At 70.7% G+C, this 57,671-nt stretch carries 46 protein-coding genes, 1 tRNA gene and 1 pseudogene (1 of these 48 running past the window's edge); 11 read left to right on the top strand and 37 right to left on the bottom strand.

Going from position 1 to position 57,671, the window contains the following annotated elements; translation table 11 throughout:
* The 3 genes from FHR78_RS06765 to FHR78_RS06755 all read right to left on the bottom strand — a co-directional run.
* Nucleotides 1-698: the 5' portion of a carbohydrate ABC transporter permease gene (locus FHR78_RS06765; RefSeq protein WP_166759796.1), read on the bottom strand. It extends 292 nt beyond the left edge of the window; only the first 698 of its 990 coding nucleotides appear in the window; its start codon is at nt 696-698; the stop codon falls past the left edge of the window.
* Between the two features lie 7 nt (nt 699-705).
* Nucleotides 706-1,575: a carbohydrate ABC transporter permease gene (locus FHR78_RS06760; RefSeq protein ID WP_166760700.1), complete on the bottom strand. Its 870-nt coding sequence runs from the start codon at nt 1,573-1,575 to the stop codon at nt 706-708.
* A 137-nt stretch (nt 1,576-1,712) separates the two neighbouring features.
* Nucleotides 1,713-3,890 (bottom strand): alpha-galactosidase, encoded by a 2,178-nt coding sequence (locus tag FHR78_RS06755; RefSeq protein ID WP_347878098.1) that lies wholly within the window; start codon nt 3,888-3,890, stop codon nt 1,713-1,715.
* Nucleotides 3,891-4,092: 202 nt separating this feature from the next.
* On the opposite strand from FHR78_RS06755, the gene FHR78_RS06750 reads away from it, so the two are divergent.
* Nucleotides 4,093-5,322 (top strand): ROK family transcriptional regulator, encoded by a 1,230-nt coding sequence (locus FHR78_RS06750; RefSeq protein ID WP_166759794.1) that lies wholly within the window; start codon nt 4,093-4,095, stop codon nt 5,320-5,322.
* Here the strand turns inward: FHR78_RS06750 and FHR78_RS15605 are convergent.
* Together FHR78_RS15605 and FHR78_RS06740 are read right to left on the bottom strand one after the other, a co-directional pair.
* Nucleotides 5,229-6,725 (bottom strand): four-carbon acid sugar kinase family protein, encoded by a 1,497-nt coding sequence (locus tag FHR78_RS15605; RefSeq protein ID WP_166759793.1) that lies wholly within the window; start codon nt 6,723-6,725, stop codon nt 5,229-5,231. The two genes, FHR78_RS06750 and FHR78_RS15605, sit on opposite strands and share 94 nt — an antisense overlap.
* The gene (locus FHR78_RS06740) at nt 6,718-7,752 is read right to left on the bottom strand and encodes a 4-hydroxythreonine-4-phosphate dehydrogenase PdxA (RefSeq protein ID WP_166759792.1); all 1,035 of its coding nucleotides are present in this window, start codon (nt 7,750-7,752) and stop codon (nt 6,718-6,720) included. The genes FHR78_RS15605 and FHR78_RS06740 overlap by 8 nt, the downstream gene beginning before the upstream one ends.
* Before the next feature lie 337 nt (nt 7,753-8,089).
* Here FHR78_RS06740 and FHR78_RS15390 point away from each other — a divergent pair, with 337 nt between their 5' ends.
* Nucleotides 8,090-10,600, top strand: a complete 2,511-nt coding sequence (locus FHR78_RS15390; protein ID WP_166759791.1) for a fibronectin type III domain-containing protein — start codon at nt 8,090-8,092, stop codon at nt 10,598-10,600.
* Nucleotides 10,601-10,844: 244 nt separating this feature from the next.
* Nucleotides 10,845-11,321: a hypothetical protein gene (locus FHR78_RS06730; protein ID WP_166759790.1), complete on the top strand. Its 477-nt coding sequence runs from the start codon at nt 10,845-10,847 to the stop codon at nt 11,319-11,321.
* Nucleotides 11,322-11,478: 157 nt separating this feature from the next.
* Here FHR78_RS06730 and FHR78_RS06725 read toward each other — a convergent pair whose 3' ends face one another.
* Both FHR78_RS06725 and FHR78_RS06720 read right to left on the bottom strand, forming a co-directional pair.
* Nucleotides 11,479-12,195 (bottom strand): response regulator, encoded by a 717-nt coding sequence (locus FHR78_RS06725; RefSeq protein ID WP_166759789.1) that lies wholly within the window; start codon nt 12,193-12,195, stop codon nt 11,479-11,481.
* Nucleotides 12,192-13,475, bottom strand: a complete 1,284-nt coding sequence (locus FHR78_RS06720; RefSeq protein ID WP_166759788.1) for a sensor histidine kinase — start codon at nt 13,473-13,475, stop codon at nt 12,192-12,194. Before FHR78_RS06720 ends, FHR78_RS06725 begins: the two co-directional genes overlap by 4 nt.
* A gap of 182 nt (nt 13,476-13,657) precedes the next feature.
* Here FHR78_RS06720 and FHR78_RS06715 point away from each other — a divergent pair, with 182 nt between their 5' ends.
* Together FHR78_RS06715 and FHR78_RS06710 are read left to right on the top strand one after the other, a co-directional pair.
* Nucleotides 13,658-14,353, top strand: coding sequence for an ABC transporter ATP-binding protein (locus FHR78_RS06715; protein ID WP_166759787.1), 696 nt, complete (start codon nt 13,658-13,660; stop codon nt 14,351-14,353).
* Entirely contained in the window at nt 14,350-15,660 is a 1,311-nt protein-coding gene (locus FHR78_RS06710; RefSeq protein ID WP_166759786.1) for an ABC transporter permease, read from the top strand. Before FHR78_RS06715 ends, FHR78_RS06710 begins: the two co-directional genes overlap by 4 nt.
* A gap of 12 nt (nt 15,661-15,672) precedes the next feature.
* On the opposite strand, the gene FHR78_RS06705 is transcribed toward FHR78_RS06710, so the two are convergent.
* From FHR78_RS06705 to FHR78_RS06685, 5 genes are all read right to left on the bottom strand, one after another.
* Nucleotides 15,673-16,515 (bottom strand): nuclease-related domain-containing protein, encoded by an 843-nt coding sequence (locus tag FHR78_RS06705; protein ID WP_166759785.1) that lies wholly within the window; start codon nt 16,513-16,515, stop codon nt 15,673-15,675.
* A 190-nt stretch (nt 16,516-16,705) separates the two neighbouring features.
* Nucleotides 16,706-17,323, bottom strand: a complete 618-nt coding sequence (locus FHR78_RS06700) for a G5 domain-containing protein (RefSeq protein ID WP_208393022.1) — start codon at nt 17,321-17,323, stop codon at nt 16,706-16,708.
* A 109-nt stretch (nt 17,324-17,432) separates the two neighbouring features.
* On the bottom strand, nt 17,433-17,879 hold the full coding sequence (locus FHR78_RS06695; RefSeq protein WP_166759784.1) for a hypothetical protein: 447 nt from the start codon (nt 17,877-17,879) through the stop codon (nt 17,433-17,435).
* 897 nt (nt 17,880-18,776) lie between these two features.
* Entirely contained in the window at nt 18,777-20,552 is a 1,776-nt protein-coding gene (locus FHR78_RS06690; protein ID WP_166759783.1) for a DUF2075 domain-containing protein, read from the bottom strand.
* Nucleotides 20,542-20,862 carry a nucleotide pyrophosphohydrolase gene (locus tag FHR78_RS06685; RefSeq protein WP_166759782.1) on the bottom strand — a complete coding sequence of 107 codons (321 nt, stop codon included), beginning with the start codon at nt 20,860-20,862 and terminating at the stop codon, nt 20,542-20,544. Before FHR78_RS06685 ends, FHR78_RS06690 begins: the two co-directional genes overlap by 11 nt.
* A 185-nt stretch (nt 20,863-21,047) precedes the next feature.
* Between FHR78_RS06685 and FHR78_RS06680 the strand changes: the two genes are divergently transcribed.
* Both FHR78_RS06680 and FHR78_RS06675 read left to right on the top strand, forming a co-directional pair.
* Nucleotides 21,048-21,962, top strand: a complete 915-nt coding sequence (locus tag FHR78_RS06680; protein WP_166759781.1) for a hypothetical protein — start codon at nt 21,048-21,050, stop codon at nt 21,960-21,962.
* 544 nt (nt 21,963-22,506) lie between these two features.
* On the top strand, nt 22,507-26,493 hold the full coding sequence (locus tag FHR78_RS06675) for a helix-turn-helix domain-containing protein (protein WP_166759780.1): 3,987 nt from the start codon (nt 22,507-22,509) through the stop codon (nt 26,491-26,493).
* A 38-nt stretch (nt 26,494-26,531) separates the two neighbouring features.
* Here FHR78_RS06675 and FHR78_RS06670 read toward each other — a convergent pair whose 3' ends face one another.
* A complete protein-coding gene (locus FHR78_RS06670) occupies nt 26,532-29,279 on the bottom strand; it encodes an ATP-dependent DNA helicase (protein ID WP_166759779.1) in 2,748 nt (915 codons plus the stop codon).
* Nucleotides 29,280-29,643: 364 nt separating this feature from the next.
* Here FHR78_RS06670 and FHR78_RS06665 point away from each other — a divergent pair, with 364 nt between their 5' ends.
* Nucleotides 29,644-30,030 carry a hypothetical protein gene (locus FHR78_RS06665; protein ID WP_166759778.1) on the top strand — a complete coding sequence of 129 codons (387 nt, stop codon included), beginning with the start codon at nt 29,644-29,646 and terminating at the stop codon, nt 30,028-30,030.
* A 98-nt stretch (nt 30,031-30,128) separates the two neighbouring features.
* On the opposite strand, the gene FHR78_RS06660 is transcribed toward FHR78_RS06665, so the two are convergent.
* Nucleotides 30,129-30,205 (bottom strand) — tRNA-Pro (locus FHR78_RS06660).
* A gap of 189 nt (nt 30,206-30,394) precedes the next feature.
* Between FHR78_RS06660 and FHR78_RS06655 the strand changes: the two genes are divergently transcribed.
* The 3 genes from FHR78_RS06655 (at nt 30,395) to FHR78_RS06645 (ending at nt 33,430) form a co-directional block, all read left to right on the top strand.
* Nucleotides 30,395-31,285, top strand: coding sequence for an ABC transporter ATP-binding protein (locus FHR78_RS06655; protein ID WP_166759777.1), 891 nt, complete (start codon nt 30,395-30,397; stop codon nt 31,283-31,285).
* 151 nt (nt 31,286-31,436) lie between these two features.
* Nucleotides 31,437-32,564 carry an aliphatic sulfonate ABC transporter substrate-binding protein gene (locus FHR78_RS06650; protein WP_166759776.1) on the top strand — a complete coding sequence of 376 codons (1,128 nt, stop codon included), beginning with the start codon at nt 31,437-31,439 and terminating at the stop codon, nt 32,562-32,564.
* Nucleotides 32,561-33,430, top strand: a complete 870-nt coding sequence (locus FHR78_RS06645) for an ABC transporter permease (RefSeq protein ID WP_347878097.1) — start codon at nt 32,561-32,563, stop codon at nt 33,428-33,430. Before FHR78_RS06650 ends, FHR78_RS06645 begins: the two co-directional genes overlap by 4 nt.
* Nucleotides 33,431-33,612: 182 nt before the next feature.
* Here the strand turns inward: FHR78_RS06645 and FHR78_RS06640 are convergent, their stop codons facing one another.
* From FHR78_RS06640 to FHR78_RS15115, 23 genes and pseudogenes are all read right to left on the bottom strand, one after another.
* The gene (locus tag FHR78_RS06640; protein ID WP_166759775.1) at nt 33,613-35,070 is read right to left on the bottom strand and encodes an MATE family efflux transporter; all 1,458 of its coding nucleotides are present in this window, start codon (nt 35,068-35,070) and stop codon (nt 33,613-33,615) included.
* Between the two features lie 192 nt (nt 35,071-35,262).
* Nucleotides 35,263-35,706 carry a MarR family winged helix-turn-helix transcriptional regulator gene (locus tag FHR78_RS06635; RefSeq protein ID WP_166759774.1) on the bottom strand — a complete coding sequence of 148 codons (444 nt, stop codon included), beginning with the start codon at nt 35,704-35,706 and terminating at the stop codon, nt 35,263-35,265.
* Nucleotides 35,707-35,731: 25 nt separating this feature from the next.
* Entirely contained in the window at nt 35,732-36,337 is a 606-nt protein-coding gene (locus FHR78_RS06630) for a hypothetical protein (protein ID WP_432207143.1), read from the bottom strand.
* Between the two features lie 41 nt (nt 36,338-36,378).
* Nucleotides 36,379-36,789 carry a hypothetical protein gene (locus FHR78_RS06625; protein ID WP_166759773.1) on the bottom strand — a complete coding sequence of 137 codons (411 nt, stop codon included), beginning with the start codon at nt 36,787-36,789 and terminating at the stop codon, nt 36,379-36,381.
* Between the two features lie 127 nt (nt 36,790-36,916).
* The gene (locus tag FHR78_RS06620) at nt 36,917-37,390 is read right to left on the bottom strand and encodes a hypothetical protein (RefSeq protein ID WP_166759772.1); all 474 of its coding nucleotides are present in this window, start codon (nt 37,388-37,390) and stop codon (nt 36,917-36,919) included.
* 68 nt (nt 37,391-37,458) lie between these two features.
* Nucleotides 37,459-39,261 carry a hypothetical protein gene (locus FHR78_RS06615; RefSeq protein WP_166759771.1) on the bottom strand — a complete coding sequence of 601 codons (1,803 nt, stop codon included), beginning with the start codon at nt 39,259-39,261 and terminating at the stop codon, nt 37,459-37,461.
* Nucleotides 39,258-39,569: a hypothetical protein gene (locus FHR78_RS06610; protein ID WP_166759770.1), complete on the bottom strand. Its 312-nt coding sequence runs from the start codon at nt 39,567-39,569 to the stop codon at nt 39,258-39,260. The genes FHR78_RS06615 and FHR78_RS06610 overlap by 4 nt, the downstream gene beginning before the upstream one ends.
* Before the next feature lie 143 nt (nt 39,570-39,712).
* Nucleotides 39,713-41,221: a ribosome biogenesis GTPase Der gene (gene der / locus FHR78_RS06605; RefSeq protein ID WP_166759769.1), complete on the bottom strand. Its 1,509-nt coding sequence runs from the start codon at nt 41,219-41,221 to the stop codon at nt 39,713-39,715.
* Nucleotides 41,222-41,229: 8 nt separating this feature from the next.
* The gene (gene cmk, locus FHR78_RS06600; protein ID WP_166760696.1) at nt 41,230-41,907 is read right to left on the bottom strand and encodes a (d)CMP kinase; all 678 of its coding nucleotides are present in this window, start codon (nt 41,905-41,907) and stop codon (nt 41,230-41,232) included.
* Between the two features lie 137 nt (nt 41,908-42,044).
* Complete coding sequence (locus tag FHR78_RS06595) at nt 42,045-43,142, bottom strand: prephenate dehydrogenase (protein ID WP_208393070.1); 1,098 nt, start codon at nt 43,140-43,142, stop codon at nt 42,045-42,047.
* Between the two features lie 1,451 nt (nt 43,143-44,593).
* Nucleotides 44,594-45,385, bottom strand: a pseudogene (locus FHR78_RS06590) (pseudouridine synthase); the annotation flags it as partial.
* Entirely contained in the window at nt 45,375-45,989 is a 615-nt protein-coding gene (gene scpB, locus FHR78_RS06585; protein WP_166759768.1) for an SMC-Scp complex subunit ScpB, read from the bottom strand. The pseudogene FHR78_RS06590 and the gene scpB, both read right to left, overlap by 11 nt.
* Complete coding sequence (locus FHR78_RS06580) at nt 45,979-46,875, bottom strand: segregation and condensation protein A (RefSeq protein ID WP_432207142.1); 897 nt, start codon at nt 46,873-46,875, stop codon at nt 45,979-45,981. The genes scpB and FHR78_RS06580 overlap by 11 nt, the downstream gene beginning before the upstream one ends.
* Nucleotides 46,859-47,758 carry an AAA family ATPase gene (locus tag FHR78_RS06575; RefSeq protein ID WP_166759767.1) on the bottom strand — a complete coding sequence of 300 codons (900 nt, stop codon included), beginning with the start codon at nt 47,756-47,758 and terminating at the stop codon, nt 46,859-46,861. The genes FHR78_RS06580 and FHR78_RS06575 overlap by 17 nt, the downstream gene beginning before the upstream one ends.
* Nucleotides 47,759-47,852: 94 nt before the next feature.
* On the bottom strand, nt 47,853-48,776 hold the full coding sequence (gene xerD / locus FHR78_RS06570; protein WP_166759766.1) for a site-specific tyrosine recombinase XerD: 924 nt from the start codon (nt 48,774-48,776) through the stop codon (nt 47,853-47,855).
* Nucleotides 48,777-48,810: 34 nt separating this feature from the next.
* Entirely contained in the window at nt 48,811-49,383 is a 573-nt protein-coding gene (locus tag FHR78_RS06565; protein WP_347878096.1) for an NUDIX hydrolase, read from the bottom strand.
* A 2-nt stretch (nt 49,384-49,385) separates the two neighbouring features.
* Entirely contained in the window at nt 49,386-51,137 is a 1,752-nt protein-coding gene (locus tag FHR78_RS06560; RefSeq protein ID WP_166759765.1) for a CTP synthase, read from the bottom strand.
* Nucleotides 51,138-51,330: 193 nt separating this feature from the next.
* Nucleotides 51,331-53,040 carry a DNA repair protein RecN gene (gene recN / locus FHR78_RS06555; RefSeq protein WP_166759764.1) on the bottom strand — a complete coding sequence of 570 codons (1,710 nt, stop codon included), beginning with the start codon at nt 53,038-53,040 and terminating at the stop codon, nt 51,331-51,333.
* A complete protein-coding gene (locus FHR78_RS06550; RefSeq protein WP_166760692.1) occupies nt 53,037-53,960 on the bottom strand; it encodes an NAD kinase in 924 nt (307 codons plus the stop codon). Before FHR78_RS06550 ends, recN begins: the two co-directional genes overlap by 4 nt.
* Nucleotides 53,961-53,965: 5 nt before the next feature.
* Nucleotides 53,966-54,820: a TlyA family RNA methyltransferase gene (locus FHR78_RS06545; RefSeq protein WP_166759763.1), complete on the bottom strand. Its 855-nt coding sequence runs from the start codon at nt 54,818-54,820 to the stop codon at nt 53,966-53,968.
* Entirely contained in the window at nt 54,817-55,008 is a 192-nt protein-coding gene (locus FHR78_RS06540; protein WP_166759762.1) for a hypothetical protein, read from the bottom strand. The genes FHR78_RS06545 and FHR78_RS06540 overlap by 4 nt, the downstream gene beginning before the upstream one ends.
* Before the next feature lie 13 nt (nt 55,009-55,021).
* The gene (locus FHR78_RS06535) at nt 55,022-56,026 is read right to left on the bottom strand and encodes an HAD-IIA family hydrolase (protein WP_347878095.1); all 1,005 of its coding nucleotides are present in this window, start codon (nt 56,024-56,026) and stop codon (nt 55,022-55,024) included.
* Nucleotides 56,019-56,951, bottom strand: a complete 933-nt coding sequence (locus FHR78_RS15115) for a hypothetical protein (RefSeq protein ID WP_347878094.1) — start codon at nt 56,949-56,951, stop codon at nt 56,019-56,021. The genes FHR78_RS06535 and FHR78_RS15115 overlap by 8 nt, the downstream gene beginning before the upstream one ends.
* Between the last annotated feature and the right edge of the window lie 720 nt (nt 56,952-57,671).

The raw sequence follows: 57,671 nt of genomic DNA, 5'->3' as shown, positions 1-57,671 counted from the left end.
CGCCGGAACGGCCCGGCGCCGTCGATGACGGCCGCCTCCTCCACCTCCCTGCTGATGCCGAGGAAGAACTGCCGCAGGAAGAACACGGCGAACGGCGTCATGAGCAGCGTCGGCAGGATGATGCCGGCGTAGGTGTTGAGCAGGCCCAGCTCGCGGATGGTGACGAAGTTGGGGATGGTCGTGAATATCGGCGGCACCATCAGCGCGCTGATGAAGGCCGAGAACACGAGGTTCCGGCCGCGCCAGCGCAGGCGGGCGAAGGCGTAGGCCGCCATGGCGCAGAACAGCACCTGACCGACGGTGGTGACCGTGGCGACGATCAGCGAGTTGCGCAGGTACGACCAGAAGTTGATCGAGGCCCCCGAGCCGCCCTCGGCGAGCGCCTCCTGCGTCGTCGCCAGGCCGAGCACTCGCTGGTAGGCGCCGAGGGTGAAGTCGACGGGCAGAAGCGAGCCGGGGTCGCTGCCGAGCGAGACGGTGGTCGAGAAGGAGGTGCGCAGCATCCAGTAGAAGGGGAACAGCGTCACCAGCATGACCAGGCCGAGCACGGCCCAGCCGAGGGCCTTGCGGGCCCGTCCGCCGCGGTGGCCGCGGCCGGGGCGGCGGTCGCGGGGCGGCCGGGGCGTGCGTCCGGCGCGGGTGCTGGTGGCGGGCTCGACCGCGGCGAGCTGTCCGGGGGGCGGTGTCATGGTCGTCATGGTCGGGTCATCCCAGGTCGGACTTGTCGGCGCGGGTCAGGCGCAGCTGGACGAAGGTGAACACGGCGAGCAGCAGGAACAACGCGAGCGCCATGGCCGAGCCGTAGCCGAAGTCGAAGCGGTTGAAGGCGATGTCGAAGATGTAGTAGTTGATGACGCGGGTGGAGTTGACCGGCCCGCCCTGCGTGGTCACCGCGATGGTGTCGAAGATCTGGAACGACCCGGTGACGGTGACGACGAGCACCATGGCGAGCACGGGCCGCAGCAGCGGCAGCGTGATGCTGCGGAACATCCGCGCCTCCGAGCCGCCGTCGATGACGCCGGCCTCGTACACCTCCTTCGGGATGGTCTGCAGCCCGGCGAAGATGAGCAGGGCCGTGTAGCCCATGTGGCGCCACACGTTGATGAGCGCGACGGTGGGGATCGCCCAGGCGCTCTCGCCGAAGAAGGCGACGCGGTCGAGGCCGGTCCAGTCGATGATCTCGTTCACGATGCCGAGCTGGAAGTCGAACATGTAGAACCAGACGAGCGCGGCGACGACGTTGGCGATGAGGTACGGCAAGATCACGATGCCGCGCACGACCATCGACTGCGTCAGCCGGTGCATCAGCACGGCGATGCCGAGGGCGAGCACGGTCTGCAGCCCGATGTTGATGGCCACGTACCAGGTCGTCGTGCCCAGGGCGTTCCAAAACAACGGGTCCTGCACCAGGCGCACGTAGTTGTCGAGGCCGATGAACTCGGGCGGCGTGAGCAGGTCGAAGTCGGTGAAGCTGTAGGCGAGGCCGCTGACGGCGGGCCAGACGAAGAACGCCAGGAACCCGATCAGCGCCGGTGCGACGAAGACCCAGCCGGCGATCGCCTCCTGTTTCTTCATGCCGAAGCGGCCCGGTCCGAACCGGCCCGGCCCGGGGGCGGCGGGTCGACGCCGAGGAGGCGCGGGTCGCGTGCCGCGTCCGGCGCCCGTCCCCGGTCCCCCGGCTCCCGAGGCCCCGCGCGTGGTGGTCGGTGCGGTCATCGTGCCGTTCCTTCCGTGTCGATCGCCGTGGCGCGCACGACGACGAGGTGCTCGGGGGCGAGGCCGGGCGCCTGCAGCCCGACGGTGCCGAGCGTGCGGCCGCCGAGCTCGGCGCCGGTGGTCCACCAGGCGGGGCCCGCGTGGTGGTTGTAGGCCTTGATGCGGTGGCCGGGCTCGACGACCTCGACCCGGTAGCGCCGGTCGGGGTCGAGGCCGGGCAGCCGCACGGCGCCGGGCGGGTTCTGGACGGTGGTCGCGACGGCGACGAACGAGAACAGGGCGGTCGCGGCGTCGGCCGACACGACGCCGCGCACCCAGTAGGCCGGGTCGGGGTGGTCGCCGCGCACGACGGTGCCGCGGTGCATCCAGGCGCGCTCGGCCTTGTAGAGCTCGATCCAGCGGGTGAGCTCGGCGAGCTCGTCGGGGTCGACGGCGGTGAGGTCGAGCTCGAGCCCGAAGTGGCCGAAGAGCGCGGTGCCGGCCCGGAACGCCATCTCGTGGCGTCGGTCGGTCGAGTGCGCGGGCGACGAGCCGACGTGCGAGCCGATCATCTCGGGCGGCACGACGACGCCGGTCCAGCGCTCGATGCGCTGACGCTCGAGGGCGTCGATGCAGTCGCTGGCCCAGATGCGGTCGCTGCGGCCGAGCACCTCGAGGTCGGCGCGGGCGCCGCCCGACGAGCAGGCCTCGATCTCGAGCGCGGGGAACCGGCGGCGCAGCTCGTCGACCAGCCGGTAGAAGGCGAGGGTCTGGTCGTGCACGCCGGCCCGGCCGGAGGCGGAGTGGCCGGCGTCGACGAGGTCGCGGTTGTGGTCCCATTTGACGAAGTCCACGGCGTGGCGGCCGATCAGCTCGCTCATGCTCTCGAGCACGTGCTCGTAGGCGCCGGGCGCGGTCAGGTCGAGCACCTGCTGGAACCGCTGGGTCGGCGGCTGGCGGTGGCCGGGCGACATGACCCAGTCGGGGTGGGCGCGGGCGGCGTCCGAGTCGGGGTTGATCATCTCGGGCTCGAACCAGAGACCGAACTGCATGCCGTGGCCGCGGACGCGCTCGACGAGCGGGTCGAGGCCGTCGGGCCAGACCGACTCGTCGACGGTCCAGTCGCCGAGCCCGGCCGACTTGTCGCGGCGGCCCTTGAACCAGCCGTCGTCGAGCACGAAGCGCTCGACGCCGACCTCCGCCGCGCGGTCGGCGAGGGCCAGCAGCGTGTCGACGCGCTGGTCGAAGTACACCGCCTCCCAGGTGTTGAGCACGACGGGCCGGGGAGCGGTCGGGTACCCCTCCCGGCCGCGGACGAACCCGTGCAGGCGGGCGCCGAGGTCGTCGAGGCCGTCGCCCCACGAGGCGTAGAGCCAGGGCGTCGTGTACGACTCGTCGCGGGCGAGGCGCACCTCGCCGGGCAGCAGCAGCTCGCCGCCGCCGACGACGGCGCGGCCGGTCGGCAGGCGCTCGGCGTAGCTGCGGTGGTTGCCGCTCCACGCGACCTGCACGCCCCAGACCTCCCCCGAGCGGAACCCGAACCCGGCGCGGCCGACGGCGTAGAGCAGCGACGCGTCGTGGCCGGTGCGGCCGTGGCGGCCCTCCGAGGCGTGGGTGCCGACGGTGAAGTCGTGTCGCTGCGGGCTCATCTCGCGCATGTGGCGCCCGGTGAAGTCGAGCACCTCCTGCGCCTCGGCCGGCACCGGCAGCGCGAGCACGAGGCCGTCGAGCGTGTAGACGTCGTCACCCGTGCTGGTGAGCGTCGCCCGGGTGCGCAGCACGCCGCCCTCGGCGAGCTCGACCTCGATCGCGAGCCGCAGCTCCACGGCCTCGTCGGCGAGTTCGACGACGACGCGGCGGTCGCCGACGCGCGGGTCAGGGGAGGCGGGGGTCGAGACCCGCGCACCGGCGAAGGCGGCCGAGAAGTGGCGTCCGTCGCGGTGCCCGCTGAGGCCGGGCGTGCCGTTCCAGCCCGTCGTCTGGTCGGGCAGCAGCCCGAGCGGCACGGGCACGTCGATGCTGTTCGAGACGATCTGCGGCACCGAGGTGCGGACGAGCTCGGCGAGCTCGGCGTCGCTCAGGGCGCCGAGGTCGCGGCCCCAGTGCACGATGCGGGGCACGGTGTCGCCGGCGGCGTCGAGGACGACGCTGACACCTCCCGATCGGAGGTGGAACAGACGGCTGGTGTGTGTCACGGTGGCTTCCTTGCCTCGGACCCGAGCGGGTGATCGACGATGATCGGCGTTGGTCATTATTGCTACGGAAAACACTCGGCGTCAACCCGCCGTGTCGACCGGTCCGGATCACTGCAGTCTCGGCACCTCCGGGCCGCTATGGTTACCGGCAGGGAAACGACATCCGTCCCAGCGTGACGGGTCTGCACAGAGGAGCACCACCATGGGGACACGCGAGACGACGCCGTCCACGATCGCCGTCGAGTCGGCCCGCAGCGTGGCCCGCGAGGTCGTCAAGAACGGCCCGCTGTCGCGCAGCGAGACGGCCCGGCGACTCGACCTCTCCCCCGCCAGCCTGACCCGCCTGACCAAGCCGCTCGTCGAGACCGGCCTCCTCATCGAGGGCGAGGACCGCGCCGACCCCCAGCACGGCCGCATCACCCGGCCGATCGACGTCTCGGCCGACCTCCGGTTCATCGGCGTCAAGGTCACCCTCGACGCGGTCCACGGCGTCGTCACGACCGCCCGCGCCGTGGTGACCGAGCGCCTGGAGGCGCCCCTCGACGCGACCGACCCGGCGACGGTCACCGAGGCGGTCGCCGACGTCGTCCGCCTCCTGCTGGCCCGCGAGCCCCGGGTCGTCGCGGTCGGCGTGGCCCTCGGCGGCCACTCGAGCGACGGCCGCGTCGTCGACGTCTCGCGCTCCCTCGACTGGCACGGCGTCCCGCTCGGCGACGACCTCGAGCGGGCGACCGGGCTGCCGACCGTGGTCGAGAACGACGTGCTCGCCCTGACGCAGGCGCAGCACTGGTTCGGCACGGCGCGGGGCCTGCGCGACTTCGCGCTCGTCACGGTGGGCGTGGGCGTCGGCTGTTCGCTCGTCATCGCCGACCAGGTCGTGCGCCGTGAGGACCCGGACACCCCCACCGTCGGCCACTACGTCATCGACCGCAGCGGCCCGGTCTGCCCCGACGGGCACCGCGGCTGCGCGATCGCCTACCTCTCGTCGCCGACGATGTGCTCCGCCGTCTCGCTCGGCCTCGGCCGCCCGGTCGGCTACGACGAGGTGCTGCAGCTCGCCGCGGACGGCGACGTCGTGGCGAGCCGCGTCGTCCGCGAGTCGGCCGAGGCCCTCGGCCGCCTCATCTCGGCCGTGTCGACGCTGACCGGCATCCAGAACGTGCAGCTGTCGGGCGAGGGCATCGGGCTGGCCTCCGTCGCCCCCGACGCCGTCGAGGCCGGCATCGCCGTCGACCGCCCGGCGTGGGCCCGCCCGCTGACGACGACCATCCAGCCGATGAGCTTCGACGAGTGGGCCCGAGGAGGCGCGGTGGTCGCCCTGCAGTCCTGGCTCGACCGCTACCCGGTCGCCTTCACGGCGGCCGCGCGGAACGCCGAGAGCGCCGCGCCGAGCGAGTCGTCCGTGCCGACGTTGCCCGGGAACACCGCGTAGGGCGTCGCCGACGCAGGCTGCCCGCCGGGCGCGACCCGCGCCTCCTCGTCGGCCGACCGCCAGACGGAGACGGCGCCGGGCAGCAGCGTGCCGAGCACGACCGCGCGGCGCAGCCCCAGGGCCTCGGTCGCGAGGTCGCTCGACGTGATGCCGCCCTTGCCGACGACGAACGACGGCCGGGCACGGGCCACGACGTCGCGGGTGAGGTCGACGAGGGCGCGCGAGACCTCGCGGGCGATGCGGAGGCTGTCGTCGCCGTCGTGCCCGTCGACGCGCACCCGCGACGTCGTCACGAGCACGTCGCGGTCGGCCAGGGCGGCGACCGCCTCCGCCGCCACGCGGTCGACCTCGGCGTCGCGGCGGTCGGCCTGCAGCAGCGTCGGCACGTCGACGACGATCGTGGCGAGCGACGGCCCGGCCTGCCCGCGCAGGTGCTCGACCTGCCGGGTCGTCAGCGGCACGTGCGAGCCGACGACGACGAGGCCGTGCCGCGTCGCGGGGTCGGCGGCGGCGACGTGGCCAGCGAGCTCGTCGGCGGTCAGCGCGGGCCGTGCCCCCTGGCCCACGAGCGGGCGCACGAGGCCGGGGCCGATGCGCCAGAGCAGGTGCCGACCGGTCTGCTCGGCGAGCGTCGCGGCGTCGACGATCCGGGCGAGGTCGTCGTCGGTCTCGGCGTCGACGACAACGTGGCGCCCGCCGCGCACGGCGCCGAGGGCTGCCGCGAGGGCGGCGGCGGGTCCGCGGACGAGCCCGAGGTCGAGCAGGACGACGTCGGCCGCGGCGACGCGTCCGTCAGAGCGCTCCTCGAGCCAGTCGGCGAGGTGCGACGACGAGTAGCCGAAGGTGGGGTCGTCGGCGAAGCTCGACCGCCCTGCGGGCACGACCTCGCCGCCCTCGCGGACGAGGTGCACGCCGTCGACGGTCGTCCGGCCGGCCGACGGGAACGCGGGCACCATGACCACGGCGTCGACGGGCGCGACGTCGGCCAGCTCGGCGACGATCACCTCGACCTCGTCGACGTGGTGGCCGCGCAGGGTCGAGTCGCCCCGGCTGACGAAGCGCAGGCCTGCGGCCTCGTCGCCCGCCGCGGCCAGCACCGCACGGACGACCTCGGCCGTCCGCGCCCGGGCCTCGGCACGGTCGAGGCTGCGGGTGTTCGTGAGCACCGCGAAGCCCGGCCCGGGCCGGTCGAGCGCCCAGCGCACGTCGCCGGGCTCCCACCGCGTGATGATCGGCAGGTCGGCGACGGTCTGCGTGCCGGTGGGGTCGTCGTCGAGGACGACGACCCGGCCGGGCCGACGAGTCGCCGTCGGGGCGGCGGCCGGGTCGTCAGCCGGGTCGGCCGACGCTCCGCCGCCTCGGCCGTCAGCCGACCCGCGCGCGGCCGCGACCTGCTCAGCCACGCGACCGGGCGTGGGCCGCGACGGCCAGGCTGCGTGCGAGGTCGTACGCGTTGCGCGTCGAGGCGAGGGCCGCCGTACCGGTGCCGACGCGGTCGAACGCGGTGCCGTGGGCGGGGGTGCAGACGGGCAGCGGCAGGCCGCCCTCGATGGTGACGCCGCCCTCGAAGCCGATCATCTTCATGGCGATCTGGCCCTGGTCGTGGTACATCGTCACCACGCCGTCGAACTGGCCGTCGCGGGCGCGGAGGAACAGGGTGTCGGCCGGGAACGGCCCCGTCGCGTCGATCCCCGCCTCGCGGGCGAGCGCGACGCCGGGGGCGATCTCGTCGATCTCCTCCCGGCCGAACGACCCGTTCTCGCCGGCGTGAGGGTTGAGGGCGCACACCGCGAGGCGCGGAGCGGCGACCCCGGTGCCCACGAGGGCGTCGTGCAGGAGGCGCGTGGCCGCGAGCACGGAGGTCGCGGTGACGAGGTCGGGCGCGTCCCGGTGCGCCACGTGCGACGTGACGCGCGAGGTCCACAGCCCGGCCATCGCGTTGAGCTCGGTCACGGTGCCGGCGACGTCGAGCCGGTTCTCGAACCAGCGCATCTCGTCCTGCTCGGTCATGCCCGCGAGGTGCAGCGACGACTTGTTGAGCGGCGCGAACACGAGCGCGTCGACCTCGCCCCGGTCGTGGGCGGCGAGCGCCCGCTCGAGGTGGGCGAGCGCCCAGCGGCCGCCGGCCTCGGAGGCGGCGGCGACCGGCACCTCCGTCAGGTCGAGCCCGGTGTCGACGACGGCGATGTGGCCGGCCTGCTCGACGGCCGCGCGGTCGGCGCCGTCGCCGGCGTGCGCGAACCCGCGGTCGAGCTCGGCGGCGGTCGTGAAGACGACCACGTCGTGCGCGTCGTCGGCGGCGAGCTCGGTGAGCAGGCGGGCGACGAGCTCGGGGCCGATGCCGGCCGGGTCGCCCGCCGTGAGGGCGATGCGCGGGCGGTCAGCGCGGGCGGCGAGGGTGTCGAGCTGGTCGAGTGAGGTGGACGTCATCGTCGGTTCTTCCGTTCGGGAGCAGCAGTCGCCGCCAGCCTATGCTTTCCACGCCGGAAAACACAGCCCGGCCTCGCCGCCCCTCTCGCCGCGCCCCTCGAGAGTCCCCAGATCGACCTCCCACCGCCTCCTGGGGTCGGATCCAGGCCCCTCACCTCCGGTGAACCGACGCGAACGGCTGTCGGGACGCCCAGGAAGAGCCATTCCTGACGGTTTACCCCCGCCGGTGAACCGAGCCGTCACCCCCGCTACACCTGTCGTCCACATCTCCCTGGTCTGATCGCCGAGGCCCACCCCCGAACGCGGGGAGGTGCCTCCACGATCACGAAGGACAGGCATGACCACCACCCCCACGGCCCCCCGACGCTCGGGCCACCGCGCCCGCGTCGCCGCCGCGCTCCTGCTCGTGACGGCCACCGCCGTCGGAGCCACGAGCACCGTCACCTCGGCCTCCGCCGACGACGCCGTCCCGCTGCTGACCACCGAGTCGACGGCGTGGAGCTACCTCGAGACCGGAGCCGACCCGGCTGCCGGCAGCACCGACCCGCTCAGCTGGACCGACGCCTCCTACGACGACTCGTCGTGGCGGACGGCCGAGGGCAGCTTCGGCGCCAAGGGCGGCAAGGCCACAGGCATGGGCGGCGGCTACGCCGTCGACACGCTGCTGCAGCAGTACCTGCCCGACGGCACCGACGTGCCGACCTACTTCTTCCGCACCTCGGTCGACCTCACCGCCGACCAGATCGCGGGCTGGAAGTCGCTCACCGCCGACGTCGTCCACGACGACGCGCTCGTCGTCTACGTGAACGGCGAGAAGGTCGTCGGCTACGAGGATGCGCGCGTCGCCGAGCACACCGGCAACGTCGGCTACGCGGGCGACGGCGGCGGCGACCCCGACCGCTCGACGTTCTCGGTCGACAGCTCACTGCTGCGCGCCGGCGAGAACACCGTCTCGGTGGCGCTCTACCAGGACCGCTCGACCAGCTCTGACATCTACTTCGACTTCCTCTCGCTCACGCCCGTCTCGGCGAGCGCCGAGGCCACGATCAGCGACGTGTTCCTGAACGTCGGGGCCGACGAGTCGCAGCGTGCGGTGTCGTGGTACTCCGACTCGACCAGCCCCGAGGAGGCGCAGCTCGCGCCCGCGGAGGACGTGACGGACGGCGCCTTCCCGGCCGCCGCCTCCTCGTTCCCCTCCACCACGGGCGTCGCCACCGACGGCCAGAACTGGCACCACGCGACGGTGACGGGCCTCGTGCCCGGAACGTCGTACAGCTACCGTGTGGGCAGCGAGACCGACGGCTGGTCGGAGACGTGGACCTTCGAGACGCAGGCCGAGGGCGACTACGGGTTCCTGTTCATCGGCGACGCGCAGATCGGCGCCGGCGAGACCGCGCGCGACACCGCGGGCTGGGTCGAGACCATGGACACGGCCGCGACCGCGTTCCCCGACACGAGCTTCGTGCTGAGCGCGGGCGACCAGGTCAACACGGCGTCGAACGAGCTGCAGTACGACGGGTTCCTCGCGCCGCCGCAGACGAAGTCGCTGCCGTTCGCGACGAACATCGGCAACCACGACGTGGCGAGCCTCGCCTACGAGCAGCACTTCGCCATGCCGAACGTCAGCGCGACGGCGGGCAAGCCCGACGCCGCCCGGGCCGGCGGCGACTACTGGTTCATCTACCAGGACACCCTCTACATCTCGTTCAACTCGAACGACCGCGACGACGCCGGCCACGCGGCCTTCGCGCGCGAGGTCATCGCCGAGCACGGCGACGAGGCGCGCTGGCGCATCGTGACGTTCCACCACTCGGTCTACAGCGTCGCGTCGCACGCGACCGACGGCGACATCGTCACCCGTCGTGCCGAGCTGCCGCCCGTGATGAGCGAGCTCGACGTCGACCTGGTGCTGATGGGCCACGACCACGTGTACGTGCGCAGCTACCTGATGAGCGGCACGACTCCCGTGCACGCCGACGAGCCGGTCGACGGCACCGTGTCGCCCGAGGGCGACGAGGTGCTCTACGTGACGGCGAACTCGTCGAGCGGCAGCAAGTACTACGACATCCAGTCGCAGGACTTCGACTTCAGCGCCGTGCAGAACCAGGAGTACACGCCGAACTTCACGAACGTCGAGGTGTCCGACGACGCCATCGCGATGACGACGTACCGCACCGCGGACATGACGGTCGTCGACCAGGTCACCCTGTCGCGGCCGGCCGACCCGACCGAGCCCCCGGTCGACCCGACCGAGCCCGGCACGCCGCCGACGGACCCGACCGACCCCGGCACCACGCCGACCGACCCGGGCGACGGCGGCGAGCAGCCCGGCACCGGCGACGACGAGCCCACGGCCGTGCCGCTGTCGGAGCTGACGGAGGCGACCCACACGCTGGTCGTGACCGCGGTCGACGAGGCCGAGGGCACCCTCACCGCGACCGTGCCGCGCCGTCTCGCGGGCGCCGCGCTCGACTGGTTCGTGCACTCGGAGCCCGTCTACCTCGGCGACGACCCCAGTGACGACGACGGCGTGGTCACGCTGCGCCTGCCCGAGGGCCTCGGCGCCGGCACCCACACGCTCGTCGGCCAGACCGACGCCACGGGCGCCGAGACGTGGGGCACCTTCGAGCTGACGGCGATCTCCGACCCGGTCGTGGTCGACCCGGGCGCGACCGGCCCCGGCGCGACCGGCCCGGCTGCGACCGGCCCCGGCGCGGGTGACGGCGTCCGCCCGGGCGGAGCGCTGGCCTTCACGGGCGCGGAGGCGCTCCCGCTCGCCGCGGGCGCCCTGCTGGTGCTGCTCGCCGGGCTCGCGCTCGTCGTGCGGGCCCGCCGCCGCCGCGCCTAGCCCGCGCCGCCCGAGGGGCGCCGGAGCACCGCACCCCAGCGGAGCCCCGGCGCCCTTCCCCGTCGAGAGGCCCCGAACCGTCCTTCCCTCCCCTAGGGAGAACGGTTCGGGGCCTTTCCCCGTGCCGGTGAAGGGCATCCCTGCCACTGGCGGATCTCTCATAGGGTGGCGGCATGTCAATTCCTCATTCCGGCCGCGCCGACGGTCGAGTCGCTGGGCGCCCTGACGACGGGCTCGTCGGCGCGTGACGACCTCCCCGCTCGCCGCGAGGCCCCGGTCCCTGCTGTCCGTGCTGCCCTGGACGAGCGCGGCCGGGGCTGCCGCACTCGTCCTCCTCGCCTCCTTCGTCTTCGCGATCGGCCTCGTCGCCACCTCGCCCTCCCCGGGGTGGCGGCGCCCCCTCGACCTGCTCGAGGCGATGTCGCCCGCGGTCGCGGTCGCCCTCGCGCTGGCCGTCGTCGGCTTCGTGCTGGGCGCCCTGGCGGCCCTCCCGGACCACCTCATCCGCGGCCGCCTCCCGCCGCTGGTCGGCGAGCTGCTCGCGGTCGCCCTCCTGACCACGCTGGTGACGGGCCCCTACTCCGCCCTGACGAGCCCCTTCGACGGCGTCACTCCCCTGCCACACGCGGTCGAGGTCGCCGTCGTCGGCATCGTGACCGCCCTCGCGACCGCACTCGTCGCGTCGTGGCACACCCGGCGTGAGCACAGGAGGCGCCCCTGACGACCCCGCACCGGTCGCCGTCGGCCTCCCCCGGTCAGCACGCACACCCGAGGAGGCGTCGTCGAGTGGTCAGAATCGGTCCCTCGAAGGCCCCCGAGGCACCGGAACCGACCGATCGACAGACCCGAGGAGGCGGGGGCCGGCTCGACCGGCACGCTCACTCCGCCGAGGGCGCCACCAGCCCCGTCTCGTACGCCACGATGACGAGCTGGGCCCGGTCGTGGGCGTCGAGCTTGGTCATGACGCGGTTGACGTGGGTCTTCGCCGTGTGCGGCGAGATGACGAGGTCGGACGCGATGTCGGCGTTGGTGCGGCCGCGGGCCACGAGCAGCAGCACCTCTCGCTCACGGTCGGTGAGGTGCGCGAGGCGCGGCGGCACGGCCCGGTGACCCGCACCTCCCCCGCCCTCGACCGGCCCGCCCGACACGGGGTCGAGAGCACGAGGAGGCGGCAGCACGTACCGCGCGATGAGCGCGCGGGTGGCCGCCGGCGACAGCAGTGCCTCGCCGGCGTGGACGGACTGGACGGCGCGGACGATCTCGTCCGGCTCCGCGCCCTTGCCGATGAAGCCGCTCGCTCCGGCGCGCAGGGCGGCGACGACGTTCTCGTCCTCCTCGAACGTGGTGAGGACGAGCACCTTCGTGTCGGCGAGCTCCGGGTCGGCGCAGATCTCGGCCGTGGCGCCGATGCCGTCGAGCACGGGCATGCGGATGTCCATGACGACGACGTCCGGGCGCAGCTCCGCCGCGCGGGTGACCGCGTCGCGACCGGTCACCGCCTCGCCCACCACCTCGAGGTCGTCGGTCGCCTCGAGGATGTCGACCACGGCCTGGCGGATCAGCGACTGGTCGTCGACGACCAGCACGCGCGTCACGAGGCGCCGCCCCGGTCGACGGGCAAGGGCAGCTGCGCCGCGAGGCGGTGGCCGCCGACCCCGACGCCGGTCTCGAGGGAGCCGCGCACGGCCGCCACCCGCTCGCGCAGGCCGAGCAGCCCGTAGCCGCCACGACGGTCGGCGTCGCGGTCGTCCGCGCCGCCCACGCCGTCCTCGCCGCGCGGGTCGACGCCGCGAGGGTCGACGCCGCGCGGGTCGCCGCCGCGAGAGCCGTCGCCGCCGCCCTGCTCCCCTACCGGGTTCGTCACCACCACCGACACCTGGTCGTCGTCGACCGCCACCAGCACGTGCGCCCGGCCGCCGCTGCCGTGCTTGAGCGCGTTGGTGAGCCCCTCCTGCACCACGCGGTAGGCGACGAGGTCGACGGCGCCGGCGACCCGGCCCAGGGCGCCCTCGACGCGGGTCGTGACGGCGAGCCCGGCGTCGCCGAAGGCCGCCACGAGCTCGTCGAGCCGGTCGAGCCCGGGCTGCGGCGCGGCCGGCCCCGCCGCGTCGTCGGTCCGGAGCACCTCGAGCAGGTCCCCGATCTCGCCGAGCACGGTGCGGGAGGCGCGGCGGATGGTCGCGAGGGCGGTCACCGCCTTCTCGGGTCGCGTCTCGATCGCGGACGAGGCGACCCCGGCGTTGAGGCTGATGACGGAGATCTGGTGGGCGACGGTGTCGTGCAGGTCGCGGGCGATGCGGAGCCGCTCCTCGGCGACCCGGCGACGGGCCTCGGCCTCGCGGGTGCGCTCGGCCCGCTCGGCGCGCTCGGTGACGGCCTCGACGAACTCGCGGCGCGACCGGTTCGCGTCGCCGGCGGCGGCGGCGAGGGCGATGAGCAGGGCGAACTGCACGACGCGCGGGTCGGACACCCCGGTCAGCGTGGCCAGGTAGCTGAGGCCGACGACGACTGCCGCCGCGACGGCCGCGACGACGAGGGCCCGGCGCCGGTTCGACCGGGACGCGATGCCGAAGACGACGATCGCGACGGCGAGCACCGTCCCCGGCGACAGCGTGCCGAGCAGCGCCGCGGCGCCGAAGAGCGCGAGCACGGCGGCGAGCACCGCGACCGGCCGGCGCCGTCGGAGCAGCAGCAGCGCGGCGGGCGCGACGACGATCGCGACGACGAGCCCGGACGTCGGCCGGAACTCCGGCAGGGGGAAGGGCACGAACGCGGCGGCGGCGACGAGCACCACGGCGACCGTGTCGGCGACCCACCCGGGGACGCGGCTGTGTGGCCAGGCCGGCTCGCGCCTCCGGTCGTCCGTCGTGGTCATGAGCCCATCGTGCCCTGGAACCCGGGCCGCCGAGTCACCCTGCCGCGTCAGGTCGCGCCGAGCCGCGTACCGCGGACGCGGTACGGCAGGTGTCCGCGCCGGGGTGACGTGCCCGTCGAGGCCGTTCGCGAGAGTGGTGACGGGCCACCGGAGACGCCGTCGGCCCGAGCGACAGGAGCACCATGACACCGATCATCTCGGTCCGAGACGTCCGCCGGTCGTACGGCCGCGGCGCGAACCGGTTCGACGCCCTGAAGGGCGTCAGCCTCGACATCGCCGAGGGCGAGAGCGTCGCCATCGTCGGCAAGAGCGGCTCGGGCAAGTCGACGCTGATGCACGTGCTGGCCCTGCTCGACGCCCCGACGTCGGGCACGGTCGAGCTCGAGGGCGTCGACACCGGCACGCTGGCCGGCGGGCGCCTGAACCGCACCCGCAACAAGACGTTCGGCTTCGTGTTCCAGCAGTTCTTCCTCACCGCGAACGCGTCGGTGCTCGAGAACGTCGTGCTGCCGATGACGATCGCGGGGGTGTCCCGCGGCGAGCGCCGTCGGCGTGGCCTGGCCGCCCTCGAGCAGCTCGAGCTGGGCGACAAGGCGGCGAGCAAGGCGCGCGACCTGTCGGGCGGGCAGAAGCAGCGCACGGTGATCGCCCGGGCGCTGGTGAACGACCCGCGCGTCATCTTCGCCGACGAGCCCACCGGCAACCTCGACACCGCCACCGGGGCCGTCGTCGAGGACATCCTCTTCTCGCTGCAGCGCGAGCACGGCATCACGCTGATCGTCGTCACCCACGACGAAGAGCTGGCGGCCCGCTGCGACCGCCGCATCGTCGTCCGTGACGGCCTGATCGTCGACGAGCGGAACGAGGTGGCCGCATGACGACCGTCGACCTGCTGACGACCGCGGTGGCGAACACCTTCCGGTCGAGGACGCGCTCGGTCCTCACCGTCCTGGCCATCGTCGTGGGGGCGTTCACGCTCACCCTGACGAGCGGGCTGGGCACCGGCATCAACCAGTACCTCGACGACACGGTCGCCGCGGTCGGCTCGACGGACACGATGACCGTGTCGAAGACCGTCGAGGACTCGACCGGGCTCGGCGCCGCCGACTCGGGGCCCGCCGAGTACGACCCCGACCGCATCGCGTCGACCGGCCCCGGTGCGCCCGGCGCGACGGTCGTCGCGCTCACCCCCGAGGACCTGGAGGCGCTGGGCACGATCGAGGGAGTCCTCGCCGTCCAGCCCGTCGAGTCGATCACGCCGGACTACGTCGAGGGCGCGAGCGGCACGAAGTACGTGGCGACCGTCGGCGGCCTGGTGTCCGGGCAGCAGGTGGCCGTGACGGAGGGGGCGCAGCCGGACGACGACGCGACCGGTCTCGAAGTGGTGATCCCCACCTCCTACGTGGCGCCCCTGGGCTTCGCGGACGACGCCGACGCGGTCGGCCAGCCCGTCACCATCGCGGTGACCGACGCGACGCGGGCGCAGCACACCGTGACCGCGACGGTGGTCGGGGTCGCCGAGGAGAGCCTCGCGTCGCCCGCCGGTGCGGCGATCGTGCCGAACGCGGCGCTGAGCACGACCCTGTTCGACACGCAGAACGTCGGGGTGCCGGCCGACCAGGTCGACCGGTACGCGGAGGCGAGCGTGCGGTTCGCCGACGACGCGAGCGACGTGCAGGTCGACGAGCTGAAGGATCGGCTCACGGCCGCCGGCTTCACGGGGACGACCGTGGCCGATCAGCTGGGCACGATCAAGACGGTGATCGACGGCATCGTGCTGGTGCTGAACGCGTTCGCGGTGATCGCGCTGCTGGCCGCGAGCTTCGGCATCGTGAACACGCTGCTCATGTCGGTGCAGGAGCGGACGCGCGAGATCGGCCTGATGAAGGCGATGGGCATGGGCAGCGGTCGGGTGTTCGCGCTGTTCAGCCTCGAGGCGGCGTTCATCGGGTTCCTCGGCAGTGCGATCGGGGCGGGGCTGGCGATCGGCGTGGGCAGCGTGGTGAGCGCCTCGCTGGCCGGGTCGCTGCTGTCGGGCCTGCCCGGGCTGACCCTGATCGCGTTCGACCCGGCCGCGATCGCGCTGATCGTCGTCGTGGTGATGGCGGTGGCGTTCGTGGCGGGCACGCTGCCCGCGGCCCGCGCGGCCAAGGCGGACCCGGTGGCGTCGCTGCGGTACGAGTGAGGCGGGGGCGGGTCAGCCGATGGATGCCAAGACGGCGCTGGCGACGCCTGCGAGGACCGCGAGCAAGACACCCCCGGATGCCGCCACTGCACCGAGGGCCGTACCGACCCGCCACTGCCGGCGACGCCGCGCGGCGTCGTCGATGTCGCGGCGCAGGCGCTCAAAGCGGTGTTCATGGCGGAGGGTGTCGGTCAGCACCAGCGCTTGGGTGTGCCAGGTGGCTCGCTCTTCGGCGACCAGCGTCAGGTAAGCCAGGGCTTCTTCGGAATGCATGCGGGGCAGGGAGAAGAGCCACCGTCGCAGTTGTGAGGCCGTGACGACGCGGACCGTCGGCGTCTTGTCGCCGAAGCGCAGCGACGCCGCACCGACGACGACGATCACCGGCACGACGGCCACCTCAGCCCCCGCGGCTGCGGACACGAGACGAGAGGCGCGCTGCGCTTCGAAGACCGAGGCGCGAGCGTAGGAAGTGCGGTGACCGTTGACCATGATGGTCCCGCCGCCGACCCAGACCTTCGCCTCGGCGTGGTTCTTGGTGTTGATGGTGAACACGCCGGTCGGGCCGATGAGCACGTGGTCGATGTCGGACGCGCCCGATCCGACCGGTACGGAGTGCAGGACGGTCCAGTCTGGTCCGAGGTCGCTGAGTACGCGGGCCACCTCTATCTCGCCCAGGGCGCCCTTGTACCAGCTGACGGCGTCGGGCCTCAGGGGCGAGCGGCCGAGGAGACGCTGGCGACGGGTCAGGCCGGGTGCCGCGGCCTGGAGTCGGAGGCATTCCTGCATGACCGAGTAGGCGGGTCGACGCGCCCGCAGGGTCAAGGCCGCGCTGCCGCGTGGCACGGTGTCGCTCATGTCGTTCCCCCTCGTTGTCACGCTATGAGGAGTCACGACGCGGATTCGAGCCCCCGTTTGGGGCGATACGGCCGGGCCCATCGAGCACGCCAGGCACGTCTAATTGCAGCGCGTCAGCGTCGATGCTCACGCCGCATGCGAGCAAGAATTGGAGTCCAGGGCGGCACCGTGGGCTGATCCGGAGCCGGCCTCACCGATCGCAAGCGACGCCGTCCCCGTCGCGGTCGAGATCGTAGACATCACTGCCGACGATGGTGACGGGACCCTGGACGTACGCGGGCCCGTTGCCGCTGCCGCCGGCGCAGTCCACGTCCGAGGCCACGGGGACGCATGCACCTGCGTAGTTGGAGTCGCACCCGCCGACCGCCGAGGCGGCGACAGGCGCCGGGGCCACGTAGGGCTGACGCGTGCCGATGCTGGTGACTTGTTGGACGGGGGCGGCCACGACGTTCTCAGCCACGACGACCCGCCCGCTCTCGACTCCGTCCGTATAGGTGACCTCATACGTGAGCACCTTGGACCCGTCCTGTCCCGTCACGCTGATCGCGTCTTGGCCGATATCCCTGGTCGGGTCGTCGACAGTCACGGCATCGAAGGGAAGCACCTCAGTGACGTCCTCTCGTTTGATCGAAATGACCGGTGTCGGTGCCGCGGATGGCTCGATGGCAGCGAGGCCGGCGGGTGCGGCGGTGTTCTCGGATGAGGCACCGCAAGCAGACAGGCTGAAAGCAAGGACGACCGATACCGAGATCGCGACCGCTCCCCTTGTCAACTTTGCCGTGGCGGTCGAGCGTCGTTCCTCGTTCATTCGTGGCCCCCTGCACCCTCAGCCGCATTTCGGCCCGCGAGTGATCCTCATCGACCACAGGTGCACCTGCCACCCCCCTTTCGAGCAGCGTCTCACTGCATCGTTGCGCTCAGGTCGCGGAAGGCTCGTTCGGTTTCAGCCCCGCATGCACCATCGCCTGGCGGTACGTCTCCACCGTGTCGTCGAATGCGTCCTCCCGCTGCTGGCGAGGCAGGATGAAAGCACGGTTGCTCGTATGCCGCGCATCCCAGGTGTGGATACCGCGCTCACGAACGAAAGGCCCTACCAAGCGGATCGATCGAAGTAACTGCGCAGAACGGTGAGCGTCACTACCGTGGGCGACGATCGACACGACGTTTGGGCAGAGCTCCAAAAATCGTCGGAGGACGAGCACACCTTGCTCGAGGTGGTCGCGGGTCAGGCCATCGGGAAGCTGAGCGTGCACGAACCAGGGAAAGGCGTTCCACGGCACGACGTTCTCGGAATCTATCCCGGCGGCTGTGTAGACCTTCAACATCCGTTCGGCAGACGCGTCGTCGTTCTCCGCCGACAGCATCCCGCTCCCTGTGCTCCCGCCAGCACCTGGACCTGGGTTGGAGGACAACGACAGAATGCGTGCAACGCGTGGATCGTAGTGCGGAGCGACCCAGGGCACGCCTTCTAGCTCAGGGCGCTCGGCGCTGAGGCGCCTGACCAAGTCCGAGACCGGGGCCATGTGCTCGTCATCAACGGCCTGAAGCTGACTCTGTCGATAATGGGGATCCTTCATCCGACGTGGGATCACAAAGCTTCTCCGTTCAGGTGAAACAACGACCAGATCACGACTTTCCGGAGTCCGTGTTCTTGGGTCGCTGCCTGTTCCACAATTGCGAGCCGTAAAAAGACCTCAGCACGCGTGCCTCCTGCGCTCGGGCCGAGACCGCATCGACTGTCGTTGCCCACCGGACCTCGACGTCTGCCGCTCTATGGCAGCCTTCGCACACTCTCTCGTTTTGGTGCCTTCCAAGTTCGTGAGCAGCCCTAACCGACTAGTCACCCGCGTCACGTCCGACAGAGCACGACCGAGTGCAGCCTCTGCGAAGCAGGACACGGCTCCCCGACCGCGCAGGTAGATGTCAAGTCTTTCCCCGCAGACCTGCGCCACTATGTTCGCCTGCCATGCCGACATAGACGACCTTGCTCGTCGCCCGCGAGCGGAACATGTACGCGCCTGGCACGGTCGGGGCCATTGTCGCGACGTCGAAAGAGTGTGACCAGGACGGCAACTCCGCGAGACCGTCCATCGGAGGGGAGACCGAACCGGACGCGAAATACGAACGGGCGGAGTCTGCTCGCACGTCGTCGAGCCGCCATCGCTCGTAGTCGACATGCCCGCCAGCGTGGGGTGTCCGAACGTACTTGCACATTGCCCGCCCGGGGACGGCGAGTTCCTGCGGTGTCACCAACGTGGACGTCATGCCGAGAAGTACCTCTCGATGTAGGCCCGCATGCCGGGGTCCACTGCATAGATGTACGTCCCACGGATGCCCCGAGTCAGCAGCACCCCGTAGATGTTGCTGATGAACTCGCGCAGCTCGGTGTCGGAGTACGACCGCCCCAGCTGCTTGTTGTTCTCGGCACCCTTGGTGTCGAAGTACGAGGCACGATCGACGAAGAGCTCGTCACGATCAACGTCGTAGCGCAGATCCCCGCCGATGACTACACCCGCGTAGTTGAGGTCGTATCCCTGCACCGTATGGATCGAGCCGACTTGCTCCAAGGCTCCCTGCGACGCGATCCAGTCCTTCGAGGCCCTGTTCCACTGAAGCGCGACACCATCGAGCTCGATGTCGGCCGCTCCGGAATCTTTGCGTGAAGCCCACTTCCAGGCGTAACCGGCGACAAGTCGGGCAAGACCGTGCTCAGCATCCCGCGCTCGGATTTCCGCGTGCATCTCCGATAGATCGGTGAAGACCCGAAGGTCGTAGCCCTTGAACCTCTGCGGCAGAACGCTGCCTGCGACACGGCCCGCACGAGGCACGCGTAAAACGTCTCGGACGTAGGCGACATAGTCAGCCCCTGCCTGGACCCGCATCTGCGTCGAGAGCCGGTATCGCCGGTCACGGGCCTGAGCAGCCTCGAGGAGTTCGACGACTGACTCCTTTGACAGATCGGCCGGCCTCACGCTCTGTGCCTCGTCGAGCAAGAGGATCTGGTGGCGGCTCTTCGCGCGAATCCAGTCGAGCTGCGTCTTCGCGAGGTCGTCGGTCCCGAAGAGGCGCCTGTTGATGATCGGGAACTTCGCGTTCAGCACGCCCGTCGACTGGTTCGCCCGTTGGTTTAGCCGATGCGCCTCATCGACGAGAAGCAAGTCCCATTCACCATCCGCCTGCCCTACCTCGAACGGCGTCAACACCATGGCCGCGTCGAGCCCAGGCGTCTTGCGGAACACTCGCTTGATGGACTCACGGAGCGATTGCTGAGGCACGACGATGCCGACTCGCAGGTCTGCGAGCAGAGCCGGGTGCTCCCCAAGGAAGAAGTCCGCGAAGAGCGAGTCCCTGTCGAAGTCGTCCGAAGGAGGCGCGGAGCCGATATCGACGAGCAGCTTGAGCAGGTAGATGGCGACGACGGTCTTGCCGGTGCCCGGGTGTCCCTGAATGACGATGGTGTCGCCACGCTCGTCACGTAGGTCGGCGAACAGCCCTTCCAAGATGTCCTCGAGAGCCGCGGCCTGGTCTTGCGTCAGCGCCTTGAACGGCGACAGTTTGAAGAGGTCGCTGTTCTCGATCTCGGGGATCGGACGCGTGAACACGCCCTCGGCGAGGAGCTGCTGCACGACATCCGCGAACACGTCCCGGTATCGCTCACGGTCGTAGTAGTTGGCCGAGGTGATGCCGTCGTTGCGGTTGAGAACGCTGTAAGCCCCATCTGCTGACAGCAGTTGGATGAGCCGCGACTCGAGATCTAGACACGCCGACTTGTTGAAGGTCTCATTGACGACGACCCGAACTGTGTCGAGTTGGCCCTTATCGGGGTTGGCGAGATGCTGGCGCATTCGGCCCGCAGCATTGCGGGTTTCCCCAACGTAGACATCCCTGGGACGTCCATGCCGTGGCTCGCCCGTGCCCTCAGGTTTGGACTGATCGAGAACGTAGACAACTGGCCAATCGACGTTACGCGCATCGGTGAGTGCCCAGACGTCCAGCGCATCCCGCTCGAAGGGAACCCTGACGATGTCAGAGGGCATCGTATCTCTCGCTCCGGCCGCGGGCCTTGTCCACGGGATATTTCTCACGAGTGACGGCGAGCTTCTGCAGGACTATTTGCTCCGGGTCCACACCAAGCTTGTCAGCCAAGAGGAGACAGTAGGTCAGTACATCGGCGAGCTCATCTTGGACCTTGGAGGGATCGAAGTCGGTTCCCCACTGGAAGCACTGCAGCAACTCGCCGGCCTCGATGGCGACGCTCTTCGCCAAGTTCTCCTCCGAATGGAACTGCCCCCACTCGCGGTCTGCAACGACGCCCTTGACCGCATCCACCGGCGAACCCTTGGTCATGCCGACGACTGTATCAGCGCAGCGAAAGCGCAATCGATGCTGGCGGTAAGTCGCCGACACACCCTTGCCTTAGTCTCTTACACCCCAATGACACCCTCGAACCACCCGTTTCGCGCAACACCTTTACGTTCGGCGAGCACTTGCATCGCTTCATGGAGACTTCGTGGGATCTGCAACCTGGTGACATGACCACACGTGCCGCGTTATCCGCCCGGTATGGCGGAAGCGTTTATACGGGCGGAATAGTGCCGTCGAGGACGAGCGATTACGTCATGGTGTTGTCCGACATTACAGAAGGTGCGCATTTCGGTTACGCCCAACATGACGGGGTCACAGACGCAGGCGAAGGCTTCGACTACACCGGCGCGGGCCAAGTGGGGGATCAAGAATTTCTCCGCGGCAATCGGACTCTCGTCAACCATGCTGAGGAAAACAAGCGACTGCAGCTGTTCGTCGCCGCAGGCACTCTCCCCGGGTCGGGCAGGAAACAACAGGAATACGTTGGGGAATATCGAGTCCGGCAGGATGATCGTGGGCCGTTCCACTATGCCCGGGCAGTTGACAGCCGAGGTCAGGACAGGACGGTCATCGTCTTTCACCTCGAGCGACTCAGCTCCGGGACGGCTCCGGTCCGTGTTCCTCGTTCCCAGCCAGCAACCGAGCCCAAAGCGCCATTTCAGGTCCCCCTCGAAGTGGATCGCACGTACGTCTCCGCACGGCGCGCCTCGGAAGCCGCAACTACGCGCCGACGCGAGGCAGAACTGACCAGCATGTTCAATTCCTGGCTTGCGATGCAGGGCAGGTCAGCCAACAGGTGGGCCATACCCATCGACAGCGGGGCGGCCCTGCTCACGGACTACTACACGGACGATGACAACACCCTCTTCGAGGCCAAAGCTTCAGCAAGTCGGAACGACGTGAGGATGGCGATCGGTCAGCTGCACGACTACAGACACAACCTCGGCGTCGTCAGCCTGCGATGTGCACTGCTCCTCCCGGATGAACCGGCTCCGGATCTGGTCGACATGCTCAGGAGCATCGGCTTCGGCTGCGTAGTGGGGGCTGGCACTGGATTTCGATGGCTCATCGAGGCCTCGTAGCTGATGCAAGCTTGGGTAGGCACACCACATCAGCCGACAGCAACACCTCGCCGTTCTGTCCTGACGGAGGCGACGAGAGAGTGCTCGTTCAGAGAGAATGAGCCTCGCCGAATGGATTGATCCGGCGAGGCAGATGGTGGGCTGTCTCAAGAACTCCCCAAAGCCCGCAGTGGCGAGGATCGCGGCGCTGCCGCAGCGCGCCCTATTCTCCGACGAGCCGTCGCCTATCCCCTGACGGTGGCGCCCCCTCGAGCATCACCTCTTGATCAGGCGTTTCTCCGGCGAGGTCTTCCGCGACGCCTACCATCGGCGTCAGGCATCGGAAGTGGAGCACCTCCGCGAAGGACAGGTGTCAGACCCGACTAGCGCCACCCGACGGGGCAAGGCTTGCGACAACTACCCCCTTCCACTCAGCATCAGACGCAACAAAGCTGCCCGCGCCGAGATGACTCCGGGCCAACGGCAGCTGGTGGTTCTGCTCAGTGGTCGTGGAAAGGGGCCACTTCGGGAGTCCACAAAGTCCACAAACTGGTACTGTCGCGTCATGGGCGGTAGTTCCGACGACTTTCTCAACGTTCGCGAGACGGCGAAGCGACTTGGTGTGCACGAGAACACCGTGCGCAACTGGGTCAAGGCGGGACAGCTCCCCGAGGCTCGCCTGCCTGGCTCTCGCTTCCACCGCTTTCGCCTCGCGGACGTCGAACGACTCATCGCAGCTCGAGGCGCAGTAACGACACCTTCCCTGCAGACCGAACGTCGCATGTTTAACCCGGAGTTGGTCACCGCGAGTCAGCTCAGTCAATGGGCAACCGCGCGCCAACGCGACGCGCAGGAGCATTTCCCAGAACTCGTTCGTCGCCTGCTCGCGGAGACGCCCGGCGTCTCCAACATATCCGTCCGAGCCGGCGACGGTGTGGCACTTCCCGGATGGGACGGGAGGGCTGAGTCGTCCGGCTCTGCGTTCATCCCGTCAGGTGTCCTCGCACTTGAGTTCGGCGTCGACAAGAGTCCGAAGGGGAAGGCGTCAGAAGATTACGCAAAGCGCTCGGAACAGAGTACGTCGGACAGCACCTTCGTGTTCGTGACTCCCCGGCGATGGGCCGAAGGCGCTGCCTGGGCTGTAGAACGTCGGGCGGAGGGTTACTTCGCCGACGTCCGCGTGATCGACGCGGACGATCTAGAGGGCTGGCTGCAGGCGTCCCCGGCCGCCCACCACTGGATTTCGGAGCATCTCGGGTTGCGGCCGCGCGACGCGCAAACGGTCGACGCATGGTGGGGCAGTCTCAAGGCGTCAACTGATCCCGCGTTACCAATCACGCTCTTCCTGGCTGGCCGACTCACCGAAGCCGAGAAGCTGAAGCAGCGATTGTCGGCCCCGGCGCAGCTAACGGTGGTCCAGTCCGAGTGGGATCAGGACGTGATTGGCTTCGTCCACGCAGCCCTGCAAACTCAGTTTGGCTCGGCGGGGGAACTCGCACCGGCGCTCTTGATCATCCGGTCAGCAGAGGTATGGGACCGTGTCGTCGAGCAGCCCGGCCGGTCGGTTCTGGTTCCTCTCTTCGAGGGTCCCAGTCTCGACACCGCCATCAACCGCGGCCACCACGTAATCATCGTCGTCGAAGGATCCACCGTGACTCGGCGGGCAGTCGACCTCCCACTGCCTCGCCTCGAACGGCTCGCGGCTGCCGAAGCGTTCCGGGAGGCGATAGTCCCATTCGACAGGGCGGATCGGCTCGCCGTCCTCGGTCGACGAAGCATGCCAGCCCTCGTGCGATACCTCTCACGCGACCCAAGGATTCGTCGCCCTCACTGGGCCGAGCAGCCGGACGCCTCGATCCTCGCGCCCCTCGCCATCATCTGTAGCTGGACCGAGAATGCCGCAGACCTCGCCGTGATCGAGCAGGTGACCGGGCGCTCCTGGCAGGAAGTGGAGCAGACCGTCCAACGAGTATCCATGTCAGGAGACCCTCTCCTGCGCAAGATTGGGTCTCAATGGAGCTTCGTCTCACCCGAGGAAGCATTCCTGTTACTTCGCGACTCGATCTCTCCGTCGACGTTCGAGCGCTGGGGTGAGCAGGTGAGCAACGTGATGCTGCTGGAGGACTCGATACTCGAGCTGGACGGGAGCGCGCGTCTACTCGCGAGGATGAATGGAGAAGGCCGCCCACATTCCGGGGTCTTGCGCCGAGGATTAGCTCGAGGGTTTGCTCTCATGGGGTCAATGGGTGTCGATACGTTCGCGGACGGCAGCCGCTCGTTGGCGGATCTCGCGGCTGCGCTTGTCAGCCGCCTGCTGGAGACCGCTAACGCCGATGCCTCAGGCCGCACCTGGCAGGTGCTTGCTGAGGTCCTCCCCCTGCTCGCCGAGGCTGCTCCAGACGCTTTCTTGACCGCCCTCGAGGACGATCTCACGAGTGAGTCCGCAGTGGTACTGAGGCTGTTTCAGGAAGAGGACGGCCTGGCTGGCTTCGGCCCTTCGTCGCCACATCCTTCTTTGCTGTGGGCAATCGAAACGGTGTGCTGGTCGCCCTCGCATCTCGTCCAAGGCGCGCAAGTGCTGGCACACCTCGCGGTCCTTGATCCGGGGGGCAGGACTGCCAACCGCCCGCGCGCAAGCCTGGCTACTGTCCTCTGTGGCTGGGTACAGAACACCGCAGCCTCGCTCGAGGTGCGTCTGGAGGCGATCGCCGCTGTCGAACGTATCTCGCATGCTGTGGGATGGCAGCTCCTCCTCGAACTCTGGCCTTCTAGGCACAGAGTCGTCATTCCTCCGGCGTCGCCCCGCTTCCGTGATGACTGGAGTCCAAGTTCTCGGTCAGTGTCGATGGCCGATTGGATCGCCACGGTGAGGCGGCTTGTGGACTCTGCCATCAGGCTTGCCGCAGGCTCGCCCGCCCGCCTTGCAGAGCTGGTCGGTAACATCTCGACAGTTCCAGAGGACGATCGAGCTCGAATCGTCACTTTCTTGGAAAGCCAGGCGATCGAAGACCTCACTTCAGAGGGGCGGCTGCAGGTTTGGGAAAAGCTTCACGCAGAAACGACTCGGCACGAGCGCTACGCCGCGAGCGAGTGGGCTATGCCGCCCAGCACCTTGGCTCAGCTCAAGGCCGTTGCAGCAGTCTTCGAACCAGCTTCGGACCCACTTCGTTTCAGCTTTCTCTTCGACTGGCACCCCGACCTCCCCGGCGTTGACAAGCGGGACTTCGAGCGCCACGAGGTAGCGGTTGAGCAGCGGCGTAAGGAGGCGCTCAGCGGCATTTTGGAACGGGACGACGCTGCCGCTCAGCTCACACGCCTCGCTCGTCGCGCCCCGGTCCCGCGTCACCTTGGGTGGGCTCTGGCCTCGCAACCGCAAGTCGGGCTCACCGAAATACTCCCTTGGCTCGGGTCTGACGATCAGGCGCTGCGCGAAGCGGCAGCGAGCTGGGCGCACAAGACGATGCTTGACCAGGATGCGACCTGGCTTCGCTCCGTCCTGGCTCGCGACGAAATTGTCGGTCAGGCTCGAGCGCTCCTCGTCCGACAGGCTCCCGCCCGTAAGGCTTTCTGGGACGTACTTCACGAGAGTGCCGATATCAACGATGAGGTCGAGTACTGGACGAACGCGGCAGTCGTCGTGGTCGAGCGCAAGGACACCCCACTTGCCCTTGACCAGCTCATCAGCCACGGTCGCGCGTGGGATGCAATCCCCGTTGCGGCCCATGCCCTCAATCGCCCCCGAGACCAGGACTCAGTCCAGCCCGTGCTCGAAACAAAGAACATCCTTAACGTTCTCGACGAGGCTCTGCAGCAATCGCAGTCAATCGACCAGCTGTCGGACATGGACAGCTATTACGTCGGGGAGCTGCTTGACTTCCTCGCTGGCGCTCAGGCTGACGTCGCGCGGCTGGAGTACGCATTCTTCCGTCTGCTCGAGCACACTCGCGAGCCCACCGCCCTTAACCATTTCCTCGCCAACGATCCAGCAACCTTTGTCACGCTCGTGCAACAAGCGTATCGAGGTAAAAGCCAAGAGCTTCAGGCCTCGGACAAAGCCAAGCAAGACGCAGCCTCGCAAGCGTGGTGGGTACTGCAAAGCTGGACGGGTTTTCCCGGCCGCCGAAACGACGGCAGCATCAATGGTGCTGTTATGGAGAGATGGATCGAGGAGGCGCGGCTACAACTATCCGCCAGCGATCGAGGCGACATCGGCGACGAGGCCATCGGGCACGCGCTGGCCCACACACCCCTCGGCGACGACGGTGTTTGGCCCGCAGAACTGGTACGGCAGGTCATCGAATCGATTGGTAGCCGGGACTTGGAGAACGGGCTTGCCATGGGTCGGACGAAGGCGCGTGGCGTCACCAGCAGAGGCCCCTACGACGGAGGCAGCCAAGAGCGAGACCTCGCCGGCCGGTACTTGTCGTGGAGCGCGGTGGTTCGGGCGCGATGGCCTCGCACGGCCCGCGTACTTCGCGCTATCGCGGAGTCTTACGAACGCGATGCTCGCTACCACGACCTGCAGGCCGATCTCGACGCTGATAGAGACTGAGAACCGTTGGCAAAATTACATGTTGCGGCGAGTGCACGTTATGGCGCTTGTCGTGAGTTACGCATCGGCGGCCTTTTAGTGATAGGCGCCACACCCCGCCTCGCACGCAGCAGCATTTCGTCCTTCGTGTTCTCATCAACGCTCAGGCGGCTGAGGATTCGTTTTTGCGTCTCGGGGGTCCAGTAAATCTTGAGATGCTTACGGGCGCGCGTGATGGCTGTGTAGAAGGTGCTGTGCGAGATGCGCTTCTCGTTGGCGTCGGTGATGACGACCTTGACGCTAGAGAACTCCAATCCCTGCGCGCGGTGGATCGAGACCGCGTACGCGATCTGGAGCGGAAGCACGGTCGTCGCGGAGTCATCATCGTCGTCGGTGTTCGCGCGCTCGAAAACATCGAACTGGACGACGCTGTCCGACACCCATCGCAGGTCGGTTCCCCACAGGTCAGCCTGCGTGACGGCGCGCTTGATGTCGACGTCGAAGGTGATCTGGCCCGGTGTGCGGTCGATCTTGGCGATCGCGCCCTTCATGTTGTTGAAGATGACCGGACGGAAGCGGTCCGTCTCGTTGAAGAGCACTGGGTCGCCGACTTTGAAGGTCGAGTCGCCCCACGCCACGGCGGGCGCCGGGTTGCTCGTCTGCATGAAGCGGTTGACGTTGTTGATGCCGTAAAGGCCGTCGTAGTTCAGGCACAGCACGATCTCGTCCGGGTCAGCACGAGTGAAGAGAGACGCGTCGAGTGGACCAGCGTAGTCGCTCCCGGAGATGGACTCCTCGATCTTGTCGTCAAGGGTGCGGACGCGGTTCCAGAGCGTCAGGAGCGCGTTGTCCTTCGTGCGGTACGGCTCGGTGAGCTCGAATACCGAGCCCGGCGGGATGTAGGCGCGGATGGTTCGGAACCAGTTGCCGAACTCGATGGATTCAATCTGGTAAACGTCTCCGACCAGCACCAAAAGGTCGAACGATGTCTGGTCGAGCACCTTGAGCAGTTCATTGTTGCCGACAGTGCTGCACTCGTCGATAACGAGCAGGTCGTAGTGCAGCGCGCCTGTCGACCCCGACCCGAGGTGGCTGTCGATGGTGCTGAAGTTGGCGTCGCTGGTCGCGATTCGGCTCCGAAGGTTGTCAACGGCGGTGTTCGTCTTGGCGAGGAAGAGTTGGCGAGATCCATCGGAGTACGACGCGATGTGCTCGACCATTCGAGTCTTGCCGGTGCCGGCGGCGCCGTAGATGAGGGCGACTTTGGACTCGGCGAACAGCCGGGTGAGGGCATGGGCTTTCAGATCGTCATCGATCGCGAATTGGTTGGCATCGAGCCATGCCTTCGCGTCCGTCTCGTGGTCGCCGAGGCCGCTTGCGGCGATGGCCTGAAGATCGTTGATGATCGTGACCGAGTCGTTCTCGTACCCGGTGATAAAGACGTGTCCCTTGTCGTGAGCCATGATGCGCGGCTTGTGCTTGTCCGTGGGCGGCAGTAGCCGGTTGTAGGTCGCAACCAGCTGGTCCAGGTCGCCCAGGTCCTCGAGTTCCGCGTCGGGTGTGTAGATGACTCCGTGCTGCTCAACGTTGTTCATGACGCGCCGCGCCAGGAACTCATGCTCGCGCCCATTGCTGCCGATCGCCGTCGCCAGGTCGAAGAAGCGCGGAGTGTGGCGCCGCGGGTACGTGCAGAAGGGCATGGTGTCGAATGGCCTGGACATTGGCGTGATGTTTAGGTTTGACAGCCATCCGCAGCGGTCGCGCTGGTACTGCGCCCGCACCACGTTGTTGTTCATGGTGAGCAGCAGGTAGCGCAAAATCCGTGAGCCTGGCAAGTCCCGGCGAATGATGTCGCGCGAGCCCTGGAGCATGGTGAAGATCTCGTCGGTTCGCTTGATGCCGTCCGTAGCCCTCGTCCGAATGTGCGTGAACTCTGCGTCGGGCATGTCGATGAGGTCGAGCAAATTGTACTTCATTGTCGTGAGGTAGAGCATCAGGTTTCGGTACTCGAGCTGCCCGGCGCTCACCTTGGTCTGCTGGCCAAACAAGCGGGCGAAGTTGTTGAACTCGCAGGGACGGATCGACACCTCCCACGACCGGATCAGGACGATGGGCATCGGCTGGCCGAAGACGTCGATCGAACTGCTCTGCAGTTCCATGTTCGCGGCGTAGGAGTCCGACACGTCGATGCTGGTGAAGCCGATGATGCGGTCGAATTTGCTCGTTCGGTTGTGCGCTGGAGCGAAAGTGACCTCGTAGTAGATCCGCCCGTTCGCGTAGAACGGTCGGGAGCTGATGACGTAGTACCGGTCGCGACGTGGGCTGCCCGGCGAAATATGACCCGGCTCCTCGATCCGGGTCGCGATTTTTGCGTGGTACTCGCGCAGCAGCGGATCGAGGTCGAGGGGGAAGCTCTCGAGGTTTCGCAGGACCTCGATGCCCAGGCTGTCCTTAGCGATTTGGCGAATACGGAGCAGGAACTCGTAGTACTTCAGCATCAGGCGCTCGGACGGATCCTCGTCGAGTGTGAAGTGCGACACACTGACCTGCAGCATGGCGTGGAACCGTGTCAGTGGCCGGTAGTTCGCTTGCGACTTCGCGAAGTCGCGAGCTGGCTCGAACTGCGTCTGGTAAATGAAGGGTTGTGCAGGATCGCCGGTGTGCGCCCATACAGTCAACGCCTCGACGAGGTCGCGGAGGTACTGCAGCACGTTCTTCGACAGGAATCCGCGATCCGAGCTGATCAATGAGATGTTGCGCTCGATGCCCTCGCTGGCGGCACGCACCTGTCCTTCAATCGTTGGCATCGAATGACCTCCGTGTCGAGAAAGCGTGTCTCGAGCGCAGCCCGGCCACACCGGACCTATCCTCAGCTAGCAGCCTAAGGGTTCCATCGCAGGGAGAGTCGTACGACATCGCTCGGGACTGCTGCAGGTTTGGTTGACTCCTGACGGGTAGGAGCAAGGGCTCCTGTTAAACGGGTGCGCGCCATGAAGAAGGCGTACCCGGAAGAGTTCCGCCGTAACGTGATCGCGGTCGCTCGGAAGGCCGAGACGTCGGGGCGGCAGGTCGCGAAGGACTTCGGTGTCTCCGAGTCCTGCCTGGCCGCTGCCCGGCTGAGGATCAAGCTGTCTTGCCTGACAGACGAGCACCGTCCCGCGTGGGAACTCGATGCTGAAGGCTCCGAAGTACGGGTCGCTGCACGACCATCTCAACCGACAGTCTCGCGGCTTCGCATCCGGTTACGTGTTCCTGACGTTCCTGATCGTCGCTCTCAACATCAAACAAATCTGCGACTTCCTGAAGGCAGAGGAAGTCGAAGACCGCCGAGCAGCCGAGAACCGTCCCCCGCGCAAGTCGCCAATCCTGCGTCGTCGAGACCGCGAGTTCTTTAACGAGTACACGGGCACGCTTCCGGGTGGAGTGGCGGACCTGGAGGTTCGTCAGGAGCGTGCCAAAGCGCGACGGGAGAGGGCGTCGCAGGTAGCCGCCGAGAGAGCGGCCGCCGCGAAGACCAGTCGACCGAAGCGAGGGAAGGCGGCAACCAAGGTCGCATGAGCCCGGGGGCCGTGACCGACGAGGTGAGGCCCGCAGCAGAATGGCTGCGGGCTTCACTTCGTTGTTGGGTTCCTAAGACAGTTCTTAGGACACCCAGATGGTCGGGCTGACAGGATTTGAACCTGCGACCCCTTGACCCCCAGTCAAGTGCGCTACCAAGCTGCGCCACAGCCCGAGAAATCCGTTGCTGGGCAACCGACCTCTTGGTGTTGCCCCGACCGAGGCAACTCGAAAAGCATAGCGGACGCGTGACGCCTCGGCGTACACCCGTGCCGATCGGACACACGGAGAGCCTGACCCACCTCTGTTGCGCCGGGTTACACCTCACGCGACAGCACCTGCCACCCCGCCCTACCGTCGGGACATGCCCGCCTCCTCGACGACCGCCTCCCGCGCTCTGCCGTTGACCCTGCGCGGTGTGGGCCGGCGGTTCGACCGGCCTGTGCTGCACGGGGTGGACCTCGACGTGGCCGCCGGCGAGATCGTCGCCGTGCTCGGGCCGAGCGGGTGCGGCAAGTCGACGCTGCTCCGCCAGCTCGGCGGACTCGACCAGCCCGACACCGGCACCGTCCGGATCGGCGACGAACCCGCCCGCCACGCCGACCAGCGCTGCGCCGTCGCCTTCCAGGAGCCGCGCCTCCTCCCCTGGCGCACCCTCCGCGACAACGTCGCCCTCGGCCTCCCGAAGCCGAGCAGGCAGGACTCCAAGACCAGCACGGCTACCTCCCCCAAGCTCACGAAGCCCGAGCGCACCGCCCGCCTCACCGAGCTGCTCGACCTCGTCCACCTCGGCCCCGCCGGAGCCCGCCGCCCTCGCGAGGTCAGCGGCGGCATGGCCCAGCGCGCCAGCCTCGCCCGGGCCCTCGCCCGCCAGCCCGCGGTCCTCCTCCTCGACGAGCCGTTCGGCGCCCTCGACGCCCTCACCCGCCTCCGCATGCAGGATCTGCTCCTCGACGTCCACGACGCCCTCCCCACCACGGTCGTCCTCGTCACCCACGACGTCGACGAGGCCCTCTACCTCGCCGACCGCATCGTCCTCCTCGCCGACCTCAGCCAGCAGCCCGACCCGGCGAGCGCCGACAGCGAAGGAGGCGCCACCAGCATCCAGCGCATCGTCACGGTCCCCGGCACCCGCCGTCGAGACCGCGACGACCCCGAGCTCGCCGCCCTCCGCCAGGAGCTGCTCGAGGGCCTCGGTGTCCACCGCCTCCACGCGGGGAACACGGTCACACCGACCCTCACCAGCGGGGCCTGATCCGTCCCGTGACGGAACAGCCACAGCAGCCACACCAGAGCCTGATCCGTCCCGTGACGGAGCAACCACAACAGCCACAGCCGACGCACCTCCCCCGCACCGCACACCTCGAGCACCACGCCATCCCCGACACAGCACCGGAGACGACCAGATGACGCACGACACCGACACGACCGGCAGCACCACCACCACGACCACCCGCACCACCACTACGACCCGCACCTCCCCCGCCCGCCGCACCCGCGCCTCCTTCGCCGCCCTGGCGCTGGGCGCGGCCGCAGCCCTCGCCCTCACCGGCTGCGTCGCCGGCGAGGACGCCCAGGGCCAGCCCGCCGACGCCGCCGACGCGGCAGGCGGCGCGAGCGCGTCCAGCGGCGAGTGGAGCACCGACACGCTTAACATCGACTTCGCGACCTACAACCCGCTCAGCCTCATCGTGAAAGACCAGGGCTTCATCGAGGACGCCCTCGGCGACGACGTCACCGTCACCTGGACCCAGTCGGCCGGCTCGAACAAGGCCAACGAGCTGCTCCGCGCCGGAGCCGTCGACGTCGGCTCGACGGCCGGCTCGGCCGCGCTGCTCGCCCGCTCGAACGGCTCCCCCATCCACACGATCGACATCTACTCGCAGCCCGAGTGGTCGGCGCTCGTCGTCCCCGGCGACAGCGACGTCACCGACGTCGAGGGCCTGAAGGGCAAGACGATCGCGGCGACGAAGGGCACCGACCCCTACTTCTTCCTGCTCCAGGCGCTCGACGAGGCCGGCCTCAGCGCGAGCGACGTCACCATCGAGAACCTGCAGCACGCCGACGGCCGCGCCGCCCTCGAGAACGGCAGCGTCGACGCCTGGGCCGGGCTCGACCCGATCATGGCCGCGAGCGAGGCCGAGTCGGGCACGAAGCTGCTCTACCGCAACGTCGACTTCAACACCTACGGGTTCCTCAACGCGACCGAGTCGTTCCTGACCGAGTCGCCCGACGTCGCCCAGGTCGTCGTCGACTCGTACGAGAAGGCCCGCGCCTGGGCCGAGGAGAACCCCGACGAGACCGCGACCATCCTCGCGACCGCGGCCGGCATCGACCCGGCCGTCGCCACCAGCGTGCTCGACCGCACCCACTTCGACGTCGACCCCGTGCCCGGAGCCGACCAGCAGGCCGTGCTCGAGGTCGTCGCCCCGATCCTCGTCGAGTCCGGCGACGTCGCCTCGCAGGACGCCGTCGACGACGCCCTCGACACCCTCTTCGACGACACCTTCGCGAAGGACGCCGACGCCTCGTGACCGACGCGTACCCGCTGAGCGGAAACGAGAAGGAGGCCGACGCCCGCCAGGTCGTCGAGCGCAGCCGCGGCCGAGCGCAGGAGGCGCGGGTCGGCACGACCCCCACCTCCCGGCGTCCGCGTCGCGGCCTGGCACTGCTGGGAGTCATCCTGCCCGCGGCCGTCCTGCTCGCGTGGGTGCTCGCCACCGAGGTCGTCGACGTGCCGAGCTACAACCTCCCCTCGCCGTCGGACGTCTGGCTCGCCGGCGTCCAGCTGGCGCAGGCCGGGCTGCTCGGGCAGTACGTCGCGATCTCGGTGCAGCGCGTCCTGATCGGCTTCGCGCTCGGAGCGGGCATCGGCGTCGTGCTCGGAGCCGTCGTCGGCCTCTCGCGGGTCGGCGAGGCCCTGCTCGCCCCGTCGATCGCCGCGGTGCGGGCCGTGCCGTCGCTGGCGTGGGTGCCGCTGCTGATCCTCTACCTCGGCATCGGCGAGGACTCCAAGATCACCCTCATCGCGATCGGCGCCGCGTTCCCCGTCTTCACCACCGTCGCCGGCAGCCTCCGTCACGTCGACCCCCAGCTGGTGGAGGCGGGCCGCGCCTACGGACTCGGCCCCGTCTCCCTCTTCACGACGGTCCAGCTGCCCGCCGTGATCCCCTCCCTGGTGTCGGGGCTGCGCCTCGCGCTGGCCCAGGCGTGGCTGTTCCTCGTCGCCGCCGAGCTCATCGCGTCGTCGATGGGGCTCGGGTTCCTGCTCACCGACTCGCAGTACAACGGGCGCGTCGACCGCATGTTCCTCGCGATCATCCTGCTGGCCCTGCTCGGCACCCTCACCGACGCGGTGCTGAACCTGCTGCAGCGGGTGCTGCTCCGCCGCTGGCGGTAGCCGTCCCGCGCTGCGCGACCCGCGCCTCCTTCGCTTGCCCGACCCGCGCCTCCTGCACTCCCCGCCCCGCACCTCCTGAACTCCCCCACCTCCCGCACCCCGAAGTGGACGAGACACCCCGGAACGACGGGGTGTCTCGTCCACTTCAGGGTGTCTCAGGGGAGGGACGCGCCCGACGCCCCTCACGCGCCCGCCGCCTCCAGCGCCTCCTCCGCCCGCTCGCTGCTGCCTGCCGCCAGGCCCCGCTCGATGCCGCCGCGCACCGCGAGCCACATCACCACGGCGGCCACGAGCACCAGCATCTCGCTGACCGTGAGCGACCAGACGATGCCGCTCAGCCCGGAGAGCGCGCTGCCCACGAGCACGATCGGGACGAACAGCACCCCCTGGCCCATCGACAGCACGATGGCCGGCACCGACCGTCCCGTCGCCTGGAACACCGAGGTCAGCAGCCCCGTGAACCCGTTCGCCACGGCCGCGACGAGCTGTGCCGCGAGGACGGTCACGCCGATCGCGAGCACCGACGGGTCGGCGGAGAACGCCTCGAAGACCGGCTCGCGGAACACGAGCACGACGCCGGCGAACACGCCGATCACGACCGCCACGGCCACGAAGGAGGCGCGGAGCGCGCCCCGCAGACGGGCCCCGTCGCCCTTGCCGTACGAGTACGCGAGCAGCGGCAGCACGCCGAGGGTGATGCCCATGACGAGGAACTCGGGCACCTGCGCGATCCGCACGGCGACCCCCATGGCGGCGAGCGCCTGGTCGCCGTACGCGGAGGCGAGGTTGTTCAGCACGAGCGAGGTCACGACGAGGAACGACGCCTGCAGCAGCTCGCTGGCGCCGACCGAGAACACCGGCCCGGTGACGCGCCGGGCGAGCGTGACCCACCGTGGGTGGAGGCTGACGTGCTCCCCGCGGCGGCTGAGCCAGACGGCGAACCAGGCGACGGTGACGGCGTTCGCGAGCCCCGTCCCGAGGGCGGCGCCGGCGACGCCCCAGTGCAGCACGAGGACGAACACGACGTCGAGCAGCACGTTCGCGACGGTCGAGACGACCAGGCCGATCATGGCCTGTCGGGCTGCTCCCCCGGCCCGCACGATCTGCTCCAGGCAGAAGGCCGCGGCGAGCACGGGGACGAACGCGAGCGTCACGCCGACGTAGCGGGACGTCTCCGCCGCGGCGGCCTGGTCGGCGCCGAGCAGGCCGACGAGCTGGGGCAGCAGGAGGAGCCCCACGGCTCCCAGCACGGCCCCCGTCACGACCGCGCCCCACAGCGCGAAGGCCGAGACGTGCTTGATCTCGGCGGCCTTCGCCGGGTCGGTCTCCGCGGCGCCGAGCAGGCGGGAGATGAGCGCCCCGCCGCCCACGCCGAAGACGCCGCCGACGGCCATGACGAGGCCGAGCAACGGGGTGCCGAGCGTGACGGCGGCGAGCAGGGCGGTGTCGTGCTGGGAGCCGATGAACCCCGCGTTGACGACGTTGTAGAGCGCCCCCACGATCAGTGCCGCGGCCATCGGCACGCAGAGGTGGACGAGGGCCCGCACGATCGGTGCGGTCGACAGGTACCAGCGGTCGCTGCCGGGCACGGGCTCGGTGGTGGTGGTTCTGGTGGTGGGTGAAGGGTCGGCGGAGGTCATGGCTGCTCCTCTCCGGGGCAGGCTGGAGCGCGCGCCGACGGACGCCGGCACGGCGAGGGGGTGGAGGTGCGTCGGGGCACGGCGAGGCCGCGCGTCATCGACACGCCGACTGTGCGGGCGTGAGCGGTGGCTCGTGGGACGAGGAAGAGGAGCAGAGGAGGCGCGGCGCCCGTCAGGACGCCCCGCCGCCGGTCACCGGCGCGGGGGCGCCAGCTGGGACGTGACCTTGGTGAGCAGGGCGAGCAGCTGGGCCTGCTCGTCCGCGTCGAGGGGGTCGAGGATCGCGTCGTCCACCTCGGCCATGGCCTCGGTGAAGCCCGCGACGAGCTGCTGCCCCTCGGGGGTGGCGTAGACGCGTTTGCGGCGCTCGTCGCCGTCCTCACTGCGGCGCTCGACGAGCAGGCGTCGCTCGAGGCCCTTGACGAGACTCGACACGCTGGCCGGACTCGTCCGGCTCACGTCGGCGATGTCCCGCTGGATCGCGCCCGGGCTCTGGACGAGATACCCCAGCACGAAGGCCTGCTCGGGAGTGAGGTCCCGGCTGCGCACCCAGTCCTCCCCGCCCTTGCGCTGGGCCCAGGCGATCCAGCGGACGAGTCCGAGCGGGGTCGTGCGCATGCCCTCGGGTTCTTCCATAGTCAAAACACTAACTGTTCGATCTCTAACTGTCAACGTCGCCGGGCCGTGGTCCGGCCCCGTCTGCGCCCGTCGTCCTGTCCGGTCGGGGGAACGCCGCCCGCATGTGGTCCGTGGTGAGCAGGTCGCCGATGCCGATCATGAGCAGCGAGAAGACGATCTGCTCGACGACCATCCACCCGGGGTAGAGCCCGGGGATGGTCGCCACGATCAGCGTGACGATCGGGAAGATCCGGCTGAACAAGCGCAGGCGCGAGTACGCCCACCAGTACCCGAGCTGGGCCCGCCAGGCGAAGACGTAGAGCGAGGCGGTGAGGAACAGCACCACCGTCGACCGGAACCAGACCGCCCACGGCACGTGCTCGCCGCGGCTCCAGAGCACGGCGGCGATGAAGACGGCGGTGAGCCCGACGACGGTCTCGCCGAGCAGCAGCCACCGGATGCCCATGAAGGCCCGCACCGTGCGCGGGTGCTGCCGCATGTCCTCGTGGATGACGTGCCCGGCCTGACGACCTCCCGCGATCCGGTCCAGCTGGAGGCGCCGCCACAGCCGGTCGGCGGAGTCGCTCAGCGACCCGGTCGCCTCCGCACCGCCTCGGGGCCCGACCACCCCGCCTCGTCCTGCTCGCACCCCCCCATCGTGCCCCATCCCGGCCGTCGCCCCGCTCATCATCAGGCGTCGCTGCGGACACCCGGCCCGAACGACCGCACCTCGAGGGTCGACCCCCATGCTTCGATGAAGTAGTTGTCGCCGCGTGCGCCGGACAGGGTGATGACCCGATCGCCGTCGCTCATCTCCTCGACCTCGACGGCGCGGTCGGTGCCATCGGCCCAGCGGGCCCGGATGTCCTCGATCAACGAGTCGACGTCGGCCGGCGCGACCGTGTCTGCGATCGTGAGACCGGTCCAGACGACGGCGCCCGGCGCGCACGTCAGCCTGTTGTCGTCCGTGGCCTGCTCGACCTCGAGGACCGTCCCCTCGGGGAGCAGCGCCACCACGTCGTTCTCGATTCCCCAGATCAGGTGTTGAGACTCTTCCTTGGTCAGGGGGAAGACCGTTTCGTCGTCGAGTCGCCGCTGCACGGCGCCCGCCCCGTCGGATGCGCAGCCGCTCGCGAGGAGGACCGCGGCGAGAGCTGCCGCGGTCCTCGCTACGACGCGTCGACGGCGACACACTCGAGGCCCGAGGGACATCATGCGACCGACCTGCTCATTCGGCCGCGATCTCCCAGGGGTGCCCGTCCCGTTCCGGGTCGTAGGCGAAGCAGGTCGAGAACGACAGGATCCGCAGTTCGTCCCCGTCAGCTTCGCCGGCGTACACCTCGACGATGTACGTGCCGAGGCGCTCACTGTCGATGATCAGACGAGGCTCACCGGTCGAACCGGTCGTCAACTCGAACGAGAAGTCAGCCGCGCGCGTCCAGGACCGCTCGAGGTCTGAGTTCAGCTGCGCGAGATCAGGCTCGACACGCGCTACGACCGTCGTCGAGCTGCCCCAGCTCGTTCCTCCGGCTCCGCAGCTCGAGATGACGCCGCCAGGTTTCTCACGGATCTCGATGCGCTGCGACTCCGGCACGAACGTGGCGATCTCCACTTCGATGGCCTTCACGTCAGCCTGGACCTCGACCAGCGTCTGCTGAGAGACGGCATGCGCCGGCTCCTCCTCCAACAGTCGTTCACGCACGACACACCCTCCTAGGATCAACGAACACACGAGCAGGCCAGCCACGACGGGTATGGCGACGACCCTGGTCACAGGCCGTCCACCGTGCGCAGCTCTTTGAACAGGTCCGCGAAGACCTGTCGGTTGTCCAGATGGTCAGACGCCACCAGGGAGTGGTTCGTCAACAAGGCGTCCACCCTCTCCGTTCCCGGCGAGTCCCACCGCAGTGCGCGGTCTGCATCGCTCTCGTACTCGAACTGCTGGAACTCCTCGAGGTACTGCGGGTTGTGATGCCGGTACACGAGCCCAGTCGTCTGAGCGACACCGAGCGCGTCGTCGTATCGGAACGAGTCGTACTCCGTGCCCTCGGCACCCGCCCACTCCTGGAGCGCACCGGCTCCCGCGAGGGCGATCACGTGGTCGTACCGCGCACCCGCGACCTCGGACGCGAGCACGTTCGCAGTGCCCCAGCTGTGACCGATGGCCACCGTCCTCGGGGCTTCGGCGCCGGGGACGGCGCCCGCCGCGGCGAGCCCCTCCTGGAAGGAGGCGAGACGGGCACCCGAGTCACGGGCCGTGTCGGGGCAGTTGGCTTCGAGCATGCCCACGACGAAGTTCTTCTGCCTGGCCGGGAAGACGTCCTCGCCGCCCCCAGGGAACCGACCGTCCTTGTAGACGAAGGCCACGCTGTCCAGGCCGTCGTCCGTCACCACTCGACGCGCGAAGTCCTGCACGGCGTCTTCGTCGGCGTAGAAGTCGTTCATCTGCGTGAACGTCCCCGGCACGTACGTGTACACCCGCTCGGGAGCCCCGGCCCACTCGCCGATCATCTCGACGATGCGGTCGGCCGCCCGGTCGTACGTGTAGAGCTGCACTGTCGGCGGCACCGCGGTCGCACCGCGCAGGTAGACGTTCTCGCGCTCGAGGTCGGCGATCGCCTCGCGTCCACGGGCGTCGTCGACCGGACGCTGCCCCAAGAGATCGATCAGCCGCTCGTTCTCGACCACCTGCCGGGCCGCCGTCACCGCGTTCGCCGTGACGCGGGCCAGCGGCGGCACCCCGTCGAGGTTGCCGATCAGCCACGGCACCCCGAGCACCAGCGACTCCTGCGCGGCGGACAGCCCGGCGCCGTCGAGGGGCCGCAGCCGCGCCATCGAGTCCCACCACTCGCGCACGAGCTCCGGCGGGGCCTCGCGGACGACGTCGGACAACAGCGGGTTCTCCTCGAACAGCAGGGCCACGTCGACGACGGAGAGGCCGTCGAGCAGCCGGAGCGCCTGGTCGGCGGTCGTCACGTCGCGGGCGGCGTCGGCCGTCGCCGAGTACCCGCTGAGGGCCGCCGCACCGAAGAGTCCGGCCAGGCACGCGCCGTCGGCGGCCTCACGCCGCGCGACCAGCTCGGCCCACTGTCGCCCGAGCTGGGCGAGCTCGCCACGGGCGGCCTCCTCGCCGCGCAGCAGCACCTCGCGCTCGTGAGCTCGGTGCTCGTCGTCGCCCGACGCAGAGCTCGCCCCGAGGGCGGCAGCCTCCGCCTCGATGACCAGCAGCGTCTCGGACGACCGGCGCAGCGCCTCCTCGATCTCGGCCCGACGACGCTCGAGCAGCCCCTGCACCGCACCGATGTCGCACACCTCGGCGCCGTAGCCCTCGAGAACGACGCCGTGCTGCTCGATGGCGTCCTGCAGGGTGGCGAACTCGGCGACGAGCTCGCCGCCCGTGCGGAGGAACGCCTCGCCGGCGGCGGCCTGCCACCCCGTCTCGGCCCACCCGAGGCACTGCTCGAGCCGGAACTGCCCGAGGCAGAGGTCGTCGTGCTTCTCTCGGCGCAGCCGTGCGAGCCGGGCGATCTCGACCGCGTCGCCCTTGCCGGGGTCGAGCTCGTCGACCGTCACCGGCGGGCTCCGGCGTCGGCCGTCGCCCCCGTGGCCTGCGTGGCGAGGGACTCGTCGACGAGTCGCAGGCCCGCCGCGAACTCCGCCGGCAGGGCCGCCAGCCGTCCGATCAGCTCGACGACGAGGTCGGCTCGGCGAGCGACGTGCAGCGAGACCTCGCTGAGGGCGGCCGCGACCGCCCCGCACCCGAGGACCGACGTGCAGTCGCCGGTCAGGGCGTGCGACAACGGGAGGCCTTCGCTCGCCGTCGCCAGGGCGGCCGCCATCCCCTCCAACGCCTCGAGGTCGACGTCGATCGTCGCAGTCATCTGTCCGCCCTTCGCAGTGTCCCGTCCACGCCGCCCGATATGTCGCATGCGGCACGTGGTCATCACACTAGCAATGCAGAACGCCCGGTCGGGAATCGATCCACAACCGGGCGTCCTGCCCACAGGGGGCGTCGGAGAGACGACTAGGGGCGCTTGCGCTTCTCGCGGACGCGCATGTTCACCGTGATGGGCGTGCCCTCGAAGCCGAAGATCTCGCGCAGGCGACGCGTGATGAAGCGGCGGTACTGCGGGTCGAGGAACCCTGTCGTGAAGAGCACGAACGTCGGCGGGCGGTTCGCCGCCTGGGTGCCGAACAGGATGCGCGGCTGCTTGCCCGAGCGCAGCGGGTGCGGGTGCTCGGCGACGAGCTCGGCCAGCAGGGCGTTGAACTTGCCGGTGGGGATGCGGGTGTCCCACGACTCGAGGGCCAGCTCGAGGGCGGGCACGAGCTTCTCGAGGTGGCGCCCCGTGCGCGCGGAGATGTTGACCCGCGGCGCCCACGACACGTGGTCGAGGTCCTGCTCGATCTCGCGCTCGAGGTAGCGGCGGCGGTCGTCGTCGAGCAGGTCCCACTTGTTGAACGCGAGCACGAGCGCGCGGCCCGACTCGAGCACGAGGTCGATGATGCGCAGGTCCTGCGTCGAGATCTGCTCGGTCACGTCGATGACGACGACGGCGACCTCCGCCTTCTCGAGCGCGGCCGAGGTGCGCAGCGACGCGTAGAAGTCGGCGCCCTGCTGCAGGTGCACCCGCTTGCGGATGCCCGCGGTGTCGACGAAGGTCCAGATGCGGCCCGCGATCTCGACCTGCTCGTCGACGGGGTCGCGGGTGGTGCCGGCGAGCTCGTTGACGACGACCCGCTCCTCGCCCGCGGCCTTGTTCAGCAGCGAGCTCTTGCCCACGTTCGGGCGGCCGAGGATGGCGACGCGGCGGGGGCCGCCGATCTCCTCCTTCGCGACCGTCGAGACGGCCGGCAGCTTCGTCATCACCATGTCGAGCAGGTCGGCGACGTTGCGGCCGTGCAGGGCCGACGCGGGGAACGGCTCGCCGAGGCCGAGCGACCACAGCGACGCGGCCTCGAGGTCCTTGCGGGCGTCGTCGCTCTTGTTGGCGACGAGGATGACGGGCTTGTGCGAGGCACGGAGCATGCGCACGACGTGCTCGTCGGTGGCCGTGGCCCCGACGTTGACGTCGACGACGAAGAGGACGGCGTCGGCCAGGTCGACGGCGATCTCGGCCTGCATGGCGACGGACCTGTCGATGCCGATGGCGTCGGGCTCCCACCCGCCGGTGTCGACCAGCGTGAAGCGGCGTCCGCCCCACTCGGCCTTGTACGAGACCCGGTCACGGGTGACCCCGGGCTTGTCCTCGACGACGGCCTCGCGCCTCCCGAGGATGCGGTTGACCATGGCGCTCTTGCCGACGTTCGGGCGGCCGACGATGGCGAGCACCGGCAGCGCCGGGGCGTAGGTGAGGGCGTCGGGGTCCCACTCGCCGCCCTCGAGGACGTCGACGTCCTCGTCGTCGAGCTCGTAGTCGGCCAGGCCGGCGCGCAGGGCCCGGGCGCGCTGGTCGGCGTCCTCGTCGGGCATCGTCTGGATGCGGTCGACCATCTGGTCGTCGAGCTCGGGGTACTTGTCGTCGTCTGCCATGGAGGCTCCTAGCGTGTGGTGGTGCTCGCTCGCACGAGCTCGACCACGGCCTGCACCGTCTGGTCGAAGTCGAGATGGGTGGAGTCGACGGTCGACACGCCTTCGGCGGCGGTCATGAAGTCGACGACCTTGCTGTCCAGCCGGTCGCGGGTCGACAGCTGCCGAGCGGTCTCCTCGGCGGACTGCCCGGTGACCTCGGCGGAACGCCTGGCCATCCTAGCCTCTTCGCTCGCCGTCAACAGGATGCGCACCTCGGCGTCCGGGGCCACCACGGTGGTGATGTCGCGCCCCTCGGTGACGATGCCCGGCCGGTCGGTCGACGCGATGACGCGCCGGAACAGGTCGACCATGAAGCGCCGCACCTCGGGCAGCTTCGCGACGTGGCTGACCGCGCCGGTGACCCGCGGCGTGCGGATCTCGTCGGTGACGTCGGCCCCGGCGACGGTCACCGAGGAGGCGAGGGCCGGGTCGATCTCGATCGCGTACCGGAACGAGGGCAGCGCGCCCACGACCGCGTCCGCGTCCTCGAGGTCGACGCCGCTGTCGAGCGCGTGCAGGGCGAACGCCCGGTACGCCGCGCCCGTGTCCTGGTAGTCGTAGCCGAGGGCCACGGCGGAGGCGCGGCTCACGCTGGACTTGCCGCTGCCGGCCGGTCCGTCTACCGCCACGACGACGTGCCGGTGCACCGCCTCCGCGGTCTGGTCGCGCAGCTCGGCGGTGTGCGCCTCGCCGGCCGGCCCGCCGACGCCGTGCTCGCCGGGGGTGCGCTCGACGTCGACCTCGGCGGGCGCGCCGGCGGTCCCGGCCGTGCCCTCCGCGCCGCTCACGCGAACGCCCCCGCCACGGTCCAGCCGCGGCCCTCCAGCTCGGTCACGAGTCGTTCTTCTTGTTCGGGCACGATGGCCACCTCCGCGAGTCCCACCTGCGCGCCGGGCGAGTGCTCCAGCCGCAGGTCTTCCAGGTTGACGCCGATCTCACCGATCTCGGTGAGCAGGCGGGCGAGCTGGCCCGGCGTGTCGTCGACCATGACGATCACCGAGCTGAAGGGCGTCGACCGCCCGTGCTTGCCGGGCAGCCGGGCGACGCCGACGTTGCCCGAGCCGATGGCCTCGGCCACCGTCCGGCGAGCGCCGGGGGCCGTCGGCTCGGCGAGCGCGTCGATGACGCCGTCGAGGTCGCCGCGCAGCTCGCGCAGCACCCCCACGACGCGCGACGCGTTCGCCCCGAGGATCTGCACCCACAGGGCAGGGTCGCTGGCCGCGATGCGCGTCACGTCGCGCACTCCCCCGCCGGCGAGCCCCAGGGAGGCGTCGGTCGCCTCCCGCAGGCGCGTCGCCATGAGGCTCGCCACGACCTGCGGCACGTGGCTGACGAGGGCGACCCCGGCGTCGTGCTCCTCGGGCGTCATCTCGATCGGGGTGGCGCCGAGGTCGAGGGCGAGGTCCTCGACGGCCGCGGCACGGCGGTAGGTGATGTCGTCGTGGCCCGCGATGACCCAGGGCCGCCCGATGAAGAGGTCGGCCCGGGCCGAGATGGCGCCGCCGCGCTCGCGACCCGCCATGGGGTGCGACCCGATGTAGCGCGAGACGTCCGCGCCGCGGGCACGGAGCTCGTCGAGGGGGGCGACCTTGACCGACGCGACGTCGGTGACCAGCGCCTCCGGGAACGCGTCGAGCTCGCGGTGCACGATCTCGGCGGTGACGTCGGGCGGCACCGCCACGACGACGAGCACGGGGGCGTCGCCGTCGGCGGGGACGCGCCCCGCGCCGTAGTCGACGGCGAGGCTGCGGGCCGCGGGCGACGCGTCGTCGAGGATCACGTCGACGCCGTGCTCGCGCAGCCTCAGCCCGATGCTGGTGCCCAGCAGGCCCGAGCCCACGATGCGCACCTGCCCGTCGAGACGGCGCGTGCCGCCGACCAGGTCGCCGACGCTGGCACCCGGGCGTGCCGGGGCCGCGTCGACGGCCCCGGTCACGACGCCGTCAGCCGAGGAGGCGGTGGCCGGGTCGGTCACGACCGGCCGCCCCCGCGGGGACCACGTCCCCCGTCGTCGGGGCGGCCGCGGAACGGACGGTCGCCGCCGCGCTCGGGACGGCCGCCACGGTCGTCACGACCCTGGAAGCCACCGCGCTCGGGACGGCCACCACGGTCATCGCGACCCTGGAAGCCACCGCGGTCGGGACGGCCACCACGGTCATCGCGACCCTGGAAGCCACCGCGCTCGGGACGGCCACCACGGTCGTCGCGACCCTGGTACCCGCCGCGCTCAGGGCGTCCACCACGGTCGTCGCGACCGACGAAGCCGCCGCGCTCAGGACGACCACCACGGTCGTCACGACCCTGGTACCCGCCACGCTCCGGGCGTCCACTACGGTCGTCGCGGCCGACGAAGCCGCCCCGGTCGTCACGGTCGCGGGCGCTGCGGTCCTCGCGGCCGCCGCGGCCGGGTCCGCCGGCGCGGACGCCCGAGGGGCGTCCCGTGCGCGGGTCCTTCGGCAGGTCGCGGTTGGGGTAGCCGGCGGCGCGCTCCTCGCCGGGGCTCAGGGGGCGGTCGCCGCCGCGCTCCGGTCGGCCGCCGCGGTCGTCACGGCCCTGGTAGCCGCCACGCTCCGGGCGTCCGCCACGGTCGTCACGCGAGACGTAGCCGCCGCGGTCGGGACGCGCACCGCGGTCGTCCCGCGACACGAAGCCGCCGCGCTCCGGTCGAGCGCCGCGGTCGTCGCGACCCTGGTACCCGCCGCGCTCAGGTCGACCACCACGGTCGTCGCGACCCTGGTACCCACCGCGCTCCGGTCGACCGCCACGCTCGTCGCGACCCTGGTACCCGCCACGCTCAGGCCGACCACCACGGTCGTCGCGCCCCTGGTAGCCACCACGGTCGTCGCGGCCCTGGTACCCGCCACGCTCAGGTCGACCACCACGGTCGTCGCGCCCCTGGTAGCCACCACGGTCGTCACGACCCTGGTAGCCACCGCGAGCGCCGGACCCGGGGCGGTCGGCCCGAGGCGCGTAGCCACCGCGGTCCTCGCGTGCGGCATAGCCGCCACGGTCCCCACGGTCGCCACGGTCGTCACGGGCGGCCCGCTCCGGGCGCCCGCCGCGGTCGTCCCGCTGCTCGCGCCGTCCTGCCTGCTGGCGCCGCACCTCCGCGCGTCGCGACGTGGGCGCCTCGCCCTTGCCGACACCGGCGCGGGGGCCGGCACCGGGCACCTGGCGACGCGCGTCGCGGGCGTCGGTCTCGGGGTCGTACTCCTGGTCGTCCTCGTCGTAGTACTCCTTCTCGACCTCGTCCTCGTCGAGAGCGACCTCGACCACGTCGGCCTCGTCGACGGGGGCGTCGGGGCTCTCGATCGTGGGGGCGGCGTCGACGCGGGGCGACGGGGAGGCGTCGCGCGAGATCGTGAGGATCGCGCCGAGCTCGGCCTTGTTCAGCGAGCGCATGTGGCCCACCTTGAGGGTGCCGAGGTGCAGCGGCCCGAACGACCGACGGACTAGGTCGATGACCGGGTGGCCCACGGCCTCGAGCATGCGGCGCACGATGCGGTTGCGGCCGGAGTGCAGGGTGATCTCGATGAGCGACGAGTCGGCGGAGCGCGACAGCCCCGCGCCTCCGCCGACCAGGGCCGCCCGGTCGGCCGCGATGGGGCCGTCGTCGAGGTCGACGCCCGAGAGCAGCTGCGTCAGCACGGCCGGCGTGACGACGCCGCGCACCTTCGCGATGTAGGTCTTCGTGACGCCGAACGACGGGTGCGCGAGCACGTGCGCGAGCTCGCCGTCGTTCGTGAGCAGCAGCAGGCCGCTGGTCTCGACGTCGAGGCGGCCGACGTTGAACAGGCGCTCCTCGTAGTCGGAGGTGAACTGCGTGAGGTCGGGGCGGCCGTTCTCGTCGCTCAGCGTGCTGACGACGCCGACGGGCTTGTTGAGCATGACGTACCGGCGCGTCGTGTCGAGCTGCACGGCGGTGCCGTCGACGACGACCTTGTCGGTGTCCGGGTCGATGCGGCGACCGGCCTCGGTCACCACCTTCCCGTTCACCGTGACGCGTCCGGCCGCGATGAGGTCTTCGGAGACGCGGCGCGAGGCGACGCCGGCGGCGGCCATGACCTTCTGCAGGCGCTCGCCCGTGGGCAGGTCGTCGGGGGTGGGGGTGTGGTCAGATGACATCGTCGAATCCTCCGGATCCGTCGGAGAGGAGCGGGGAGATCAGCGGGAGCTCGTCGAGCGAGGCGATGCCGAGGTGGGTCAACAAGAGGTCCGTCGTTTCGTAGGTGATGGCGCCCGTCTCCGGATCGGTGGACGACTCCGTGACCAGGCCGCGGCCGAGCAGCGTGCGCACGACCGAGTCGACGTTCACCGCACGGATCTGCGCGATGCTGCTGCGGGTGACGGGCTGCTTGTAGGCGATGACCGCCAGCGTCTCGAGAGCCGCCTGCGACAGTCTGGACGGGTTCTCCGTCAGCACGAAATCGCGCACCACCGGATCGAGCTCCTCGCGCACGTAGAACCGCCACCCGCCGCCCACCTCGCGCAGCTCGAAACCGCGTCGCGGCGAGCCGTGGACGCCGTCGAAGTCGGCGACCAGGTCGGCGACGGCACGGCGCACCTCGGCGGTGGGCCGCCCGACGGCGGCCGCGAGCGCGAGCAGTGAGAGCGGCTCGTCGGCGACCATGAGCACGGCCTCGAGGGCACGCGCGGTCGCCCGCCCGTCGTCGGCCGACCCCGGCGAGGGAGCGACGGCCGAGGAGGCGCGGGTCGCGTCAGCCGTCATAGTCGGCTCCCAGGGCGGCGAGCGCCTCGTCGGTCCAGTCCTCGGCCACCCAGCGGACGCTGAGCTCGCCGAGGGGCTCGAGCTGCTCGAAGGCCAGCGACCCGTGCCGGTAGAGCTCGAGCAGGGCGAGGAACCGCGCGACGACGACGCCCTTCTGGTCGACCTCGGCCACCAGCTCGCGGAACGTGGCGACGCCGGCGCGGCGCAGCATGGCCACGACCACGGCGGCCTGCTCGCGGATGCTCACCAGCGGGGCGTGCAGGTGGTCGAGGCCGACGGTGGGCACGGCCTTGGGCTCGAGGGCGAACGCCGCGAGGGCGGCGAAGTCCTCGGGCGTGAGCGTCCACACCAGCTCGGGCGTGGTGACGCGGTACTTCTGCTCGAGCCGGACCGACCGGGGGTGCCGGGAGGCCTCGGCGGCGCCGCGCTCGGCGAACCACGTCGCCGCCTGCTTGAACGCCCGGTACTGCAGCAGCCGCGCGAAGAGCAGGTCGCGCGCCTCGAGCAGGGCGACGTCCTCGGCGTCGACGAGCTCGCCCTGGGGCAGCAGGCCGGCGACCTTGAGGTCGAGCAGGGTCGCGGCGACGACGATGAACTCGCTCGCCTGGTCGAGGTTCTCGTCGGTGTCGACCGTGCGCAGGTACGAGAGGAACTCGTCGGTCACGGCGCTGAGGGCCACCTCGGTGACGTCCATCTCGCGCTTGCCGATCAGCGTGAGCAACAGGTCGAACGGTCCGCTGAAGTTGTCGAGCACCACCTCGAAGCGCGACGGCCCCGCCGCGACCACGTCGGCCGGGGCGACGTCGGTCGGGGCCGCCTCGCTCACGGCCGCGTCGCCGGCCAGGGCCGTCGCGGTGGCCTCCGGGGCCTCAGGCTGCGGCACCACGCGCGATCAGCTCTCGGGCCAGCTGGCGGTAGGCCTGCGCCGCCGGGTGCTCGGGGGCGAACTGGGTGATGGGGGTGCCGGCGACCGAGGCGTCGGGGAACTTCACCGTGCGGCCGATGACGGTCTCGAGCACCTCGTCGCCGAAGGCCTCGACGACGCGCTCAAGCACCTCGCGGCTGTGCAGGGTGCGCGAGTCGAACATGGTCGGCAGGATGCCGTCGAGGGTGATGGCGGGGTTGAGCCGGTCGCGGACCTTCTCGATGGTCTCGACGAGCAGCGCGACGCCGCGCAGCGCGAAGAACTCGCACTCGAGCGGGATGAGCACGCCGTGCGCCGCCGTGAGCGCGTTGACCGTGAGCAGGCCGAGCGACGGCTGGCAGTCGATGAGGATGACGTCGTACTCGGCGCTGACCTGGCGGATGATGCGCGCGAGGATCTGCTCGCGGGCGACCTCGTTGACGAGGTGCACCTCGGCCGCGGACAGGTCGATGTTCGCCGGCATGACGTCGAGGTCGTGCACCCGGGTCTGCACGATGACGTCGTGGGCGTCCTTCACGGAGCCGATCATGAGGTCGTAGATGGTGGGCTGGTCGTGCGCCTGCACCCCGAGGCCGGCCGTGAGCGCGCCCTGCGGGTCGAAGTCGATCGCCAGCACGCGTCGGCCGTACTCGGCGAACGAGGCGCCGAGGTTGATGGTCGTCGTCGTCTTGCCGACGCCGCCCTTCTGGTTGCAGAGGGTGATGATGCGCGCGGGGCCGTGGCCGTCGAGCACGGGCGGGACGGCGAACTCGGTGCGCGGGCGACCCGTGGGGCCGTTCGCGGGAACGGTCGCCGGGGCGCTCTCGAAGAGGGCGGGCGTGCTCGAGGTCGACTTGGTGCTCACAGGTCGATGGTAACGGCGACCCCCGATCACGCCGGGCTGGCGCGCCCGCCCGCGGGGCAGGAAGCCTCATGCGGCAGATGAAGGTAGTGCCTGGTCAGGAGGCGGGTCGACGGGCCCGGGGGTGCGCCGTGACGTACATGTCGCGCAGGGCGTCGGCCGTCACCAGCGTGTAGATCTGCGTCGTCGCGACCGACGAGTGCCCGAGCAGCTCCTGCACCACGCGGACGTCGGCGCCGCCCTCGAGCAGGTGGGTCGCGAACGAGTGCCGCAGCGTGTGCGGCGACACGTCGACGTCGAGCTCGGCGCGGTCGGCCGCCGCCTGGATGACCGACCAGGCGCTCTGCCGCGAGAGGCGCGCGCCCCGGGCCCCGAGGAACAGCGCCGGCGTCGCGTCGCCGCGCACGGAGAACTCGGGACGCGCGCGCACCAGCCACGCGTCGAGGGCCCGCCGGGCGAAGCTGCCCACGGGCACGATCCGCTGCTTGCCGCCCTTGCCGAACAGGCGCACGACGTCTCCCCCGTCGATGACGTCGTCCACGTTCAGCGACACGGCCTCGCTGACGCGCGCCCCCGTCGCGTAGAGCAGCTCGAGCAGGGCCTTGTCGCGCACGCGGGCAGGGTCGTCGCCGTCCGTGGCGGCGAGCAGGGCCTCGACCTGGGCGACCGACACGGCCTTGGGCAGGCGGGACGGCAGCTTCGGCGGACGCACCCCGGCCGCGACGTCGACGGCGACCAGCCCCTCCTCGTGCAGGAACCGGTGCAGGCCACGGACGCTCGACAGCGCCCGGGCCACGCTGGAGGCGCGGAGCGGGTCCTCGGCACGCGTCGCGAGGGCGGCCGGGAACGCCGCCACGTCCGCGGGCTCCACCTCGTCGACGGAGGTGCGACCCGCCTCCTCGAGGTGCGCCGCCCAGAGCGCCAGGTCGCGCCGGTACGCCGCCGTGGTGTTCGGCGACAGGCCGCGCTCGACCGTGACGTGCCTCAGGTAGCGGGCCGCCGCCTCCTCGATCGAGGTCATCGTGCGCTCGTCCCGACCGCAGGCCGCCGCGTCGTCAGCGGCGGGCGGCGACGGTCGCGGCGAGCGCCGCGATGCTGAGGATGGAGTTGTGCAGGCGCCCGGCCAGCACGCCGTCGACGACCTCGTCGAGGGCGACCCAGCGCTTCTCGATGTCGGCCTCCTCGTCGGTGCGGTCGAACGCCGCCTCGGTCGCGCTCACGCCGGTCGCCCGGTAGACCGTGACCATCTCGTCGTTGCCGCCGGGGGTCGTGTGGAACGACACGAGCTCGTCCCACGTCTCGGCCTGCAGGTCGGCCTCCTCGGCCAGCTCGCGCTTGGCCGCGTCGAGCTTCGACTCGCCCTCGGCGTCGAGCAGGCCGGCGGGCAGCTCCCAGTCGCGGGTGCGGATCGGGTGCCGGTACTGCTTGATGACGAGCACACGGTCGTGCTCGTCGACCGCGAGCACCGCCACGGCACCGGTGTGCGCGACGTACTCGCGGGTCATCGGCGAGCCGTTGTAGTCGACGACGTCGCGCACGACGTTCCAGACGGCGCCCTCGAAGACCGTCTCGGACGACGTGACGGTCGGGTCGGCGGGCTCGTCGTGCAGCAGCTCGGAGTCGGCCACGGTCAGGACCGCCCGGGTGCCGCGGCCTCGGCCGCGCCGTCGGTCGGGTCGGCGGCCACAGCTGCGGCGACCGCGTCGGCACGGGTGTCGGCCGCGTCGTCGCCCTCGTCGGCGAACAGGCGGCTCGAGTTCTGGCGCTCGAGCGACGCGCCCACGAGACCGCTGAACAGCGGGTGGGCGCGGTTCGGCCGGGACCGCAGCTCGGGGTGCGCCTGCGTGCCGATGTAGAACGGGTGCTCGGCGCGGTCGAGCTCGACGTACTCGACGAGGGTGCCGTCGGGCGAGGTGCCCGAGAAGACCAGGCCGGCGTCGGCGATCTGCTGGCGGTACTGGTTCGAGACCTCGTAGCGGTGGCGGTGGCGCTCGTCGACGAGCTCGGAGCCGTAGAGCTCGGCGGCCAGCGACCCGGGAGCCAGCGCGGCCGGGTACAGGCCGAGGCGCATCGTGCCGCCCATGTCGCCGTCGGCGATGATGTCGACCTGCTCGGCCATGGTCGCGATGACCGGGTACTCGGTGTCGGGGTCGAACTCGGACGAGGAGGCGCCGGCCAGCCCCGCCTTGTCGCGCGCGTACTCGATGACCATGCACTGCAGGCCCAGGCAGAGGCCGAGCGCGGGGATGCCGTTCTCGCGGGCGAACTTCAGCGCGCCGAGCTTGCCCTCGATGCCGCGGATGCCGAAGCCGCCGGGCACGCAGATGCCGTCGACCTGCGACAGCGCGGCGGCCGCGCCCTCGGGGGTCTCGCAGTCGTCGGAGGGGATCCAGACGAGCTTCGCCTTGGCCTGGTGCGCGAAGGCGCCGGCCCGCAGCGCCTCGGTGACCGACAGGTAGGCGTCGGGCAGGTCGATGTACTTGCCGACGAGGCCGATGGTCACCTCGTGCTTGGGCTGGTGCACCGCGTCGAGCACGGTCTGCCAGCCCGACCAGTCGACCTCGCCCGCCTTCTCGGCCAGGCCGAGGTGGCGGATGATGTAGGCGTCAAGCCCCTGCTCGTTGAGCATGGAGGGGATGTCGTAGATGCTCGCGACGTCCTTCGCGTTGACGACCGCGTCCTCGTCGACGTCGCACATCAGGGCGATCTTGCGCTTGTTCGACTCGCTGACGGGGCGGTCGCTGCGCAGCACGAGGGCGTCGGGCTGGATGCCGATCGACCGCAGCGCCGCGACGGAGTGCTGCGTCGGCTTCGTCTTCTGCTCGCCCGACGCGCCCATGTAGGGCACGAGGGAGACGTGCACGAAGAACACGTTGGCGCGGCCGAGCTCGTGCCGCACCTGGCGGGCCGACTCGATGAACGGCTGGCTCTCGATGTCGCCGACCGTGCCGCCGACCTCGGTGATGATCACGTCGGGGGCCACGTCGCCCTCGGCCTGCTGGCGCATGCGGCGCTTGATCTCGTCGGTGATGTGCGGGATGACCTGCACGGTGTCGCCCAGGTACTCGCCGCGGCGCTCCTTCGCGATGACGGTCGAGTACACCTGGCCCGTCGTGACGTTCGCGGCCTGGTCGAGGTCGATGTCGAGGAACCGCTCGTAGTGCCCGATGTCGAGGTCGGTCTCGGCGCCGTCGTCGGTCACGAAGACCTCGCCGTGCTGGAACGGGTTCATCGTGCCGGGGTCGACGTTGAGGTAGGGGTCGAGCTTCTGCATGACCACGCGGAGGCCGCGCGCCGTGAGCAGGTTGCCGAGGCTGGCGGCCGTGAGGCCCTTGCCGAGCGACGACACGACGCCGCCGGTGACGAAGATGTGCTTCGTCACGCTGGCGGACGATGCCGCCTGGCCCGTCTGCCGGGACGAGGAGACCTCAGAAGGGCCACCTCCGTCGATCGAGGAGGATCCAGGGCCCGAGTTCTCAACGTTCACCACGGGATTCCATCCTATGTCACGCGGAGGCCCTCGGCCACCGCCGCCTGTTACGAGTGTGTGACGGAGCGCGCGCCGGTGCGCGTGCTCAGGCCCGGGCGCGCGCCCGGCCCGAGGACGCGAGCTCGAGCAGCTCGCGGGCGTGGTCGAGGCCGCTGGTGCTGTCGGGCAGCCCCGAGAGCAGACGGGCCATCTCGGCGACGCGCTCGTCGCCCTCGAGCTGCTGCACGCTGCTCGCGGTGACCTCGCCCGACGCGTCCTTGACGACGCGCAGGTGGTTCGTGGCGAACGCGGCGACCTGCGCCAGGTGCGTGACGACGATGACCTGGGCGCGTTCCGACAGGGCCGCCAGCCGCCGCCCGATCTCGATCGCGGCGGATCCGCCGACGCCGGCGTCGACCTCGTCGAAGACGAAGGTCGGCACGTCGCTCGAGCCGGCCATGACGACCTCGAGGGCGAGCATGACCCGCGACAGCTCGCCTCCGGACGCTCCCTTGCCGAGCGGGCGGGGCTCGCTGCCCGGGTGCGGCCGCAGCAGCAGCGAGACGACGTCGGCCCCGGTCGTGCCGAGGTCGTCGCGCGGGGTGACCTCGACGACGATCTCGGCCCCCGCCATGGCGAGGGCGGACAGCTCGGCGCTGACCCGGGCGGACAGGTCGGCGCCCGAGGCGCGGCGCAGGTTGCTGAGAACGGCCGCGCGGGACTCCGCCTCGGCCCGGAACTGCGCCACCTCGTCGTCGAGCGAGGCGAGCCGGTCGTCGTCGCCGTCGAGCTCGACGAGACGGCGGCTGCCCTCGTCGAGCAGGCGCAGCACGTCGTCGAGGCCCGGGCCGTGCTTGCGCATCAGGGCCGTCAGCTCGGCCCGGCGGGTCTGCACGGCCTCCAGGTCGCCCGCCGCGTCGGCGTCGAGGCCGCCGAGGTAGCTCGACAACCGCGCGGACGACTCGGACACCTGCACGCTGACCTCGGCCAGCAGGTCGGCGATGGGCGCCAGCTCGGGGTCGTGCGGCGCCACGCGCTCGACTTGGCGACGGGCCTCCTCGACGAGCGAGAGCACGTCGCGGGTGCCGTCGACCGCGTCGGTCGAGAGGATCTCGTGGGCGAGGCCCGCGGCGAGCCGCAGGTCCTCCGAGTTGCTGAGGCGGTCGGCCGTCGCGTCGAGCTCGTCGAGCTCGCCGGCCACGGGCGACGCGGCCTCGATCTCGTCGATGGCTGCGCGCAGCGCCTCGGCCTCGGCACGCCGCTCGTCGCGGTCGCGGGTGATCTCGGCCAGCTCGTCACGAGCCGCCGTCCAGGCGTCGAAGGCGGCCCGGTAGGAGGCGGCGGCCGCGGCCAGGGGCGCGCCTCCGTGGGCGTCCACCGCCGCCCGCTGCGCCTGGGCCGACTTGAGGCGGATCTGCTCGGACTGCCCGTGCACGACGACGAGGTGGTCGGCGAGGTCGCCGAGCACGCCGATCGGGGCGGAGCGCCCGCCGACGACCGCCCGGCTGCGGCCCTCGGCCGAGACGACGCGGCTGAGGAACAGCTCGCCGTCGTCGACGTCTCCCCCGGCGTCGCGGACCCGCTCGACGACGGCGCCGCCCTCGGGCACGACCCAGCGGCCGTCGACGACCGCCTGGGCGCTGCCGGAGCGCACCACGCCGCTCTCGGCCCGCTGGCCCAGCAGCAGGCCGAGGGCGGTGACGACCATGGTCTTGCCCGCGCCGGTCTCGCCCGTGACGGCGGTGAAGCCGGGCCCGAGCGGCAGGGTGGCGCGACCGATGACGCCGAGGTCGCGGATGGCGATCTCCTCGATCACGAGGCGTCTCCCTGCTCGGGGCCGCGCCAGCCGGTGACGGGCAGCTTGAACTTCGCGACGAGACGGTCGGTGAAGGGGCCCTGCCGGAGGCGGGCGAGCAGCACCGGCTGCGTCGAGCGCGTGCACTCGACCCGCGCGCCGGGCGGCAGGTCGTGCTCGCGGCGACCGTCGCACCAGAGGATGCCGCGGCCGTCGGTGCGGCTCATGACCTCGACGGCGAGCGTCGAGTCGGGGCCGACGACGAGCGGACGGGCGAACAGCGCGTGGGCGCTCAGCGGCACGAGCAGCAGGGCCTGCACCTCGGGCCAGACCACGGGCCCGCCGGCGGAGAACGAGTAGGCGGTGGAGCCGGTGGGGGTCGACATCACGACGCCGTCGCAGCCGAACGACGACAGGGGCCGCCCGTCGACCTCGATGACGACCTCGAGCATGCGCTCACGCGAGGCCTTCTCGACCGTGGCCTCGTTCATGGCCCAGGTGCGCCAGACGACCTCGCTGCCCTCGACGACGCTCACGTCGAGCGCGAAGCGCTCCTCGACGTCGTAGTCGCGGGCGACGACGCGCGACACGGCCGAGGCCATCTCGTCGCGCTCGCTCTCGGCGAGGAACCCGACGTGGCCGAGGTTGACCCCGACGATCGGGGCCCGGGTGCCGCGGACCAGCTCGGCCGCGCGGAGGATGGTGCCGTCGCCGCCGAGGACGACGACGCACTCGAGCTCGTCGAGCGAGACGTCGTCGCCGAGGATGTCGACCTGGCCGATGCCCGGCTCGGCGGCCCGGATGTCGTCCCACTCGTCGCGGGAGAGCACCGGTCGCACGCCGGCGGCGACCAGGAGCCCGCACACCTCGAGGGCCGCGTCGAGCGAGTCGCGTCTGCCCGTGTGGGAGACGACGAGGATGTGCCGTGTCGTCGTGTCGATCTGTCTCACGCTCCCGTCGTGCTCTCGGACCTGCTCAGCCATTCTGTCGGATTGGACCCGTGAAGAGCCGACAGGCGGACGACGTACTCCTTGTTGCCGGCCGTGCCGACGATCGGTGAGGGGATGAGCCCCGCCGTGCCGAGGCCGAGGTCGTGGGCGGCCCACAGCACGCCCGTGACGGCCTCGTTCCGCAGTGCCGCGTCGTGGACGATGCCCTCGCGGATCCCCTGCCGGCCGACCTCGAACTGCGGCTTGACCAACAGGACGAAGTCGCTCTCCACAGGGACGCTCCCCACGAGGGCGGGCAGCACCATGGTCAGCGAGATGAACGACAGGTCGGCCACGACGAGGTCGACGGCGTCCGCGCGAGGGCTGAGCCCGCGCAGCTGGTCGCGGTCGAGGTAGCGCGCGTTGACGCCCTCGACGACCGTGACCCGCGCGTCGCTCCGTACCGAGGGCGAGAGCTGGCCGTGGCCGACGTCGAGCGCGACGACGTGCTCCGCCCCGCGCTCGAGCAGCACCTGCGTGAAGCCCCCGGTCGACGCCCCGACGTCGAGCGCCGTGCGCCCCCGGGGATCGACGCCGAACGCGTCCAGCGCGCCGACGAGCTTGTGGGCGGCGCGGCTCACGTAGTGGTCGAGGCCCGCCACCGTCACGACGTCCGACTCCCCCACCCGCGACGACGCCTTGACGACGCCCGAGCCGTTCACCGTGACGAGGCCGTCGGCGAGGAGGCGGGCCGCGTGCGTGCGGGACCGCGCGAGTCCCCGACGCGCGAGCGCCGCGTCGAGCCGCTCACCGGCCGGCTGGTCGTCCGGCGACGGTCCCGGGTCGGCAGGGTCCTCGATGCGGACGGTCATCGACCACCGGGTCGGTCGTCGATCCGGCCGGGCTCCTCGAGGGCGGCGCGGAGCTCGTCGTGCACCTCGGCGAAGGCCGCGGCGCGCTGGTCGAGGGGCAGGCCCTCGACCGACCGGAGGCGCGGCGCCAGACCGGCCACCGCCTCCTCGTGCGACGTCGGCTCGACGGTCTCGGACTCCTGCTGCATGGTGTCGCCCACCCTACTCACCGGGGTGCAGGCCGGGGTCGATGTCGAGGCCGTAGATGGCCCGCCCCGTGCCCCAGACCGCGTGCGTGCCGGCGCGCAGCAGGTCGACGGGGTCGTCGCCCGCCGTGACGATGCGCACGACGCCCCCGCGCACGGCGACGCTGGCGCCGCGCACTGTGACGACGTGGACGTCCTGCTCGTCGTGCTCGACGATCTCCGGGTACGGCTGGCTCAGCTCGCGCAGGTCGCCGACGACGAAGTCGGGCCGCGAGCCCTTCTCGGCCGCCAGCAGCTGCTTCGCCCCGTCGATGCCCGTGAGCACCAGCACCGAGACCAGCCCGGCGCGACGGGCCCCGAGGATGTCCGTGTCGAGCCGGTCGCCGATGAACATGGCCTTGGTGGCGCCGAAGCGCTCGACGGCGGCGGTGAAGATGGGCGTCTCGGGCTTGCCCGCCGTCACGGGCAGGCGGCCGACGGCCGTGTGCACGGCGCTCACGAGCGTGCCGTTGCCCGGTGCCGTGCCGCGCTCCTGGGGGATGGTCCAGTCGGTGTTCGTGGCGATCCACGGGATGTCCACCGCGAGGGCGAACGACGCCTCGGCGAGGTCGGACCAGCCGACCTCGGGGCTGAAGCCCTGCACCACCGCGGCCGGAGAGTCGTCCGCGGACCGCGTGACGCGGAAGCCCTCCTGCTCGAGCACGGAGGTCAGGCCCTCGCCCCCCACGACGAGGACGGTCGAGCCGGCGGGCACGGCGTCGGCGAGGAGGCGCACGGCCGCCTGCGGGGACGTCACCACGTCGTCCCCCGTCACCTGCAGGCCGTAGCCGCGCAGCTGTGCCGCGACGGTGTCGGCGGTGCGCGAGGCGTTGTTGGTGATGTAGCCCACCCGGTGGGTGCGGGCGGCGTCGGTCAGGCTCTCGACGGCGTGGTCGATGGCCTGGGACCCGCGGTACACGACCCCGTCGAGGTCGGCGAGCACCGTGTCGACGCCGTCCAGCGGCGTGGGGCCGTCAGCCACGGTCGGCGTCCTCGTGGTCGTCCTGCGTGTCGGTGTCGACCTGCGTGTCGGTGTCGGCCTGCGTGTCGGTGTCGGCCTGCGTGTCGGTGTCGGCCTGGTCGGGCTCGTCGGTCGCCTCGGGCTCGTCGCGGCCCTCGGCGTCGACGCTCTCGTCGACCGCCTCGGCCTCGTCCACCGCGTCGGTCTCCTCCACCGCGTCGACGTCGTCGAGATCCACCACGAAGTCCTCGTCCAGCTCTTCTTCCACGATCTCGACCGTCTCGCGGTCGTCGTCGCCGTGGGCCGCCTCGAGCGCGGCGTCCGCGCGCTCGGCGAGGGCACGCCACTCCTCGGCGTCCCGCTCACGACCGAGGTCGTCGAGCACCGTCGCGTAGGCGTCGAAGAGGGCGGGGCTGTAGTCGAAGGCGCGCTTGCGGTCGAGCTGGGGGATCTCGAGCTCGCCGAGCGCCGCATCCGGCTGGCCGAGGTCGAGACGGGCCCCGCTCATGGCGATCGCGAGCGACACCCGCACCGACGCCGGCAGCGTCGAGACGTCGACCGAGCGCCCGAGCTCGAGCGCCCGCTCGGGGCGGCCCAGCCCGCGCTCGCTGTCGACCATGAGGGGCAGCTGGTCGTCGCGGCCGGTGATGCGACGGTACGTGCGGAGCTCGCGCAGCGTCAGGGCGTAGTCGCCGACCGTGTACGCCGTGATGGCGATGGTCTCGCGCACGACGCCGATGCGGCCGGCCCGTCGCCCAGCGGACAGCGCGTGCTTGTGCGCCTCCTCCGGGTCCTCCTCGATGAGGCGCCCGGCCATCACCAGGTGCTTGGCCACCCAGTCGGCGTTCTCTTTGCTCAGCGTCTTCAGCTCGCCGCGCGCGACCTTGTCCAGGTCGCGGGGCTCGACGTCGTCGGGGACGTGCGCCACCTCCTGCGCAGGACGCACCGATTTGAGGCCATAGGGGTCACGATCCTCGGGGGTCTCCCGGTCGCGCCCCTTGTAGCCGCCCGAGGCCGGTCGCCCGCCCGCACCGCGAGGGCCGGCAGACGGACCACGCCGGTCGCCTCCGCCCTGGGGGCGACCCGAGGAGGCGCGGTCCCCGTACGCAGGACGGTCGCCTCGCTGAGGGCGGTCGCCCCGACCCGCGCGGTCGCCGTAGGTCGGACGGTCGCCCCGTCCTGCATCCCCCCGCCCACCACGGGCGGCATCGCGGGCACCCCCCGAGGACGACGCACCAGGACGACCGGAGCCGCCCGTCGACGACCGAGGCCCTCCTGAGGACCGAGGCCCTCCTGAGGACGACGCACGAGGCGGACGCCGGTCATCGTCGCGACGAGCGGGGCGGTCACTCCGGGCACCGCCGTCACGGCCGGCGGCAGGATCACGTCGGGGTCGGTCGGCTCGGTCGTCGTCGCGGTCGCTCACGGAGGTTCTCCTCGTTGTTCGGTCGTGCAGGCAGCTGTTGTGTTGTGGGGCTCACGCCCAGGAGTTCAGGGCCCGGTGCACTCGACGTGCATCCGGACGAGGTACGAGACTACCAAGGGGTCACGCCGACTCATGCGGGCGACCCGTTAAACGAGAAGAGCCCCTCCGTGGAGGGGCTCTTCTGTAAAGGAAGTCCGGCGGTGTCCTACTCTCCCACAAGGTCCCCCTTGCAGTACCATC

Origin of the sequence: Frigoribacterium faeni, assembly GCF_011761235.1 — a bacterium.
In the GTDB taxonomy this organism is placed as follows: Bacteria; Actinomycetota; Actinomycetes; order Actinomycetales; family Microbacteriaceae; genus Frigoribacterium; species Frigoribacterium faeni_A.
The sequence above is the reverse complement of the archived record's forward strand: the minus strand, read 5'-3'. Positions and strand labels throughout refer to the sequence as shown.

Excerpts from the sequence above, each read along its gene's own strand:
- FHR78_RS06760 (WP_166760700.1), bottom strand. The coding sequence starts at position 1,575 with ATGAAGAAACAGGAGGCGATCGCCGGCTGGGTCTTCGTCGCACCGGCG.
- FHR78_RS06750 (WP_166759794.1), top strand. The coding sequence starts at position 4,093 with ATGGGGACACGCGAGACGACGCCGTCCACGATCGCCGTCGAGTCGGCC.
- FHR78_RS06740 (WP_166759792.1), bottom strand. The coding sequence starts at position 7,752 with ATGACGTCCACCTCACTCGACCAGCTCGACACCCTCGCCGCCCGCGCT.
- FHR78_RS15390 (WP_166759791.1), top strand. The coding sequence starts at position 8,090 with ATGACCACCACCCCCACGGCCCCCCGACGCTCGGGCCACCGCGCCCGC.
- FHR78_RS06720 (WP_166759788.1), bottom strand. The coding sequence starts at position 13,475 with ATGACCACGACGGACGACCGGAGGCGCGAGCCGGCCTGGCCACACAGC.
- FHR78_RS06715 (WP_166759787.1), top strand. The coding sequence starts at position 13,658 with ATGACACCGATCATCTCGGTCCGAGACGTCCGCCGGTCGTACGGCCGC.
- FHR78_RS06710 (WP_166759786.1), top strand. The coding sequence starts at position 14,350 with ATGACGACCGTCGACCTGCTGACGACCGCGGTGGCGAACACCTTCCGG.
- FHR78_RS06705 (WP_166759785.1), bottom strand. The coding sequence starts at position 16,515 with ATGAGCGACACCGTGCCACGCGGCAGCGCGGCCTTGACCCTGCGGGCG.
- FHR78_RS06700 (WP_208393022.1), bottom strand. The coding sequence starts at position 17,323 with ATGAACGAGGAACGACGCTCGACCGCCACGGCAAAGTTGACAAGGGGA.
- FHR78_RS06695 (WP_166759784.1), bottom strand. The coding sequence starts at position 17,879 with ATGCTGTCGGCGGAGAACGACGACGCGTCTGCCGAACGGATGTTGAAG.
- FHR78_RS06690 (WP_166759783.1), bottom strand. The coding sequence starts at position 20,552 with ATGCCCTCTGACATCGTCAGGGTTCCCTTCGAGCGGGATGCGCTGGAC.
- FHR78_RS06685 (WP_166759782.1), bottom strand. The coding sequence starts at position 20,862 with ATGACCAAGGGTTCGCCGGTGGATGCGGTCAAGGGCGTCGTTGCAGAC.
- FHR78_RS06680 (WP_166759781.1), top strand. The coding sequence starts at position 21,048 with ATGACCACACGTGCCGCGTTATCCGCCCGGTATGGCGGAAGCGTTTAT.
- FHR78_RS06675 (WP_166759780.1), top strand. The coding sequence starts at position 22,507 with ATGGGCGGTAGTTCCGACGACTTTCTCAACGTTCGCGAGACGGCGAAG.
- FHR78_RS06670 (WP_166759779.1), bottom strand. The coding sequence starts at position 29,279 with ATGCCAACGATTGAAGGACAGGTGCGTGCCGCCAGCGAGGGCATCGAG.
- FHR78_RS06665 (WP_166759778.1), top strand. The coding sequence starts at position 29,644 with ATGCTGAAGGCTCCGAAGTACGGGTCGCTGCACGACCATCTCAACCGA.
- FHR78_RS06655 (WP_166759777.1), top strand. The coding sequence starts at position 30,395 with ATGCCCGCCTCCTCGACGACCGCCTCCCGCGCTCTGCCGTTGACCCTG.
- FHR78_RS06650 (WP_166759776.1), top strand. The coding sequence starts at position 31,437 with ATGACGCACGACACCGACACGACCGGCAGCACCACCACCACGACCACC.
- FHR78_RS06640 (WP_166759775.1), bottom strand. The coding sequence starts at position 35,070 with ATGACCTCCGCCGACCCTTCACCCACCACCAGAACCACCACCACCGAG.
- FHR78_RS06635 (WP_166759774.1), bottom strand. The coding sequence starts at position 35,706 with ATGGAAGAACCCGAGGGCATGCGCACGACCCCGCTCGGACTCGTCCGC.
- FHR78_RS06610 (WP_166759770.1), bottom strand. The coding sequence starts at position 39,569 with ATGACTGCGACGATCGACGTCGACCTCGAGGCGTTGGAGGGGATGGCG.
- der (WP_166759769.1), bottom strand. The coding sequence starts at position 41,221 with ATGGCAGACGACGACAAGTACCCCGAGCTCGACGACCAGATGGTCGAC.
- scpB (WP_166759768.1), bottom strand. The coding sequence starts at position 45,989 with ATGACGGCTGACGCGACCCGCGCCTCCTCGGCCGTCGCTCCCTCGCCG.
- xerD (WP_166759766.1), bottom strand. The coding sequence starts at position 48,776 with ATGACCTCGATCGAGGAGGCGGCGGCCCGCTACCTGAGGCACGTCACG.
- FHR78_RS06545 (WP_166759763.1), bottom strand. The coding sequence starts at position 54,820 with ATGACCGTCCGCATCGAGGACCCTGCCGACCCGGGACCGTCGCCGGAC.
- FHR78_RS06540 (WP_166759762.1), bottom strand. The coding sequence starts at position 55,008 with ATGCAGCAGGAGTCCGAGACCGTCGAGCCGACGTCGCACGAGGAGGCG.